General features: G+C 58.7%; 42 protein-coding genes and 13 pseudogenes (2 of these 55 only partly in view). 27 read left to right on the forward strand and 28 right to left on the reverse strand.

All coding sequences use genetic code 11. The features are described 5' to 3' along the window. On the reverse strand, positions 1 to 140 hold the start of the coding sequence (locus tag B4968_RS19025) for a GNAT family N-acetyltransferase (protein WP_083100894.1). Its footprint begins 400 nt before the window's first position; 140 of the gene's 540 nt are visible here — the first part of the coding sequence; the start codon lies at positions 138 to 140; the stop codon falls past the left edge of the window. 95 nt (positions 141 to 235) lie between these two features. On the opposite strand from B4968_RS19025, the gene B4968_RS19030 reads away from it, so the two are divergent. After that, positions 236 to 841 carry a flavin reductase family protein gene (locus tag B4968_RS19030; RefSeq protein WP_083100895.1) on the forward strand — a complete coding sequence of 202 codons (606 nt, stop codon included), beginning with the start codon at positions 236 to 238 and terminating at the stop codon, positions 839 to 841. Positions 842 to 850: 9 nt separating this feature from the next. Next, positions 851 to 1,492: a CatB-related O-acetyltransferase gene (locus B4968_RS19035; RefSeq protein ID WP_083100896.1), complete on the forward strand. Its 642-nt coding sequence runs from the start codon at positions 851 to 853 to the stop codon at positions 1,490 to 1,492. Positions 1,493 to 1,620: 128 nt separating this feature from the next. On the opposite strand, the gene B4968_RS19040 is transcribed toward B4968_RS19035, so the two are convergent. Further along, positions 1,621 to 3,264 (reverse strand): SulP family inorganic anion transporter, encoded by a 1,644-nt coding sequence (locus B4968_RS19040; protein ID WP_083100897.1) that lies wholly within the window; start codon positions 3,262 to 3,264, stop codon positions 1,621 to 1,623. A 458-nt stretch (positions 3,265 to 3,722) separates the two neighbouring features. Between B4968_RS19040 and B4968_RS19045 the strand changes: the two genes are divergently transcribed. The 3 genes and pseudogenes from B4968_RS19045 (at position 3,723) to B4968_RS19060 (ending at position 6,365) form a co-directional block, all read left to right on the forward strand. Continuing rightward, positions 3,723 to 4,586 (forward strand): S-methyl-5'-thioadenosine phosphorylase, encoded by an 864-nt coding sequence (locus B4968_RS19045; protein WP_083100898.1) that lies wholly within the window; start codon positions 3,723 to 3,725, stop codon positions 4,584 to 4,586. 463 nt (positions 4,587 to 5,049) lie between these two features. Beyond that, positions 5,050 to 5,682: a LysE family translocator gene (locus B4968_RS19055; RefSeq protein WP_083100900.1), complete on the forward strand. Its 633-nt coding sequence runs from the start codon at positions 5,050 to 5,052 to the stop codon at positions 5,680 to 5,682. A 144-nt stretch (positions 5,683 to 5,826) separates the two neighbouring features. Further along, a pseudogene (locus B4968_RS19060) lies at positions 5,827 to 6,365 on the forward strand (adenine phosphoribosyltransferase). 276 nt (positions 6,366 to 6,641) lie between these two features. Here B4968_RS19060 and B4968_RS19065 read toward each other — a convergent pair. From B4968_RS19065 to coxB, 10 genes and pseudogenes are all read right to left on the reverse strand, one after another. Further along, positions 6,642 to 8,078, reverse strand: a complete 1,437-nt coding sequence (locus tag B4968_RS19065; protein ID WP_083100901.1) for an FAD-binding oxidoreductase — start codon at positions 8,076 to 8,078, stop codon at positions 6,642 to 6,644. 288 nt (positions 8,079 to 8,366) lie between these two features. Beyond that, positions 8,367 to 8,952, reverse strand: a pseudogene (locus B4968_RS19075) (GNAT family N-acetyltransferase). Further along, positions 8,952 to 10,159, reverse strand: a pseudogene (locus B4968_RS19080) (M16 family metallopeptidase). Before B4968_RS19080 ends, B4968_RS19075 begins: the two co-directional pseudogenes overlap by 1 nt. 64 nt (positions 10,160 to 10,223) lie before the next feature. Further along, on the reverse strand, positions 10,224 to 11,612 hold the full coding sequence (thrC, locus tag B4968_RS19085) for a threonine synthase (protein ID WP_083100903.1): 1,389 nt from the start codon (positions 11,610 to 11,612) through the stop codon (positions 10,224 to 10,226). A gap of 4 nt (positions 11,613 to 11,616) precedes the next feature. Continuing rightward, positions 11,617 to 12,291 carry an SURF1 family protein gene (locus B4968_RS19090; protein ID WP_083100904.1) on the reverse strand — a complete coding sequence of 225 codons (675 nt, stop codon included), beginning with the start codon at positions 12,289 to 12,291 and terminating at the stop codon, positions 11,617 to 11,619. Positions 12,292 to 12,398: 107 nt separating this feature from the next. Further along, entirely contained in the window at positions 12,399 to 13,208 is an 810-nt protein-coding gene (locus B4968_RS19095; RefSeq protein WP_083100905.1) for a cytochrome c oxidase subunit 3, read from the reverse strand. A gap of 23 nt (positions 13,209 to 13,231) precedes the next feature. Beyond that, a complete protein-coding gene (locus B4968_RS19100; RefSeq protein WP_083100906.1) occupies positions 13,232 to 13,819 on the reverse strand; it encodes a cytochrome c oxidase assembly protein in 588 nt (195 codons plus the stop codon). Next, positions 13,819 to 13,983 (reverse strand): cytochrome c oxidase system small membrane protein, encoded by a 165-nt coding sequence (locus tag B4968_RS19105; protein WP_083100907.1) that lies wholly within the window; start codon positions 13,981 to 13,983, stop codon positions 13,819 to 13,821. Before B4968_RS19105 ends, B4968_RS19100 begins: the two co-directional genes overlap by 1 nt. A 1-nt stretch (position 13,984) precedes the next feature. Further along, positions 13,985 to 14,928 (reverse strand): annotated as a pseudogene (gene cyoE, locus B4968_RS19110) (heme o synthase). Positions 14,929 to 15,043: 115 nt separating this feature from the next. Beyond that, positions 15,044 to 15,959: pseudogene (coxB, locus tag B4968_RS19115) on the reverse strand (cytochrome c oxidase subunit II). A gap of 197 nt (positions 15,960 to 16,156) precedes the next feature. Between coxB and tldD the strand changes: the two are divergent. From tldD to B4968_RS19145, 6 genes and pseudogenes are all read left to right on the forward strand, one after another. Then, positions 16,157 to 17,578: a metalloprotease TldD gene (gene tldD, locus B4968_RS19120; RefSeq protein ID WP_083100908.1), complete on the forward strand. Its 1,422-nt coding sequence runs from the start codon at positions 16,157 to 16,159 to the stop codon at positions 17,576 to 17,578. A 341-nt stretch (positions 17,579 to 17,919) separates the two neighbouring features. Then, positions 17,920 to 19,238 (forward strand): annotated as a pseudogene (dprA, locus tag B4968_RS19125) (DNA-processing protein DprA). 336 nt (positions 19,239 to 19,574) lie between these two features. Continuing rightward, a pseudogene (gene topA / locus B4968_RS19130) lies at positions 19,575 to 22,293 on the forward strand (type I DNA topoisomerase). Positions 22,294 to 22,797: 504 nt separating this feature from the next. Next, entirely contained in the window at positions 22,798 to 23,520 is a 723-nt protein-coding gene (locus B4968_RS19135; protein WP_083100909.1) for a CoA transferase subunit A, read from the forward strand. A gap of 3 nt (positions 23,521 to 23,523) precedes the next feature. Further along, positions 23,524 to 24,152 (forward strand): annotated as a pseudogene (locus tag B4968_RS19140) (3-oxoacid CoA-transferase subunit B). 339 nt (positions 24,153 to 24,491) lie between these two features. Beyond that, positions 24,492 to 25,525 (forward strand): annotated as a pseudogene (locus B4968_RS19145) (fatty acid desaturase). Between the two features lie 269 nt (positions 25,526 to 25,794). On the opposite strand, the gene B4968_RS19150 reads toward B4968_RS19145, so the two are convergent. Next, entirely contained in the window at positions 25,795 to 26,688 is an 894-nt protein-coding gene (locus B4968_RS19150) for a lytic transglycosylase domain-containing protein (RefSeq protein ID WP_241525856.1), read from the reverse strand. Positions 26,689 to 27,101: 413 nt separating this feature from the next. On the opposite strand from B4968_RS19150, the gene B4968_RS19155 reads away from it, so the two are divergent. The 12 genes from B4968_RS19155 (at position 27,102) to B4968_RS19205 (ending at position 37,807) form a co-directional block, all read left to right on the forward strand. Then, positions 27,102 to 27,287: a hypothetical protein gene (locus B4968_RS19155; protein ID WP_083100911.1), complete on the forward strand. Its 186-nt coding sequence runs from the start codon at positions 27,102 to 27,104 to the stop codon at positions 27,285 to 27,287. Positions 27,288 to 27,376: 89 nt separating this feature from the next. After that, a complete protein-coding gene (locus B4968_RS23735; RefSeq protein ID WP_162843579.1) occupies positions 27,377 to 27,553 on the forward strand; it encodes a hypothetical protein in 177 nt (58 codons plus the stop codon). A gap of 108 nt (positions 27,554 to 27,661) precedes the next feature. Beyond that, positions 27,662 to 28,522: a Flp pilus assembly protein CpaB gene (gene cpaB / locus B4968_RS19160; RefSeq protein WP_083100912.1), complete on the forward strand. Its 861-nt coding sequence runs from the start codon at positions 27,662 to 27,664 to the stop codon at positions 28,520 to 28,522. 267 nt (positions 28,523 to 28,789) lie between these two features. Further along, positions 28,790 to 30,187, forward strand: a complete 1,398-nt coding sequence (locus B4968_RS19165) for a type II and III secretion system protein family protein (protein WP_083100913.1) — start codon at positions 28,790 to 28,792, stop codon at positions 30,185 to 30,187. Between the two features lie 23 nt (positions 30,188 to 30,210). Next, positions 30,211 to 30,840 carry an OmpA family protein gene (locus B4968_RS19170; RefSeq protein WP_083100914.1) on the forward strand — a complete coding sequence of 210 codons (630 nt, stop codon included), beginning with the start codon at positions 30,211 to 30,213 and terminating at the stop codon, positions 30,838 to 30,840. Positions 30,841 to 31,092: 252 nt separating this feature from the next. Then, positions 31,093 to 32,331: a CpaE/TadZ family protein gene (locus tag B4968_RS19175; protein WP_083100950.1), complete on the forward strand. Its 1,239-nt coding sequence runs from the start codon at positions 31,093 to 31,095 to the stop codon at positions 32,329 to 32,331. 42 nt (positions 32,332 to 32,373) lie between these two features. Further along, positions 32,374 to 33,819, forward strand: coding sequence for a TadA family conjugal transfer-associated ATPase (locus tag B4968_RS19180; protein ID WP_083100915.1), 1,446 nt, complete (start codon positions 32,374 to 32,376; stop codon positions 33,817 to 33,819). 1 nt (position 33,820) lies between these two features. Further along, positions 33,821 to 34,789 (forward strand): type II secretion system F family protein, encoded by a 969-nt coding sequence (locus tag B4968_RS19185; RefSeq protein ID WP_083100916.1) that lies wholly within the window; start codon positions 33,821 to 33,823, stop codon positions 34,787 to 34,789. Positions 34,790 to 34,799: 10 nt separating this feature from the next. Then, the gene (locus B4968_RS19190) at positions 34,800 to 35,780 is read left to right on the forward strand and encodes a type II secretion system F family protein (protein ID WP_083100917.1); all 981 of its coding nucleotides are present in this window, start codon (positions 34,800 to 34,802) and stop codon (positions 35,778 to 35,780) included. A gap of 25 nt (positions 35,781 to 35,805) precedes the next feature. After that, entirely contained in the window at positions 35,806 to 36,411 is a 606-nt protein-coding gene (locus tag B4968_RS19195) for a tetratricopeptide repeat protein (protein WP_083100918.1), read from the forward strand. A 35-nt stretch (positions 36,412 to 36,446) separates the two neighbouring features. After that, the gene (locus B4968_RS19200) at positions 36,447 to 37,298 is read left to right on the forward strand and encodes a tetratricopeptide repeat protein (RefSeq protein ID WP_083100919.1); all 852 of its coding nucleotides are present in this window, start codon (positions 36,447 to 36,449) and stop codon (positions 37,296 to 37,298) included. Between the two features lie 2 nt (positions 37,299 to 37,300). After that, a complete protein-coding gene (locus tag B4968_RS19205) occupies positions 37,301 to 37,807 on the forward strand; it encodes a prepilin peptidase (RefSeq protein ID WP_083100920.1) in 507 nt (168 codons plus the stop codon). 323 nt (positions 37,808 to 38,130) lie between these two features. Here B4968_RS19205 and B4968_RS19210 read toward each other — a convergent pair whose 3' ends face one another. From B4968_RS19210 to B4968_RS19235, 7 genes are all read right to left on the reverse strand, one after another. Next, positions 38,131 to 38,601, reverse strand: a complete 471-nt coding sequence (locus B4968_RS19210; protein WP_083100921.1) for a hypothetical protein — start codon at positions 38,599 to 38,601, stop codon at positions 38,131 to 38,133. A 21-nt stretch (positions 38,602 to 38,622) separates the two neighbouring features. Beyond that, positions 38,623 to 40,299, reverse strand: a complete 1,677-nt coding sequence (locus tag B4968_RS19215; RefSeq protein ID WP_083100922.1) for an ATP-binding cassette domain-containing protein — start codon at positions 40,297 to 40,299, stop codon at positions 38,623 to 38,625. A gap of 20 nt (positions 40,300 to 40,319) precedes the next feature. Then, a complete protein-coding gene (locus B4968_RS19220; protein ID WP_083100923.1) occupies positions 40,320 to 41,387 on the reverse strand; it encodes a P-loop NTPase family protein in 1,068 nt (355 codons plus the stop codon). Positions 41,388 to 41,429: 42 nt separating this feature from the next. Next, entirely contained in the window at positions 41,430 to 41,750 is a 321-nt protein-coding gene (locus tag B4968_RS23235) for a hypothetical protein (RefSeq protein WP_139792920.1), read from the reverse strand. A gap of 567 nt (positions 41,751 to 42,317) precedes the next feature. Continuing rightward, positions 42,318 to 42,590, reverse strand: a complete 273-nt coding sequence (locus tag B4968_RS19230) for an aspartyl/asparaginyl beta-hydroxylase domain-containing protein (protein WP_083100925.1) — start codon at positions 42,588 to 42,590, stop codon at positions 42,318 to 42,320. After that, positions 42,482 to 42,889 carry a hypothetical protein gene (locus tag B4968_RS23680; RefSeq protein ID WP_162495050.1) on the reverse strand — a complete coding sequence of 136 codons (408 nt, stop codon included), beginning with the start codon at positions 42,887 to 42,889 and terminating at the stop codon, positions 42,482 to 42,484. The genes B4968_RS19230 and B4968_RS23680 overlap by 109 nt, the downstream gene beginning before the upstream one ends. Positions 42,890 to 43,459: 570 nt before the next feature. Next, on the reverse strand, positions 43,460 to 43,837 hold the full coding sequence (locus B4968_RS19235; RefSeq protein ID WP_083100926.1) for a PepSY domain-containing protein: 378 nt from the start codon (positions 43,835 to 43,837) through the stop codon (positions 43,460 to 43,462). Between the two features lie 145 nt (positions 43,838 to 43,982). Between B4968_RS19235 and B4968_RS19240 the strand changes: the two genes are divergently transcribed. From B4968_RS19240 to B4968_RS19260, 4 genes are all read left to right on the forward strand, one after another. Further along, positions 43,983 to 44,642 carry a response regulator gene (locus B4968_RS19240; RefSeq protein WP_083100927.1) on the forward strand — a complete coding sequence of 220 codons (660 nt, stop codon included), beginning with the start codon at positions 43,983 to 43,985 and terminating at the stop codon, positions 44,640 to 44,642. Then, entirely contained in the window at positions 44,639 to 45,976 is a 1,338-nt protein-coding gene (locus B4968_RS19245; protein WP_083100928.1) for an ATP-binding protein, read from the forward strand. Before B4968_RS19240 ends, B4968_RS19245 begins: the two co-directional genes overlap by 4 nt. Before the next feature lie 724 nt (positions 45,977 to 46,700). Continuing rightward, complete coding sequence (locus tag B4968_RS19255) at positions 46,701 to 48,008, forward strand: DUF8689 domain-containing protein (RefSeq protein ID WP_083100930.1); 1,308 nt, start codon at positions 46,701 to 46,703, stop codon at positions 48,006 to 48,008. 195 nt (positions 48,009 to 48,203) lie between these two features. Further along, positions 48,204 to 48,611, forward strand: coding sequence for a PaaI family thioesterase (locus B4968_RS19260; RefSeq protein WP_139792921.1), 408 nt, complete (start codon positions 48,204 to 48,206; stop codon positions 48,609 to 48,611). A 134-nt stretch (positions 48,612 to 48,745) separates the two neighbouring features. Here B4968_RS19260 and folD read toward each other — a convergent pair. From folD to tolB, 8 genes and pseudogenes are all read right to left on the reverse strand, one after another. Further along, positions 48,746 to 49,647: pseudogene (folD, locus tag B4968_RS19265) on the reverse strand (bifunctional methylenetetrahydrofolate dehydrogenase/methenyltetrahydrofolate cyclohydrolase FolD). Between the two features lie 176 nt (positions 49,648 to 49,823). After that, positions 49,824 to 51,500 carry a formate--tetrahydrofolate ligase gene (locus tag B4968_RS19270; protein WP_083100931.1) on the reverse strand — a complete coding sequence of 559 codons (1,677 nt, stop codon included), beginning with the start codon at positions 51,498 to 51,500 and terminating at the stop codon, positions 49,824 to 49,826. Between the two features lie 187 nt (positions 51,501 to 51,687). Beyond that, on the reverse strand, positions 51,688 to 52,263 hold the full coding sequence (locus tag B4968_RS19275) for an MOSC domain-containing protein (protein WP_083100932.1): 576 nt from the start codon (positions 52,261 to 52,263) through the stop codon (positions 51,688 to 51,690). A 273-nt stretch (positions 52,264 to 52,536) separates the two neighbouring features. Beyond that, positions 52,537 to 54,455, reverse strand: a pseudogene (gene ftsH, locus B4968_RS19280) (ATP-dependent zinc metalloprotease FtsH). Between the two features lie 75 nt (positions 54,456 to 54,530). Further along, positions 54,531 to 55,766: a tRNA lysidine(34) synthetase TilS gene (tilS, locus tag B4968_RS19285; RefSeq protein WP_173907557.1), complete on the reverse strand. Its 1,236-nt coding sequence runs from the start codon at positions 55,764 to 55,766 to the stop codon at positions 54,531 to 54,533. Positions 55,767 to 55,876: 110 nt separating this feature from the next. Beyond that, complete coding sequence (locus B4968_RS19290; RefSeq protein ID WP_083100952.1) at positions 55,877 to 56,749, reverse strand: tetratricopeptide repeat protein; 873 nt, start codon at positions 56,747 to 56,749, stop codon at positions 55,877 to 55,879. A 4-nt stretch (positions 56,750 to 56,753) separates the two neighbouring features. Continuing rightward, positions 56,754 to 57,255: pseudogene (gene pal / locus B4968_RS19295) on the reverse strand (peptidoglycan-associated lipoprotein Pal). 129 nt (positions 57,256 to 57,384) lie between these two features. After that, positions 57,385 to 57,671: pseudogene (gene tolB / locus B4968_RS19300) on the reverse strand (Tol-Pal system beta propeller repeat protein TolB); it runs 1,047 nt beyond the window's last position.

Below are 57,671 nucleotides of genomic sequence, written 5' to 3' on the forward strand. Positions count from 1 at the left end.
TGGCTGAGACCCTGCACCGGCGGCACATCATCGCGCAGCCGGTAGGACGACAGCGCCTCGCGGCCCGGGGCAAAGCACAGATCATAGAGCGCCTCGACCTCCCAACGGTCTTCGGGCCGTTCTGCCATTAATTCGATCACGCCACTCGCCCTCCGCGCCTGTCCCCTTCTTCTCAGGGGGCTGGAAATCGCCCTAGCACGGGCGTAAGTCTGGGGCAAACAATTGGAGTCGCGCCATGTTCTATCGCCCCGAAGACGGCCACGGGTTGCCGCATAACCCCTTTAACGCCCTGATCACACCGCGCCCGATCGGCTGGATTTCCTCACGCGCTGCCGATGGCAGCAGCAATCTGGCGCCCTATTCGTTTTTCAATGGCGTGGCCTATACGCCGCCGCAGGTGATGTTTGCCTCCACCGGCAGCAAAGACGACCAGCCCGGCACCAAAGACAGCCTCGCCAATATTGAGGCAACCGGCGTCTTTTGCGTCAATATCGTCGCCTTTGAGATGCGCGATGCGATGAATGCCAGCTCTGAGTTGCTGCCAAAAGAGGTGGACGAGTTCGAGCACGCAGGCCTGACCCCCGTGGAGTGCGACACCATCAATTGCGCCCGCATTGACGGCGCACCCGCAGCACTGGAATGCAAACTCACCCAGATCGTCACCCTGCCCGGTGCGGCCAACCGCGTGGCCTTTGGCGAGGTGACCGGCATTCATTTGCGCGACGACTGCCTGCGCGATGGGATTTTTGATGTCACAACCTTCCAGCCTCTGGCCCGCATGGGATATCGCGACTACACCGTGGTGCGCGATGTTTTCTCGCTGGCCCGTCCCGACGATTGAGGCCCGCGCATGCCCCTGCCCAATCCCGCGTTGCGCAACCCGATACAGCTGCCAGACGGCGGGGCCCATAGCGGCACCGTCATGCTGTCCCAGGCGATAGATCATCCGAACTTTCAAATCGGAGACTATAGCTATGCCTCTGATTTTGCGCCACCGCAGGACTGGGCCAGCCATCTCGCGCCCTATCTGTTTGCCGGTGCGCGCGAACGGCTGGTGATCGGGCGGTTTTGCCAGATCGCCCATGGGGTGCGCTTTATCACCTCTGCGGCCAATCACGCTCAGGAGGGCCTCAGCTGCTATCCGTTTCCGGTGTTTGACCCAAGCCAGATGGCAGATTTTCAGCCCGACACCCGGGACACGCGCATCGGGCATGATGTCTGGATCGGCTATGGCGCCCTGGTCCTGCCGGGAGCCCGCATCGGCGACGGCGCGATTATTGGCGCAGGCGCTGTGGTGCGCGGCAGCGTGCCGCCCTACGCGGTGGTCATGGGCAATCCCGGCTCGGTGCAGCGTTGCCGCTTGTCCAAATCGCAAATCTCGCGGCTTTTGAGCCTGAAATGGTGGCATTGGCCGCAAGACCTTATCGCCCAGGCCGAGCCCGCGCTGCTGTCTGGTGACCTCGATATGCTGGAAAGCCTCGCTCCGAACTAACCGCGCGCTCCAAAACCGGGCAGCGCGCCATTTGATCAGGCCAGCACCTTTGTGGCCGCGCCCTAAAACAAAACAGCCGCGCCCCGTCAGGGGCGCGACCGCTTAACAACAGTACGGATCTGATCTGGTCAGTGTCCGCCCAGAATGCCGGTCTTGACCGAATAGTCGGCAGCAACCTGGTATTCCGGGTCATCGTCACTGTCGATCATCAGATGGCCTGCTTTGGTCAAAAGCTCATGGCAGTCCCGGCTCAGGTGACGCAGCATCAGGGTCTTGCCCGCCGCCTCATATTTGCCTGCAATGGCTTCGATCGCCTGCAGCGCGGATTGATCCACCACCCGGCTGCGGCCAAACTCGACGATCACCTTGTCGGGGTCATTGTCCACATCAAACAGCTCGATGAACCCATCGGTCGAGCCAAAAAACAGCGGCCCCTCGATCTCATAGACCTTGGCACCCTGCTCGCTTTCGGACTCGCGGGTGATCGCATGGATACGGCGCGCGTTGCTCCAAGCATAGGCCAGAGCCGAGACAATCACACCCACCACAACCGCAATGGCCAGATCGCTCATCACCGTCACGACAGTCACCAGAACAATCACAAAGGCATCCATCGGCGGCACCTTGGTCATGATTTTCAGGCTGTTCCAGGCAAAGGTTCCGATCACAACCATGAACATCACCCCAACCAGCGCCGCCAGCGGGATCTGCTCGATCAGGGGCGAGGCCACGACAATAAAGGCCAGCAGACAGAGCGCTGCCACGATCCCGGCAATCCGGGTCCGGCCACCTGATTTCACGTTGATCATCGACTGACCAATCATGGCACAGCCGCCCATGCCCCCAAAGAAGCCGGTGATCACATTGGCGGTACCCTGCGCGATACATTCCTGGCTGGCGCCACCGCGTTTACCAGTGATTTCACCCACCAGATTCAGCGTCAGCAGGCTCTCGATCAGGCCGATGGCGGCAAGAATGACAGCATAGGGCAGAATGATTCTCAGCGTTTCCAGATTAAAAGGCGCCAGAGCATCCCCATAGATGCCGAGCCCTGACCCAAAGGGGTTGTGCATCGACGGCAAAGCCCCCTTGATCGACGCCATATCGCCAACCCGTGGCACATCCAGACCAAAGAGGATGACAATCCCGGCGACGATGCCAATCCCGGCCAGAGGTGCCGGAATGATCGAGGTAATCTTGGGTGTGCCCCAGATAATGACCATGGTCAGACCCACCAGCCCCAGCATCATCATCATCGGCAGACCCGAAAGCCACTCAGCCCCGCCGGTGCCCGGCACTTTGAACTGGGTCATCTGGGCCAGGAAAATCACAATCGCAAGGCCGTTGACAAAGCCCAGCATCACCGGGTGCGGCACCAGACGAATGAACTTGCCCCAATGCATGATGCCTGCGATCAGCTGCAAAATACCCATCAAAACCACGGTGGCAAAGAGATATTCCACCCCGTGTTGCGCAACCAGCGAGACCATGACAACCGCCAGGGCACCGGTCGCGCCGGAAATCATCCCCGGACGCCCCCCAATCAGCGCTGTCACCAGACCCACAAGAAAGGCTGCATAAAGCCCGACCAGAGGGTGTACCCCTGCAACAAAAGCAAAGGCCACCGCTTCGGGCACCAGGGCCAGGGAAACGGTAAAGCCTGACAGGACTTCGGTGCGCACACGCGCAACAGACCAGCCCTCATCCTGCATGATAGAGAGGTTGGGCGGGGAAATACGATTGGCCAGCAGGGCCATGGCGGCGCGTCTCATTGGCGGGTACCTGTGATTGGAGGAGCTTGTGTTCGCTGCCCGCCCCTAGCGGAATTTCGCCAATGACACAAGGGCCGCGCCCACCTGCGCCACCGCCCGCCCTGCCCCTGCCGCAGCGCTATGAACGAGGCAGGCCGCATTCGGGGCTGTCAGAGGACGCTTTGCCCGCCCAAATTGCCAGCCCGAATTGCCAGCCTGCAAGCCCGTCTGCAAGCCCGCCGGATTGCCGGCTCAATTGCCCGGCCCACCTGACAGGCCACCTGATAGCGCGCGGCCGCAGGAAAAATCGCCTTTGCCGCGTCAGTCTTTGCCTCGCCTGTCTTTTGCGGGCATGCTCTGGCGTACTCTGGTGTGAGTAGCCTTGATGCGCCAGCCAGTGTAGAACCGGTGCAGAACCTGTCGTAAACCACCACGACACACCATTTGCACAGGAGAGAGCACGCGTGAGCCAGGACACAATGATCGCCGTAATCGGCGGCTCGGGCATTTACGACATCGACGGACTGGAGGGCGCCGAGTGGGTCGCGGTTGACACGCCCGGGGGTGCGCCCTCAGATCAGATCCTCACCGGGCAACTTGAGGGCATCAAAATGGCCTTTTTGCCCCGCCACGGCCGCGGCCATGTGCATTCCCCGACCGAGGTGCCCTATCGCGCCAATATCGACGCGTTGAAACGGCTGGGCGTCACCGATGTGTTTTCCGTCTCGGCCTGTGGGTCGTTTCGCGAGCACATGGCGCCGGGAGATTTTGTCATCGTTGACCAGTTCATCGACCGCACCTTTGCCCGCGAAAAGAGCTTTTTTGGCACCGGTTGCGTGGCCCATGTCAGCGTGGCCCATCCAACCTGCGAACGTCTCTCCGATGCGGCCGAACAGGCTGCACGGGCAGCTGGCATCACAACCCATCGCGGCGGCACCTATCTGTGCATGGAGGGGCCACAGTTTTCCTCGATCGCAGAATCCAAAATGTACCGCGAAAGCTGGGGCTGTGACGTCATTGGCATGACCAATATGCCCGAGGCCAAACTCGCCCGTGAGGCCGAGCTCTGCTATGCATCCATCGCCATGGTCACCGATTTCGATAGCTGGCACCCGGAGCATGGCGCGGTGGATATCAGCGATATTCTGGCCACGCTGCAGGGCAATTCCAGCAATGGCCGCGAACTGGTGCGCCGCCTGCCGGCCATCCTGGGCAAAGACCGCGCGCCCTGCCCGCATGGCTGTGACCGGGCCCTGGAATTCGCCGTGATGACCGCTCCGGAGAAACGCGATCCCGCCCTGATTGCCAAGCTGGACGCTGTTGCAGGAAGGGTGCTTGGCTGACGCCGTTCTTCGCGGCCTCACACCGCGATAAAGAAACCCGTCTGGTTGGCCAACACCGATCTTTACAACCCGGCACTCAAACGAGGGGAGAGAGCTTTGCTCAGCTCTCCCCCACCGATTTTGCCCCTCGCCCCTATTGCCGCAACGCTCTGCCTTGATTTTCGCCCACCGTAATAAATTGATTTAATGAGGTTCTTCACGTCGAACCTCACAGGTTTGGAGGTGTCGACTTTGATGCCATTTATGGCATGGGTCTGCAGCAGCGCGCCTCGGTACAGTTTGTCCTTTTGGCGTGTAAGACCGCAAAATGAGGGCGGCTGGCAGGGGTGGCGTTTGGAATCTCCCGCAGAGACGCGACCTGCAAAAAGCATTGATGCGTCAAAACTCAGAGCTTTTGCGTTGACTCGCGGCATCCGGGCGGTGCTTGCTTTATTGAGGATAGATACAGGAGAGGCCTGACAGGATGGACTTCAATCTCTGGCTTGCTTTTGCCGCGGCCTCTGCAGCACTCTTGCTGATCCCGGGGCCCACTGTGCTGTTGGTGCTGAGCTATGCCCTCTCGAAAGGACGCCCGGTGGCCGTTGCCTCGGCTCTCGGCGTGGCATTTGGTGATCTCGTTGCCATGAGCACATCGCTTGCGGGACTTGGAGCGCTGGTTATGGCCTCGGCGACGCTGTTTTCTGCGTTGAAATGGGCAGGGGCCGCATATCTGCTGTGGCTTGGCGTCAAACTCTGGCGGAGCGCGGCCGGGGCCACGGGGCTGGAGCAGCTGGTGAGCGCGGATACGGCGCAGGCCCAAGGCGTTTTTGCTCATACGGCTGCTGTGACGGCGCTGAACCCAAAATCCATTGCCTTTTTCATCGCCTTTGTGCGCCAGTTTCTGCGTCCCGGCGAGAGTCTGGCGCCGCAGTTTGTCATCCTGATAGCCACCTTTGTTGGCCTCGCGGCCCTCAATGCCCTCGCCTATGCCCTTGTGGCAGACCGGCTGCGGCGCTGGATCTCACGCCCGGCAACACTTTCGACCCTCACCCGCAGTGGCGGCGTTGCCCTGATCGGCATGGGACTGGTGACAGCCCTGCTGCGGCGTCCGACCTGACGTCGGCCAGCTCTCTCTCGGCCCTTGCCCCTTGCATACAGGCTCTGCTTCGGCCAAACCCCAGTTGGCCCGGAAAACAGCGGGCAGTATCCAGGACCTGTCAGGTCTTTGGCAAAGACGCGCCCAGCAAAAGAAAGCCTGCCCATGCCTAAGAAAACCGCCGTTAAAGACTACATCCGCCCATTGTCGACTTCCCGCACGAGGGCATCATGTTTCGCGATGTGACCACGCTGTTTGCCGATCCACGCGGCTTTCGCATGGCCATCGACCAGATGTTGCATCCCTATGCCGGCGAGCGGATCGACAAGGTGGTCGGGCTAGAGGCACGTGGGTTCATCATGGGCGGCGCCATCGCGCACCAGCTGAGCGTCGGTTTTGTGCCGATCCGCAAGAAAGGCAAGCTGCCAGGCCGCACGATCAGCCAAGACTACAAGCTGGAATACGGTGAAGCCATTGTCGAGATTCACGAAGACGCCATCCAGCCCGGTGAAAAAGTCCTGGTCGTCGACGATCTGCTCGCAACCGGTGGCACGGCGTCGGCGGGCATCAAACTGATTGAGCGCTTGGGGGGCGAAATCGTCTCTTGCGCCTTTATCGTCGATCTGCCGGATCTGGGGGGGCGCAAAGTTCTCGAAGACATGGGCATGGATGTGCATGTTCTATGCGAGTTCGAGGGCGACTAAGTAAAAGAGCTGGTTGCGCCAGCGTCCCAGCTTCCCCCGCCCGTCACCCCCCCATAAAAATGGGGCACTTCCCGTTGGGCATAGCCTTATTGGCTCATTGAGCCAAAAAGGCCCGCCGCGCGACAGCGCGGTGCCCGGCCCAAGGGGCCAGGCCCTCCTTTGGAGGGATTTGGCTGCGCGAGAGCCTCCCCGTTGCGCGCGCAGCGAGGCGCCTCTGTCCCGGCGCCCTTTTGGCTTCCCTGGCACCATGAGACATTCACCCATCGCCCTCATCCATCACTCTTCCCCATCAACCTGTGGGAAAATCACCCCTTGGTTCATGATTCCCTTGGGATCCAGCGCCTGTTTGATCGCCCTCATCGCGGCAAGTTTGACAGGATCTCCATAGCGCTGCAAATCTGCCACCTTCATTCGACCAACGCCATGCTCGGCACTGAATGAGCCATCCAAATCATCCACGAGATCATGCACGGCCTGCTGCACAGCCCCACGCAGGCTCTCATAGTCATGGCGAGACCTGCCTTTCGCAGGGAAAACATTGTAGTGCAGATTGCCATCCCCAAGATGACCAAAACAGTTGATCCGCATGTCCCCTGCCACCAGCCCTGCGATCGCCTCACGACCCCGGTGAATGAACTCTGGAATGGCCGAAATCGGCACCGATACATCATGGCTCGCGATCGAGCCTACCAGGCGATTTGCCTCGGGTATCTGTTCACGTGCTGCCCACAGCGCCTGAGCCTGTGTTTCGAATTGCGCGATAACACCGTCCTCGGCCAGACCGGCGTCAACTGCCGCCTCAAAGAGATCCGCAAGCGCGGCCACCGGATCTTGCCCCCGGGCAAGCCCCAGATCGATCAGAACAGCCCATTCCGGAGCCACGTCAAAAGGTTGGCGCAGCTGTGGCAGATGCTCGGCAAGAAATTCCAGCCCCTGACGATGCAACAACTCAAAGGCACTGATAGCCTCTCCCAGATGGTCCCGCGCCAAAGCAAGCAGCGCAATCGCCGCCTCTGGCGAGGGCACCACAAAAACAGCTACCCCCTGCTGCGCCGGAATAGGGGCCAATTTCAACGCAGCAGCAGTGATAATACCCAATGTCCCCTCCGCGCCGACCAGAAGGTTGCGCAGGTCATAGCCTGCGTTGTCCTTGCGCAACCGGGTCAGCCCGTTCCAGATCTCACCCGTTGGCAACACGGCTTCCAGCCCCAGGCACAGATCGCGCGCATTACCGTCGCGCAACACATTGACCCCGCCGGCATTGGTCGACAGGTTGCCGCCAATGCGGGCCGAGCCCTCGGCGGCCAGCGACAGCGGGAACAATCGCCTCTGCGCCAATGCTGCTTCCTGCCCCTCCGCCAGGATCGCACCAGCCTCGGCCACCAAAACGTTTTCCTCCGGGTAGACGGCCCTGATTTGCCCCACCCGCTCCAGCGAGATCAGCAAAGGCGCAACACCGTCGGGTTTGACCTGTCCACCAACCAGGCCGGTTCCACCGCCATAGGGCACCACCGGCACGCGCGCAGCATTTGCCGCCTGTACCAGGACAGATACCTGCTCAACGCTGCTTGGTTTGGCCAGCAGACCAACCTGCCCCGTGTAGCGCCCACGCGGCTCTTCCAGAAATCTGGGTTCGGGCGGGCAAAGCACTCCCTGTGGCAACAAGGGCGACAGGGCCGCGGCGAAGGCGGCATCGGCAGGTGTATAGCTCATACCCCTGCATCCTCAATCCAAGGCCGCATGGCAAGCCCCGACAAACACCAAAGGCCCAAGCCGTTCCCCCAGGCCATTCTCCCAGGCCGGTCTTTCAGGCCATTCTTCCAGACCACGGCGACAACGGCCAAACACCAGAGCCTTGCAAGGCACCGCTGCCGCGCCGCGCGCCTGCGCGGCGCCGGGCCCAAGCCCTGCAGGAGCGGCGCTTGGCCTGAGCCAAAGCCCTCAAAAGGGCGCGGGAGCCCCCCCCTCGCGGTCAATGCAACATTTGCAAAATCACAGGTTCTAGCCCGCCTGCGTACGGCCTCGCCGGTCGTGGCGCAAAGCCGCATAAAGCACATGAGTGCGCCAGCGGCCGCCGATCTGCAGGTAGGACTGCGCCCCACCCTCGTATTTGAAGCCAGACTTTTCCAACAAGCCGCGCGAGGCAGTGTTTTCCGGCAAACAGGCCGCCTCGATCCGGCTCAGGTCCAGTTTTCCATAAGCGTAGTGCACAACCGCCCCAATGGCCTCGCGCATATAGCCCTGTCGGCCAAAGGGCTGACCCGTCCAGTAGCCCAGCGTGCCGGCCATCGCCGGGCCACGCCGGACATTGTCCAGCGTAATGGCCCCAACAATCATCTGGTCCTCGCGCCGGATTCAGGAACAGCGGCAGCGCTGTGCCTCCTGAGACCGAGCGCTGCGCCCAGTAGACCCGGTTGGTAAAGGACTTGCGCCCCAGATGGTCCGCAGCCCAGGCCGGCTCCCAGGGGGTGAGATAGGCCTGGCTTTGCAGTCGCAACGCCGCCCAGGCGTGAAAGTCCGAATGCACTGGGGGCCGCAGCGTCAGCCGCTCTGTTTCAAGCCTGAGTTTGCGACGGCCCAGCAACATCAGGCGACACGGCGCTCCTGCAGGGCCTGCAGGCTTGGCGCCGTCTCAACCGGACCATAAAGCGCCATGGCTGCCGGGGCGCGCACCGCCAGCTGCTCAGCCAGCGCCCGCACGTCCTCGGTGGTGACTGCATTGATCAGCTTTACCGTTTCTTCCAGCGGCGGCCCCCGGGCCCAGATCTGCACCAGCCGCGCCAGACGTTCGGCCGGTTGGTGGGGCTTTCCAGCCCCATCAGCATGCCGGCCTTCATCTGAGCCCGGGCGCGCTCCACTTCGGCGTCGTTCATATCCTCAGCCGCGCGTTTCATCTCATCGATGGTGATATGGGCCAGCTCCTCAACCTGCTCGCCAGAGGTTCCGGCATAGATCGTGGTGCTGCCGGTATCGGCATGGGCGCCGGCCTGAGCAAAGATGGTATAGCACAGCCCGCGCTTTTCACGCACCTCCTGGAACAGGCGACTGGACATGCCACCGCCCATGACGCCGGCATAGATCTGCGCCGTGTAGATCGCGGCATCACGATACCCCGGGCTTTCAAGCGAGAGCCCAAAATGTGCCTGCTCCAGATCCTTGGCGTGCCGCGCCTCACCGCCGGTGAAATGCGCAGGCTCAACCACCAGCGATGGCCGTGCCTGCATGTCGCCAAACAGATCTTCCGCCAGCTTCACCAGGCTCTCGTGATCCACCGCACCAGCCGCCGACAGGATCATCTGGCCGGGGCCGTAGTGTTCCGAGACAAACTGCGTCAGGTCTTCGCGATTGAAGGCGCTCACCCGTTCGGCAGGCCCCAGAATGGTGCGGCCCAGCGGTTGGTTGTGATAGCTCTCTTCCTGCAGCCAGTCAAAGATCACGTCATCCGGTGTGTCCAGCGCCTGACCGATCTCTTGCAGGATCACGCCACGCTCCACCTCGATTTCGCGCGGATCAAACACCGGGTTGCGCAGGATATCCGCCAGCACGTCCAGCGCCAGTGGTACATCATCCTGCAGCACCCGCGCATAATAGGCCGTCACCTCGCGCGAGGTATAGGCGTTGATATAGCCGCCCACGTCCTCGACCGCCTCGGCGATCTGCAAGGCCGTGCGCCGCTTGGTGCCCTTAAAGGCCATGTGCTCGAGAAAATGCGCGATGCCGTTCTGCTCCAGCCGCTCATTGCGACCCCCGGCGGTGACCCAGATCCCGATCGAGGCCGACTGCAGACCCGGCATAGCCTCGGTCACGATCCGAAAGCCATTGGCCAGTTGGTGCTGCTGGACGCTCACTGAAGAGTTCTCATTGTGCGATGTTCTTTCTGATATGATCTTCGATAGCACCAAGGTCATTGGCGATCTGGCTTACCCGCTCGTCGCGGTCATAAAGGTCCGCCATACGCTCTGGCAGCGACGGATAGATCCCCGAGGCCTCCTCGACGGCGGCGGGGAATTTGGCCGGATGCGCGGTGGCCAGTGTAATCATCGGCACGCTTGACTCGCGCAGCTCATTGGCCACCTTGACGCCAACAGCGCCGTGCGGGCACAAAAGCTCGCCCGTGGCGACACCTTCGGATTTGATTGTTGCCATGGTTTCCGCCTCAGAGGCACGGCCTGATTTATAGGTCTGAGACAGCGCCTGCATGGCACCCTGGCTGACCTCAAAGCCGCCGCTTTTCAGCTCATCCATCAGCTGCGCCACAGCACCGGCATCCTTGTCATAGGCAAAATACAATGCCCGCTCAAAGTTGGACGAGACCTGAATATCCATCGAGGGCGAGATCGACGGCACGGTTGCGCCCTTGTGGTAGCCCTCGCCTTTCAGGCAGCGGTGCAGGATGTCGTTTTGATTGGTCGCAACCACCAGATCCTTGATCGGCAGCCCCATTTGCTGTGCGATATAGCCCGCGAAGATGTCGCCAAAGTTGCCGGTAGGGACGGTAAAGCTCACCTCGCGCGCGGGCGCGCCCAGGCTGACGGCGGAGGAGAAGTAATAGACCACCTGCGCCAGGACGCGGGCGATATTGATCGAGTTGACCCCGGCCAGTTTGACGCCATCGCGAAAGTCGAAGTCGTTGAACATGTCTTTGACCCGCGCCTGGCAGTCGTCAAAGTCACCGTCCAGCGCCAGCGCATGCACGTTCTTGTCGGCAGGCGTTGTCATCTGACGCCGCTGCACCTCAGACACCCGCCCATGCGGATAGAGGATAAAGACATCAACATTGCTGAGACCGCGAAAGGCCTCCATCGCCGCCGAGCCGGTATCCCCCGAGGTAGCACCCGCAATGGTGACACGCTCACCGCGGCGCTCTAACGCCACCTGAAACAGCTGACCAATCAGCTGCATGGCAAAATCTTTGAAGGCCAGAGTGGGGCCGTGAAACAGCTCCAGCAGGAAATGGTTCGGCGCCAGCTGTTTCAGAGGCGCGCGTGCCGCATGATCAAAGTCGGCATAGGCGCGGGAGATGATGCCGTGAAACTCTTCGTCGGTAAAACAGTCGCCCAGGAAAGGACGCATCACCCGAAAGGCAGTTTCCTCATAGGACAGCCCGCCAAGCGCTGCGATCTCTTCGCGGCCCATCTGTGGAATCTCGGCCGGCACATAGAGGCCCCCATCGCGGGCCAGACCGGTCAGCATTGCCTCTTCAAAAGTCAGCTCGGGCGCCTGCCCACGGGTGGAGATATATTTCATCGCTTCAGCCTTTGGGTTTGGCGTTTGAGCGCCATAGAAAAGAGGCGGTCATCGCGGCCCAGATAAAGGCCAGCGAAAACCAGGTGATCGCATATTGCAAGTGGTTGTTTGGGATGCCTGCAGTTGTCACCCCCTGCGGTGTCACAGGTGTCTCAGGAGAGATGCTGCGGGCAACAATCAGAACCGGCTCTGTGCCCAGCCGATTGGCCATATAGGCGATATCGCGGGCGTAGAGGATATTGGTGTCGACTTCGGGTGGAGGCGTTGTCCAATCCCCCTCATCCGGCCACAAAAGATTCCCGGTCACCGCAACGGCTCCGGACCAGCGGAGAATGTTCTTGTCGGCTGCCGGAATGAAGCCACGATCCAAAAGCAGGCGGCGTCCATCGCCCATGATAAGGGCTGAGATCACTCGGTAGCCTGTCTCGGCATCCTTGGTGACCCAGAACACATGCAGATCCTCGGCTCCCAGCTCCCCTTCTGCGGTGACGGCACGGTAGCGGTCTTGCTGCTCAGTCGGGCTTTGCGGAACAGCAACGGGGGCCGCTGCGATACGGGTCTCGATAGTCTGCATAAGGTCATCTTTCCAGGCCAGACGCTTGAGCCGCCAAGTGCCAAGACTCAAGAGAGTCGCCAGCCCAAGCCCGCCAATCACCAGAAAGAAGAACAGTCGCCGCATGGCACCCTCTCATAGGAACAGCGCGCGAGGAGACCTCGCGCGCTGTGGTAGATACGGTTTCGTTGCGATTTTGAAAACCACAAAGATGTACCCGGTACATTCCGGTCTTACAGTCCGGCGGTGCCCCAGAGGTAGACCGCAAAGAACAGGAAGAGCCAGACCACGTCCACGAAGTGCCAGTACCAAGCTGCCGCCTCAAAGCCGACGTGCTGCTCGGGGGTGAAATCACCCTTGATTGCACGGATCAGGCAGACCGTCAGGAAGATGGTGCCCAGCAGAACGTGGAAACCGTGGAAGCCGGTGGCCATGAAGAAGTTCGAGTAGAACTCATCGCCGCCAAACTGCCAGCCTTCGTGCAGCAGGTGCGCGTATTCATAGCCCTGCAGGAAGGTGAAGAAAACGCCCAGTACGATGCCAATCGACAGACCCTGAATCAGGGCCTTACGGTCGTTGCCATGCACCAGCGCATGGTGCGCCCAGGTCACCGCACAGCCCGACAGCAGCAGAACCAGCGTGTTGATCAGCGGCAGATGAAAAGGATCAACCGCGTAGATCTCGGGCTTAGCGTATTCGGTGCCGAAATACTCTTCCATTGGGTAGATCGCGTGTTTGAAGAACGACCAGAACCAGGCAAAGAAGAACATCACTTCGGACATCACAAACAGGATGAAGCCGTAGCGCAGCCCGATACGGACCACCAAAGTGTGATCGCCCTGACGCGCCTCGGTGACCATTTCAGCCCACCAAGCATAGCTGACGTAGAGCACCAGCACCAGGCCACCCCAGAACATCCAGGCTGTTATGCCCTGCATCCACAAGACGGCCCCGAAGAGCATGATGAAACCGCCAACAGCTGCCAGCAATGGCAGGATTGAAGGAGGCAGAATGTGAAAATCGTGATTTTTAGCGTGCGCCATTTAAGTGTCCCTCACCCATCGGCCTAATTCGTGGTAAGATCTGCCCCGGTGTTTATCCCGGTATCGAGAGCGGCATAGCCCTCGGGCAGATCGATTTCATAAAACGTGTACGAAAGTGTGATCGTATGCACGAATTTTCCGTCCCGGTCGGTAACGATTTCCGGGTCGACAAAGAAGGTCACGGGCATTTCCACCCGCTCCCCCGGTTGCAGCACCTGCTCGGTAAAGCAGAAGCAGTCGATTTTTTCAAAGAACGCGCCTGCGGAATAGGGCGTCACATTGTACGAAGCCTGCCCCGCGACAGGGCGGCTTGTTGGATTATAGGCCTCATAGAAGGCGAGGCCGGTCTCCCCGATCTTGAGCTCCATCTCGCGCTGCACCGGCTTGAACTCCCAGGCCATGCCGCGTTCTTTGGAGGCATCAAATCGTACCGTGATGGTCTCGTCCAGAACAGTTTCAGAGCCCTTTGCCGCCACACCTGTGATGCCGCCAATCCCTGTTACCCGGCAAAACCAGTCGTAAAACGGCACCGAGGCCCAAGACAGCGCGCCCATGGTGACGACAAGCGCCACCAGTTGAACAACTGTTTTCTGGGGTCCTTTAAGGGCCATTAGTCCTGCTCACCCTGGGTTTGTGGAAACTGAAAGCCGTTTGATGTCACCTTGACCATGGTCAGGGCCAGCACCAGCACCACAAAGCCGCCGAGCAACAGGGCGACGCCCATATTGCGGCCAAAGCGGCGTTTGTGCAGATCGTGTTCTTTGTTCAAAGCCATATTACCAGCCTCCAAGCCCATAGGGTTTCAGCAGTGCTTCCAGAAGAATCGCACCAAAGTGCAGGAACAGGTAGAGCAGCGACAGCTTAAAGAAACTGCGCTCTGCCTTGAAGTTGTCTTCTTCAGAGTCCTCTTCATTACGGCCAAAGATCTTCCAGGCGCCCAGCAGGAACAAAGCGTTCACAACCACGGCAGCGGCCAGAAAGATCGGACCGCCAATACCTGAAAAGGCCGTGCCAATCGCCAGAACAGCCAGCAAAACGGTATAGGCCAGGATATGCACCCGCGTGGCACGGCGGCCATGGGTCACGGTCAGCATCGGCACGCCCGCATCATCGTAGTCAGAGCGCATGAACAGCGCCAGCGCCCAGAAATGCGGCGGTGTCCACATAAAGGTCAAAGCAAACATCAGCCAGGGCTCAACCGACATGGTGCCGGTGGCCGCGATCCAGCCAATCACCGGCGGGAAAGCACCGGCAGCGCCACCGATCACGATGTTCTGCGGCGTCGCCCGCTTCAGCCACATGGTATAGACCACCACGTAAAAGAAGATGGTAAAGGCCAGAAAGGCCCCCGCCAGCACATTGGTCGCCAGCGCCAGCATGATCACCGACAGGCCCGACAGCGCCAGACCAAGGCTCAGCGCTTCGCCTGCCTCGACCTTACCGGCGGGGATGGGGCGGGATTTGGTCCGCTTCATCACCTGATCAATGTCCGCGTCCCACCACATGTGTCCAGCGCGCCCGAGGCGCCACCGCCGATGGCGATGAACAGCACGGCACAAAAGCCAATGACGGGATGCACGCCAACAGGCGCGGCCAACAGGCCGACAAAGGCGGTAAAGACCACCAGTGACATGACCCGCGGCTTCAGCAGGGCGAAATAGTCGCCAAAGCTGGCCTCATCCTCACGGATTGTGCTGGCATTGATGCTTGCGTCGCTCATCGTTGACCCTTTTGCAGACCAGTGATGCGCAGATCTCTGCGCATCCCAATTAGTTCAGCCCTCCCGCCTGCAGCATTTAACACCTGCCGGGGCGGGAGGAGTCGAAAGGTCGATCTCAGTTGGAAGCAACCTGATAGGACTGTGGCAGACCGGCGTATTCGTCGATCGCGCCCTTCAGCCATGCTTCATAGGCCTCTTCGCTGACCACTTTGACGGTGATCGGCATATAGGCGTGCTCTTTACCACAGAGTTCGGAACACTGGCCAAAATAGATGCCTTCTTTTTCAGCCGTGAACCACAGCTCGGCAAGACGGCCGGGAACCGCATCCTGCTTCACGCCAAAGGCGGGAATGGTCCAGGCGTGGATCACATCCGCGCCCGTCACCTGCATCACGATGACCTTGTTGACCGGGATCACAATGGCTGTGTCCGTCGCCAGCAGGAATTCATCTTCGTTGTAGCCCGCTTCAACCAGTTTGGCGCGCATGGCGTCATCCAGAACAAACGGCGTCACATCCGCATCAGCTGGCGCGGGTGCCTTCATCCGTGGTGGCCTCATTGCCAATCATATAGCTGTCAAAGCCGAACCCATGGTCAACATACTCATAGCCCCAGTACCACTGGTAGCCCGTCACCTTGATCGTGATGTCGCCTTCAGGAATTTCCTGCTGCCGGAACAGTTCGGGCAGCGAGAAGGAGCCGATGAAGACCAGAATCAGGATCGGGATCAGCGTCCAGGCGATCTCAATGGTGGTATGGTGGGTGAAACTGGCCGGGTTTGGATTGGCGCGGCGGTTGAAACGCACGATGGCGTAGAGCATCAAACCGGCAACAAACACGCAGGTCGCGGTGATGATTATCAGAATCATCCAGTCCAGTTTGTGAATGCCTTCCGCCAATTGGGTCGCCGCCGGCTGAAAACCAAGGTTGCCATCTGTAGGCTTACCAATGGTTTCCAGACCTTCTTGCGCCATGGCTGGAAGACTGGAAAGGCCAGCAAAAAGGCCCGAAAGCATCAAAGCATTCTTCATATCATGTCCTGATCGTTATTGATCGCATTATTCTTACAGCCGATTGCCCCTTGTGGAACATTGATTCCACAAAAGGCGTTCGAACCCGTTGTCTTTGACGCTGCTTAAAATCATATTCACGCGTACAGATAAAGAGGCAGGCAAGCGTCAAAGCGTCGCTTTCTTGATTTAAATCAAAAAAACTCGAGGTCCGTGACATGGAAAACTCAGCCTTTCGACCCTTTGAAACGCTCCTCCCCGAGGATGAGGCCCTGCCCATTCTGCGTGAGACCCTTGCCGGAGCCGAAGATGGCGAGATTTTTGCCGAACGCCGCAAGTCCGAAGCCCTGGTGTTTGATGATGGCCGCCTGCGCAGTGCCAGCTATGATGCCTCCGAAGGATTTGGCCTGCGCGCGGTGAACGGTGAGGTGGCAGGCTATGCCCATTCAACCGAGGTTTCGATTGCCGCTCTCAAACGCGCCTCTGAGACCGCGCGCCTGGCAGTGGGGGCCGGGGGCGGCACCTATGCCGATGCCCCCAGGGCGACCAACGTAAAGCTTTATACAGACTCTGACCCGATCAGCGCCCAGCCTTTCCCGGTGAAGATCGAAACCCTGCGCGAAATAGACGCCTTTGTCCGGGATCTGGACAAACGGGTGGTACAGGTCTCGGCCTCGATTGCCGCCTCGTTGCAGGAAATCGAAATCCTGCGCGCCGATGGGGTGCGGGTGCGCGATACCCGCCCCATGACCCGGCTGAATGTCTCGGTGATCGTGGAACAGGACGGACGGCGCGAAAGCGGCTCGGCCGGCGGCGGCGGCCGTGTTGGCCTCGATGGGCTGATTGATCCGGTCTCCTGGCAGGCCAAGGCCAATGAGGCGCTGCGGGTCGCCTTGGTCAATCTGGAGGCGGTTCCGGCCCCTGCAGGCCCCATGGAAGTGGTGCTTGGACCTGGATGGCCCGGAATTTTGCTGCACGAAGCCATCGGCCACGGGTTGGAAGGCGACTTCAACCGCAAGGGCAGCTCGGCCTTTGCCGGGCTCATGGGGCAACGCATTGCGGCCCCCGGCGTCACCATTCTGGACGATGGCACCATTGCCGACCGGCGTGGCTCCATCACCATCGATGACGAGGGGACACCCTCCCAAAAGAATACGCTGATCGAGGATGGCATCCTCGTCGGCTTTATGCAGGACCGGCAGAATGCGCGCCTCATGGGGGTTGCACCCACCGGCAATGGACGCCGTCAAAGCTATGCCCATGCGCCGATGCCACGGATGACCAACACCTATATGCTGGGCGGCGACAGCAACCCAGCCGATCTGGTGGCGGGCATCAAGGACGGCATTTGGGCCGTCGGCTTTGGCGGCGGGCAGGTGGACATCACCAACGGCAAATTCGTCTTTTCCTGCACCGAGGCCTACAGGGTCGTCGACGGCAAGGTCGGAGCCCCGGTCAAAGGCGCCACTCTGATTGGCGATGGAGCCACGGCGCTGAAACAGATTCGCGCGCTCGGCAATGATATGGAGCTGGATCCCGGCATGGGCAATTGCGGCAAAGCCGGGCAATGGGTGCCCGTCGGCGTTGGCCAGCCCAGCGTTCTTATGGATGGGCTGACGGTTGGCGGCTCCGCAACCTGAGTCGCAAGACCAGCGAGAGCCTGAGGCGCGCGCCCATCAGCCCAAAAAGGTACCGAAAAAGTATCACAAAATACCCGATTTGTGCGTATTGTGTAGTAAAAAACGCGGCTGAAATGGCCGCGTTTTTTGCTTCTTTTGCGGGCTTTCTCTGCGAAAACAGGGCAGGATACCCAGGGTAGCGCATCTGTTTACTGTTAATTTTCAATGTGCTGCCAGGAATTTTCCGAATTTGGCAAAAACCTTGTCTTCTTTGTCGAAAATCTTCGGAGAATTTGCATCCATTCATCACCTGTTAACCGGTTCAGGAGTATTCCTATATGTGCAAACAGGCGGAGCCACGGATGACCAGGGAAGCACATTCTTCCACTCACCCCCCACTCCCACCCACCACGGAAGATTCTTGGTTCTCAAGGCTTCGTCTGTTGCGTTCAAGGCGGATAGGCCCGGTGAGTTTTCACCGCCTGATCGCCGAATATGGCTCAGCGCAGAATGCGCTGGAAGCGTTGCCAAAAATGGCAAACTCCGCCGGCGTGTCCGGATATAAAATGTATCCGGAAAGCGCGGTCATAGCCGAAGTAAAAGCCGCAAAAGCCGCCAAAGCGCGGCTTTTGTGCTTTGATGATCCTCTCTATCCTGCCAGCCTTGCTGTGTTGAGCACAGCACCACCGTTGCTCTGGGCAATTGGTGAGCTGGAACTGCTGGCGCGTCCGATGATCGCGATCGTCGGCGCCCGCAATGCCTCCTCTCTTGGCACCCGCATGGCGCGCAGTCTGGCCGCCGATCTCGGGGCGGCTGGCTATACGGTTGTCTCAGGTCTGGCGCGCGGCGTGGATACCGCCGCCCATCTGGCCACGCTGAAAACGGGCACAATCGCGGTGATGGCGGGCGGCTGTGATATGATCTATCCGCCGGAAAACACCTCGCTTGCAGAAAACATCGCCTCCAAAGGCTTGCTGCTGTCAGAAGCCCCCATGGGTCAGTCTCCGCAGGCGCGTCACTTCCCCAAGCGCAATCGCATCATTGCCGGTCTAGCCCAGGCGGTTGTCGTGGTAGAAGCAGCCGGGCGCTCGGGCAGCCTGATCACGGCCCGGGAGGCGCTGGATCTGGGACGCGATGTGATGGCGGTTCCCGGGCACCCCTTTGATGCGCGTGCCTTTGGCTGCAATGCCCTGATACGCGATGGCGGGTGCTGGTGCGAAACGCCGAAGACATTATTGCCGCACTGCCGCCGCGTGACGATCTCCTCTTTACAGGCTCCCTCCATCTCGCGCGCTCAAAGGCAGGTCTTTCCAAAGCCGCCTCTGTTCCGCAACAGACCGCTCAGCAACAGCCCGCGTCCGCGCCCCCAGTGGAACAAAAACAACTGGAACAGACTGTTGCCCTGCCCACTCTCGGCGATTTTGGTCAGCAAATGGATATGCCGCCGCCTCCGCCAGAGCGGCGCAGCCTGCAAGAGACCTCAGCTCTGCATCAGCAGATCCTTGCACGATTGGGCCCCAGCCCCACGGCCTCGGACCTGCTCATGCGCGAACTCAATGTCCCGGCGCAGGCCTTTTCTCCGGTCATCACCCAACTGGAACTTGATGGAAAAATTAACCGTTTCCCCGGCGGCCTACTGGCCAGAAACTGCGACAAGGATGCGTCCGAGTGCCCAAAATGAAGGAACTGTATGTTGCCGCATCACCGGATATAAACCCGCCTGCCCTCTCGATATTGCCCGCGCCCAGTGCCGCATATTTTCGATAAACACAGGCAGAGCGCACCGTTGGGCGTCGCGATTTTCGCGCTACATTCGGGCGACATCCGGGGCACATCCGGGAAACGGGCGCAGTACAGGCGGCCCCCATGTCCCTGCCCATTTCATACCAAAGCCCCCGCAAAAAAGGTGTTGCAATTCCTGCATTCATTGCGCTCGGATTGACATTCTCCCCTTGCGCCGCTGATCTTGCCCAGCCATAGAACGCGCGTTAGAGCACATAAGAGGCCACAGAATTACATGCCAGTTGTTGTTGTCGAATCCCCGGCCAAAGCCAAAACAATCAATAAATACCTGGGCCCGAACTACACGGTTCTTGCCTCTTATGGACATGTTCGCGACCTACCGGCCAAGAACGGCTCGGTTGATACTGACCATGATTTTGAGATGATCTGGGAGATCGGCAACGACAGTCGCAAGCATGTCAAAGCCATTGCCGACGCGTTGAAAGAAGACAACGAACTGATCCTCGCGACTGACCCTGATCGCGAAGGCGAGGCGATCAGCTGGCATCTGCAGGAAGCCCTGACCAAGCGACGGTCAATCAAAAAGGACACCCCCGTCAGCCGGGTGACCTTTAATGCCATCACCAAAGAGGCCGTCACCGAAGCGATGCAAAATCCGCGTCAGGTGGACATGCCGCTGGTCGAGGCCTATCTGGCGCGGCGCGCGCTGGACTACCTTGTTGGCTTTAATCTGTCGCCTGTATTGTGGCGCAAGCTGCCCGGTGCGCGCTCGGCTGGCCGGGTGCAATCGGTCTGCCTGCGGCTCATTGTTGAGCGCGAGATGGAAATCGAGGCCTTTAATCCCCAGGAATACTGGTCCGTGAAGGCCAGCCTCGCCACGCCGCGCGGTCAGGAGTTTGAGGCCCGCCTGACGGTTCTGGGCGGCGACAAGCTGGACAAATACGGCCTGGCCAACTCAACCGCAGCCGAGCTTGCGGTTCAGGCGGTCACCAGCCGGGACATGGTGGTGAAATCGGTCGAGGCAAAACCCGCCTCCCGCAATCCCTCTGCGCCCTTCATGACCTCGACCCTGCAGCAGGAAGCCAGCCGCAAATTTGGCATGGGTGCCAAGCAATGCATGAACGCGGCCCAGCGTCTCTATGAGGCCGGACTGATCACCTATATGCGAACCGATGGCATCGACATGGCCCCCGAGGCTGTGCAGGAAGCCCGGAGTGAGATCAAAACCCGCTATGGTGCCGAATATGTGCCGGGGTCACCGCGTATCTACAAGAACACGGCCAAGAACGCGCAGGAAGCGCACGAATGTATCCGCCCGACTGAGATGAGCCGCGATGCCAAAAGCCTGAAGGTCTCTGAGGACGATCAGCGCAAGCTTTATGATCTGATCTGGAAACGGACCCTTGCCTGCCAGATGGAAGGTGCCCGGCTTGAGCGCACCACGGTTGATATTGGCTCGAACGACGACCAGGTGGTGCTGCGCGCCACAGGTCAGGTGATGCTGTTTGACGGCTTCCTGCGGGTCTATGAAGAAGGCCGCGACGATGTTGTGGATGAGGATGACAAACGCCTGCCGCAGATCATGCAGGGCGAGGCGCTGAAGTTTGCTGCCTCTCTGGCCGCGCAGGCCGATAAAGCCAGCAGTGGTGGCGCAATCCTGTCGGATAACAAGGCCGTTCTTGGCCTGCAGCACCACACCCAGCCACCGCCCCGCTTTACCGAGGCGACATTGGTCAAACGTATGGAAGAGCTCGGCATTGGCCGCCCCTCCACCTATGCCACCGTGATCACCACGATTCAGGACCGCGAATATGTCCGCAAGGACAAGAACCGCCTGTTCCCCGAGGACAAGGGCCGCATCGTCACCATCTTTCTGCTGAATTTCTTCCGCACCTATGTCGGCTATGAGTTCACCGCAAATCTGGAAGCCGAGCTGGATGACGTCAGCGCCGGCGGGCGTGATTATAAGGATATCCTGAGCAAATTCTGGCGCGATTTCTCGGCGGCAATTTCCGAGACTTCGGACCTGCGTATTTCCGAAGTGCTTGATGTGCTTGGACGAAACGCTGGCGCCACAGCTGTACCCGCCGCGCGAAGACGGCACGGATCCGCGGATCTGCCCCAAATGTGGCGCCGGTCAGCTGCACCTGAAAACCTCGCGCACTGGTGGCTTTGTGGGCTGCGGCAACTACCCCGAATGCGTCTACACCCGCCCGATTTCAGGCGAGGGCGCCGAGGGCTATGAGCGGGTTCTGGGCGAGGACGAGGGGGATGAGATCCACCTGAAGTCTGGCCGCTTTGGCCCCTATGTGCAGCGCGGCGAGGTGACGCCGGAAAACAAAAAGCCGCCACGGTCCTCGCTGCCCAAGCAGGGCAAGGATTTTCTGCCCGGCTGGGGGCCCAATGAGGTCACTCTGGAGCAGGGTGTCACGCTGCTGACCTTGCCGCGTGAGATTGGTCCCCACCCCGAGGGCGGCGTCATTTCGTCCAACCTGGGCCGCTTTGGCCCCTATATCATGCACCAGTTACCGGATGAGGAAAAACCAGTCTATGCCAATCTGAAAGAGACGCTCGACGTTTTTGAAATCGGTATGAACCGGGCGATGGAGCTGATAACCGAGAAACGCAACAACCCGGGGCGCGGGCGCCGGGCTGCGGCCAAGGCTTTGCGCGAGTTGGGTGAGCACCCGGACGGCGGCGCGATCAGCATCATGGATGGTCGCTATGGGCCGTATGTGAAGTGGGAAAAGGTCAATGCCACGATCCCGAAAGAGGTCGAGGTCAAGGACGTGACCGTGGAGCAGGCTCTGGAATGGATCGCCGAGAAGGTCGGCAAATCAGGTGCCAAGAAAAAGGCCCCCGCCAAGAAGAAAGCGCCAGCTAAAAAGGCAACGGCAAAAAAGCCAGCCGCCAAAACCACCGCGGCAAAAAAAGCTCCGGCCAAAAAACCAGTGTCAAAAAAGGCAGCACCTAAAAAGGCCGATGACGCCTAGACCCTCTTGCGGGAGCGCTGTCCGCGCCAGTGGATAGAGGCCAGCGCCCAGCCCTCAGCGCCTAGCCCTCAGTGCCTAGACCAAACGCGAGGCAGATGCTCCCGCCCGGATCCGGTGATCCAAAGGATCCCCAGACATCCCGTTGGGCCCAGCGCCGCGCCTATGGCGCGGCGCATTTGCTTGGGGCACAGGCCGCCCCACGTAGACAAGCCCTAAGCAAACAGGCCCCAAGCGAACGAATCTCGCGCAATTGAGGTTCAGCCGATGTAATGCTTGCCCCTTCCAGCTCGCGAGGGCGCGCCGGGCGCAGCCCGGCGCCCGGCCCAAGGGTTTTCGGGGTTTTGGATTCCAAAACACCACAAACGCGCGGGAGCCCCCCCGCTGTCGCAGACTGGCTCCTACAGGCTGGCGCTCCGTAGTAATACGCGTCGGTCTCAGTATTGTTGACTTCGCGGCCTCTCGGGGCCAGAACCAGATCCAACTGGCAGTTGATGGGAGAACTCGATGAAAAAGGTCTATTCCAACGCCGCTGAAGCTCTTGATGGGTTGCTTCATGACGGCATGTTCATAGCGGCAGGTGGCTTTGGCCTCTGCGGCATTTCCGAGCTTCTGCTCGACGCAATCAAGGAGGCAGGCACCAAGGATTTGACCTTTGCCTCCAACAATGCAGGCGTTGACGACTTTGGCATCGGCATTTTGCTGCAGACCAAGCAAGTCAAAAAGATGATCTCGTCCTATGTCGGCGAGAACGCTGAATTCATGCGTCAGTATCTCAGCGGCGAGCTGGAGCTGGAATTCAACCCGCAGGGCACCCTGGCCGAGCGCATGCGCGCAGGCGGCGCAGGTATCCCGGGCTTTTACACCAAAACAGGTGTTGGGACTGTCATCGCCGAGGGCAAAGAGCACAAGGATTTCCCGACCGGTCCCGAAGGCCAGCCCGAGACCTACATCATGGAAGAGGGCATGTTTGCCGATCTCGCCCTCGTGAAGGCCTGGAAAGCCGATGAGACCGGCAATCTGGTGTTCCGCAAAACCGCGCGCAACTTCAATGTGCCGGCTGCCACCTGTGGCAAATTCTGCGTTGTCGAGGTCGAGGAAATCGTCCCCACCGGCTCGCTTGATCCCGATACAATCCATCTGCCCGGCATCTATGTGCATCGCATCATCCAGGGCGATCACGAAAAGCGTATCGAAAAGCGCACTGTCCGCGCGAAAGAGGAGGCCTGATCCATGGCATGGGACCGCAATCAAATGGCCGCGCGTGCAGCACTTGAACTGCAGGACGGCTGGTATGTGAACCTGGGCATCGGCATTCCGACCCTGGTCTCCAACTACATCCCTGAAGGTGTCGAAGTGACCCTGCAGTCGGAAAACGGCATGCTTGGCATGGGCCCCTTCCCTGTTGAAGGGGACGAAGACGCCGATCTGATCAATGCCGGCAAACAGACCATCACCGAGCTGCCACAGACCGCCTATTTCGATTCCGCGCAAAGCTTTGCGATGATCCGTGGCGGCAAGATCGCCATGGCGATTCTCGGCGCCATGGAAGTGGCGGAAAACGGCGACCTCGCCAACTGGATGATTCCCGGCAAGCTGGTCAAAGGTATGGGCGGCGCCATGGATCTGGTGGCAGGCGTTGGCCGCGTTGTTGTGGTGATGGATCACACCAACAAGCACGGCGACAGCAAGGTGCTGAAGGACTGCACCCTGCCGCTCACCGGCCAGAAGGTTGTCGATCGCATCACACCGAGGTCGGTGTGCTGGATGTGGTTGAGGGCGGCCTGAAGATCGTTGAATGCGCCGATGGCGTCTCTGAAGAAGAGCTGCGCGCCGCCACTCTGGCCACGATCGTCAGCTAAGCCACAGCACCCGGACATCAGCCTGCCTGAGTCCGCCTGGGCCAGCCTGGGCCAGCCCGGGCCCGGGCAAAAATCACTGCAATAGCCCGTCTCATTTTGAGATGGGCTATTGTTATTTTCCGGAAGCGTCAGCGCAATTCACCGCCAGACAAAACCCTGACCTTGACGTAAGGCAAACTGCCACGTCGGCCATAATAGCCGGTTCATCACAAAACCCGTATTTGAAGCGTTTTTTTTGGTGGCATAAAGCCGCTGTGAACACATTGCAGGCACAAATAACTTGCCAAGCGGCACAGGTAGTTTATCCGAAAGGCCACACACTAAAAACACGGCAGGCACATGACAGACACCAATGACCTTCCCGAAGCGCAGTCCACTGTGCGCTCTTCCCGCGATTGGGTTAAGATTTTGGCGCAGTACCGCGAACCCAATCAACTGCGCAGCAGCTTCGAGTTGGGCGTCAGTGCTATTCCCTTTTTCCTGCTCTGGGCGCTCGCCTGGTGGGCGCTGTCGATCAGCTCTGGCTGACCTTTGGCATCTCGGTGGTCAACGCCGCCTTTCTGCTGCGCCTGTTCACCATCCAGCACGACTGTGGCCACGGCGCCTTCTTCAAGAACCGCAAATTGAGCGACTGGGTCGGCCGCATCATCGGGGTGTTTACACTGACCCCCTATGACGTCTGGCGCCGCACCCATTCCGAGCACCACAGTGCGGCTGGCAATCTCGACAAGCGCGGCATGGGCGATGTGCATACGCTAACCGTCGCCGAGTATCAGGCCCTGTCGACCTTTGGCAAACTGCACTACCGCATCTACCGCAATCCTCTTACCCTGTTTGGGCTGGGGCCCAGCTATCTGTTCTTGCTACAGAACCGGATCCCACTGGGGCTGATGAAGAGTATGCGCTACTGGACCAGCGCTATGGGCACCAATCTGACCCTGCTGCTGATCCTGGGCGTGGTCTGGTATTTTGGTGGCTTGCTGCCACTGCTGCTGATCTTCCTGCCCTCAACTATTCTGGCCGCCACCGCCGGGGTCTGGCTGTTCTATGTGCAGCATCAGTTCGAGACCACGCACTGGGAGAACGCCGAAGACTGGCAGCTGCACGATGCCGCCCTCAATGGCAGCTCCTACTATGTTCTGCCTGCCGTGCTGCAATGGTTCAGCGCGAATATCGGCATACATCAGGTGCATCACCTCTATAGCCGCATCCCGTTCTACCGCCTGACCGAAGTGATCAGGGATCACTCTGAGCTGGCGATGAACAACCGGCTGACCATCCGTGAAAGCCTGGCCTGCGCCCGGTTGCACCTCTGGGACGAGGACAGCAAACGTCTGCTGTCCTTCTCGCAGGCCCGTGCGCTCTACGGCTGATCGCCAAACCGAAAAATCTATGCTTCGGGGCCAATATCCGGCCCCGAGCCCCGCATGAAGGCCTCTCCTGACAGAGATGCAGGATTCTGGGATACTGGATACAGGATACTGAGCGCCCTCCTCGCAGTACTTCCGCCGCATTCAGTTAAAAGCCCGCCATCGCACGTCAGGACAAAGCATGTCATGTCGGCGATGGATCTATCAAAGCTGTCGCCTGTGATCCTGTGTCCGCCCTGGGATAGCGACACATCGCGACACCCGGCGGCTGCCTATTTCATCCGGCGAAAAACGCAGCCGTCGCTGATCAGCTCTGGCGGTGTCAGGCACAGCGCACGGGCCACCTGATAGGCGGCCAGAACCTTTGGCACATAGTCCCGCGTCTCCGGGAAAGGCGGCACGCCTTGATGCGCCCGCACCGCGCCCTCGCCGGCATTGTATCCGGCCAGAGCCAGAACCGCGTCGCCGGAGAACTCCTCAAGCAGCCAATCGAGGTATTTGATGCCTCCGCTGATGTTCTGGTCCGCCACCAGCGCATCGCGCACCCCAAAGCGTGTGGCCGTATCGGGCATCAGCTGCATCAGCCCTGTGGCGCCTGCCCCGCTCACCGCATCACTTTGGCCGCCGGATTCGACCGCAATGACCGCCAGCACCAGCGCAGGCGAAACCCGCGATTCAGCCGAGGACAATAGTATGGGCACGGCTTGTTCTTCGATGATTTGCTGCAACAGCTGCAACCCGGGTGCTGCGACAGGTGCCTTGGCAGTTCTGAGCGCGTGCAGCGCCTGTTCCAGCCGGTTGCTGCCTGCGCCTGCCTCGATCCCAACAGGAACCCGTTTCCAGAACCAGCCATAGCGACCGATTTCACCCGTGCCCGCTGCAGTTGCCCCCGTGCCGTTTGCCCCCGTGCCGTCTGCCCCTGTGCCGTCTGCCCCTGTGCCGCCTGCCCCTGTGCCGCCTGCCCCGCTATGGGACAGGTTTCCTGGCGTCGGCTCTTCAATCTGAATGGTGATCTTGGGCGGGCTACCCGGCTTGGGCGCCACAACCCGGCGGGCTTCAAATTTCGGAAAGGCAGGCGGCGCAGGCTTGGAGCCCGTCTCTGGGCCTGTCTCTGGGCCTGTCTCTGGCGCCCCCTGCGCTGCGGACTCAGCCACGAGAAGGGGCATTAGAAGCGCTGCTAACACAAAAAGCAGCCCGATTGGGGATCGCAGGGTCATCTGAAAGCTCGATCTTGTGGTCTTTTGCCTGACAGACTCGCCTATTGCGGCGCCAAAAGCCAGTTTTTGGGCAGTAAATCTGGCGATATCGCCACATTTGCCCCCGCAAGCCGTAGCAAGGCCTGTTAGATTGACAAAAAGTAAAAAAATATTTCGTTACCAAACAAAGTGTTAATAGCAGTCCTGCCAAAAAGTAAAATTTGGGCAGCGATTTCCAGATTCCAGCCCAATTCCTGACACGCTCTACCGGCTATATGTACTCATCCAAGCGACACAGGGTCGGTGAGAGAGAGAGACAGACCCTGAAGCAACGTCACTTAGGAAACTGAAAAACTTTTGAGATCCTTTGGAGGGACAACACAATGATCAAATTCATCAAAAACTTCCGCAAGAATGACTCCGGCGCCGTGACTGTTGACTGGGTTGTTCTGACCGCCGCTGTTGCCGCTCTGGCCGGCGCTGCCTACACCGCGATCGAAACTGGTTCCAGCAACCTGACCGGCACAACCAGCACCTACATCTCTGGCAAAACTCCTACAGACGGCTAAGTTTAGCCTTAGCTAAACAAGCTCTAGGGCCGCGCCTTTTGCGTAAAGGTGCGGCCCTTTTCCTTAGCCAGATACGAGCGAGGGCCAAAATGAAAAAAATTTGGACATTTATCGCAAGTGACGATGGCGCTGTAACTGTTGACTGGGTGGTTTTGACCGCCGCTATGGCCGGGCTTGCTGTTCTGATTTCAACTCAGATGCAAGATGGCATCATGGGGTTGGTGAACGCAATGGTCGCCTACATGTCGAACTGGGACTTTAGCTGATCCAGTCGGATCACCGCGTAGCAAGGCAAGGTTTCGTCACTGTAAGACTTATCAACTTGCCGGTTCTGCCCTCTGGCGGAGCCGGCACCACATCAGAAAGGTCACACAATGCGCGCAGTATTTGGACTCGTCCTGATTATCGGTGTCGCCCTCGCCGGCGGCGCAGTGATGATGGCAAAGAATTACATTTCCGCCTATCAAAATGAGCTTGCCCGGGAGCGCGCCAATCGTGGCGAAGTGATCCCGACCACCGAAGTGTATGTGGCCAACAAGCAATTGAAATACGGCGAAAGACTAACCAAAGAGGCCGTTCGCAAGGTGCGCTGGCCCACGGAATCTATCCCCGAAGGTGCCTTCACCTCGCTGGAGACGCTGTTTCCGCCTGCCAATCCCGGCGATCTGCGGGTTGTCTTGCGCACCGTGGAAAAAGACGAGGCACTTCTGGTCGCAAAACTCACCAATCCCGGACAGGATGCAGGCATCACCTCGCAACTGCAGCGCGGCATGCGCGCCTTTGCAATCAGTGTTGATGTCTCCTCTGGTGTGTCAGGATTTCTGCGCCCCGGTGACCACGTGGATGTGTACTGGACAGGTTCCGTGCATGGCGCTGGCGATCGCAACAACCAGGATATCACCCGCCTGATCGAGCCCAGCATTGAGCTCATCGCGGTTGACCAGAGCGCCAGCTCAGAAGTGAATGGCGCAACGATTGCCCGCACAGTGACCGTGGCCGTGCACCCCGAGCAGGTTGCCGCTCTGGCCCAGGCACAGACCACAGGACGCCTGTCGCTGTCCCTCGTCGGAGCCGGAGATGACACCATCGCCTCGGTTGTCGAAGTGAACCAGCGCAAGCTGTTGGGTCTTGGCGAAAGACTTGCGCCCGAGCAGGTTGAACAAAAACGGGTCTGCACCATTCGCACCCGTCGTGGCGCCGAAGTGCTCGAGATCCCGATCCCCTGCAGCAACTAGAGCTGCGCGCCCTTTGGCCAGGACATTTGGCCCAGGTATCAGAGCACGCGCCAGGGAATCGTTGTTTATCAATGACCTAATATAAAAGCAGAGCCATCCTAACCGGGTGGCTCTGTTCCGTCTGTTGCCTCTCCCCCACAGCGAGAGGGGTGTCACAACACCCCGGAAGCCTTTGATTCTTGCAATAATTCGCAATCTGCAGCACAGTGGGTGAAAATAGCGGGCAAAAAGACCCGAAATTGAGGCGTGATCGGAAAGGCAGGTCACATGAAAATTCGTGGATTTATGGCGGCAGCTCTCACGGGGCTATCGCTTCTCTGCATGAGCGCACCGGACGCGGCTCTGGCCAATGGCGTGCGGGTTGTCAAACGAGGCACATCAGTCACGCTCGACGTGCCGATGAACCGCGCGGTCGTGGTGGAAAGCGATGATCCCTTTGCTGAGTTGAGCATCGCCAACCCAAATATCGCAGATATCTCGTCTCTCTCGGACCGCACCATCTATGTGCTGGGCAAATCCCCCGGTCTGACAACGCTGACATTGCTGGATGCCTCGGGCAAACTGATCACCAATGTGGATGTTCGCGTTGCTGCTGATGTTTCCGAATTCAAGCAACGGCTGCGCCAGATTCTTCCCGGCGAAAAAATTGAAGTACGTACCGCCAACGATGGCATTGTCCTGTCCGGCACTGTTTCAAGCGCCGCACGACTGCAACGCGCCATGGATCTGGCCGAACGCTACGCGCCTGAACGCGTCAGCAATCTGCTCAGCGTCGGCGGCGTGCAGCAAGTAATGCTGAAAGTCCGCTTTGCCGAAATGCAGCGCTCGGTGTCAAAGGCGCTGCATTCCTCTGTCGCTCTGGGCAATGCCAGTGGCAGCACCGTGGGCGAAAGCGGCACCTGGCTGGCGGGCGACAATGGCCTGAGCAATCCCACCATCACCCCGCAGGATGGTGTTGCCGGCGCTCTTGCCTTTCAGTTTGGCGCCGGATCCTTTCAGGTTGGCCTGCTGCTGGAAGCGCTGGAGCAAAAAGGCGTGGTCCGCACTCTGGCCGAACCAAACCTCTCTGCCCTCTCCGGTCAGGAAGCCAAATTTCTTGCGGGTGGCGAATATCCGATCCCGGTTGCGCAGGACAGCGGCAATATCACCATCGAGTTCAAACCCTTTGGTATCGAGTTGAACTTCATTCCACGGGTGGTTGACGGCGATCTGATCAACCTTGAGCTCAAGGCTGCCGTATCCGCTGTGGATCCGACAAACTCCCTTTTTGTCAACGACCTGCGGGTCAGTGCCTTTTCCAGACGGGAAACTGCAACCACGGTCGAGCTGCGCGATGGCGAGAGTTTTGCCATTGCTGGCCTCGTGAAGGACGAGTTCCTCGACAACTCATCACAGGTGCCCTGGATTGGGGACGTGCCTATACTGGGGGCTCTGTTCCGCAGTGCCGACTACCAGCGGGAACAGACCGAACTGGTCATCATCGTCAGCGCGCATCTGGTCACGCCCTCTCGTGGCGAAGCCCTCAGCCTGCCAACGGACCGCATCAAGCCGCCCAGCGAGTCGGAACTGTTTCTGTTTGGCCGTACTGTAAGCGCACAAAAAGGCCCAGCCAGCGAAGTTGCCAGACAAGACTTTAATGGCTCCTACGGCTATGTGATGGACTGAAGACGTAAAAGAAAGACCGGGACATGATCAAAAGCATATCGATCTTGGGGCTTGTTCTCAGCGCCGCCGCCTGCAGCCATCGTCAGGCGGGTGAGCCGCTGGACGAAAGCCTGCTGGGCGCGGCCACCCACAACAACGCTGCGGTCATGAGCGGTGAACGGGACTACGCGATACAGCTTGCTGGGCGGTTCGCCAAAGAAGTCCCGACAACCATCAACTTTGCTTTTGACGATGCCCGCCTTGATGGCGAAGCCCGCTCTGTGCTGGACCGTCAGGCCGCCTGGATCAAACAATTCCCCGAAGTTCGCTTTCGGGTCTATGGCCACACTGATTCGGTCGGGAGCAGCAGCTACAACAAACAACTGGGCCTGCGGCGTGCCCGCGCGGCGGTAAATCATCTTGTCAGCCGTGGCATCAGTCGCAGCCGCCTCGAGGCTATGGTCTCTCACCCTGAGAGCCAGCCCCTGATCCTGACCCAGGAACGCGAGCGTCGCAATCGCAGGACCGTGACCGAAGTCAGCGGGTTTTTCAAAAGGCACCCCACGGTTCTGGATGGGAAATATGCCCAGATTGTCTACCGCGACTACATAGCCAGCGCCGTCCCGGCCACCACCCTCACCTCTGAGCAGTCTCTCAACTCCAGCCTGGAATAGAGTCCGGCCCCTGCCAGTCCTCTCCGCCAGTCCTCCTCGCCCTGTGCTTCATAAGAGGCCTGATCCGGGCTGCCTCAAAGGCAGTATATCAGGCCTGCTCAGCCTGCCTTACTTCAAAAACCGTTCAACAATTCCCTACATTTGGGGTTTTTTGGCCCCAATCTTGCCCAGATGTTAATCGACATTGTGCCACAAGGGTAACCTGCGACCTGTGAATCGCTGGGCTGCCCTGGAACCATGAGGATGATGTCGATGAGCGGTGAAATGCCACAATCAGAAAACCCTGCCATTGTCGCCTGCACAATCAGCCGCGATGTGCAGAACTTCGACCTCCTTATAGAAGACATGGAGGCCGCACTTGGCGAGGCCTGGGGCGACCTGGGTTTTGGCGAAACCCTGGCGTTTTTTGCCCAGCCCGAAGCCGAGACCCTCGAATTTGTCGCCCTTGCAATGGACTCCCAGGATGAGGCCAATCTTGCGCAGATGGGCGAGATCATTTCACAAGCCAAAGCACGCAACATAAAAGTCATCCTGATCGCTGAAGAGGTCAGCCCCGCAGCCCTTCACACGCTGCTGCGCCAGGGTGCCGATGAATTTATTCCCTACCCCTTGCCGGAACGTGAGCTGCAGGCGGCGATTGACCGCATCAGCACACCGGGGCCGGACCCCGCAGCCCCAACAAACCCACATTTGCTAAAGTCAGACGCCCGCCGCGAAGGCGCTGTCATCGTTTGCCATGGCCTTGCTGGTGGCACCGGATCAACCACTCTGGCGGTAAACCTGGCCTGGGAGCTGGCCGAGATGAGCACCCAAAAGACGCCCTCGGTTTGCCTGCTGGATTTCGACATGCAACAGGGATCGGTCTCGACCTATCTCGACCTGCCCCGCCGCGAGATCGTGATGGAGCTGCTGAGCGAAACCGAAAACATGGACGCGGATATATTTGGTCAGGCGCTGCTGCCCTTTCAGGACAAACTGCAGGTCCTGACCGCGCCCAGCGAAATGATCCCACTTGATTTCATTTCCGTTGAGGATGTGGAGCGCGTGGTGGAAATGGCCCGCAGCCATTTTGATTTTGTCATTATCGATATGCCCCACACCCTGGTGCAATGGTCCGAAACCATTCTGCAGATGGCGCATGTCTATTTTGCCATGATCGAGCTGGACATGCGCTCGGCCCAGAACGCGCTGCGCCTGAAACGCGCGCTGCAGTCCGAAGGCCTGCCCTTTGACAAACTGCGTTTTGCGCTGAACCGGGCGCCGAAATTCACCGATCTCAGCGGTAAAAGCCGGGTCAAACGGATGGCCGAAAGCCTTGGTATCTCGATTGATCTGCAGCTGCCCGATGGCGGCAAGCCCATCACCCAAAGCTGTGACCACGGGCTGCCTCTGGCGACCTCAAATGCCAAAAACCCCCTGCGCAAAGAAATCGCCAAACTGGCGCGATCGCTGCACGATCTGGGGACCAACGAGACCGAGGCCGCTGCCTAGTTTCAAGCACTGTAATTTCGTTGAGTAGCCGGGGGGTCTCACATGTTTTCTAAATACAAGAAACAGGCAGCCAAACCAAAAGCCTCCGCGGCGGTCCCAGATGCGCCAGATGCGGTTGTCCCCGCAACCCCGGTCAAACCCGCCAGTAGCCTGCGGCGTCCGGTGACAAGCCTGGCCGCTGATGCTGGGGCCAAGGACAAGGACAGCAAACGCCAGGAACGCCTGAGCGACATCAAGGTTCAGCTGCACCGTGATCTGCTGGAAAACCTGAATCTGGCTGCCCTTGAGAACGCCCCTGAGGCCGAGCTGCGCGGCGAGATCGCGGCCATCGCGGCGGAAATCCTCGAAGAGAAGGGCATCGTGCTGAACCGCGAAGATCGCATGACCCTGAACAAAGAGCTCTACGATGAGGTCACCGGTCTGGGTCCGCTGGAGACCCTGCTGCAGGATGAAACTGTCAGCGACATCCTGGTCAACGGCCCGCATCAGATCTTTATCGAGCGCGAAGGTAAGTTGCAGTTGAGCAATATCGCCTTCAAAGATGAAAAGCATCTGATGCGGATCATCGACAAGATCGTCTCGGCCGTGGGGCGACGGGTGGATGAAAGCAACCCCTATGTGGATGCCCGTCTTGCGGATGGCTCGCGTTTCAACGCCATGGTGCCCAACGTTGCGGTAGATGGCTCGCTGGTGTCGATCCGGAAATTCAAAAAAGACAAACTGGGCATTGATGACCTGGTTGAGTTCGGCGCCTTTACAGAAGAAATGGCCGCTTATCTGCAGGCCGCCGTGTCCACCCGCCTGAATGTGATCGTCTCGGGCGGCACCGGCTCTGGGAAAACCACCACGCTGAATGCGCTGTCCTCGTTCATTGATAATGCTGAACGTATCCTCACCATCGAAGACACCGCCGAGCTGCAGCTGCAGCAGACCCATGTGGGACGGATGGAAAGCCGCCCGCCCAATGTTGAAGGCAAAGGCGAGGTTTCGCCGCGCGACTGTCTGAAAAACGCCCTGCGGATGCGGCCAGACCGCATTATCGTCGGCGAGACCCGTGGCGAAGAAGTCATCGACATGCTGCAGGCCATGAACACCGGCCACGATGGCTCGATGACAACCATTCACGCCAACTCGGCACGCGATGGCATTTCGCGTCTTGAGAATATGATCGCAATGGCAGGCATGGAGATGCCGATCAAGGCGGTCCGCAGCCAGATTTCATCGGCGGTGAACGTCATCGTGCAGGCCTCGCGTCTGCAGGATGGCTCGCGCCGCATGACCTCGATCACCGAGATCACCGGCATGGAAGGCGATGTGATTTCGATGCAGGAATTGTTCCGCTTCCAGCGCGTCGGCTTGACGCCCGACAACAAGATTATCGGCCATTTCACCGCAACGGGCGTGCGCAGCCAGTATTCCGAACGCTTCCGTCTCTGGGGCTACGACTTGCCGCCGTCAATTTATGAACCTAGCGCAGTGGAGGTCTGACATGCAACTGAGTGCAGAACCGGTCATCTATCTGCTAATCTTTGTTGGCGTGGTCGTGCTGGTCGAGGGCATCTACCTGGTTGCCTTTGGCAAATCCATCCGGCTCAACAATCAGGTCAACCGCCGTCTGGAAATGATGGAAAAGGGCAGCACCCGCGAGCAGGTGCTGGAACAGTTGCGCAAAGAGCTGGGTCAGCATGGCAAGTCCAAGACCATCCCGCTCTATTCACTGCTTGCCGAAAAGGCACAGAAAGCCGCCATCGCCTTTAGCCCCAAACAGTTGATGCTGATCATGGCTGGCCCGGCCTTCTTTGCCTTTATCGGGTTGAGCGTCGGCACCTCCACCCCTCTGGCGGCACGCGCGCTTGCGGCCATTGTGATCGGGGTTGGCGGGGTGTTCTTTTGGGTCAATAAAAAGGCCGCCACACGCATGGGCCTGATCGAAGAGCAACTGCCTGACGCCGTTGAGCTGATGGTGCGCAGCCTGCGGGTGGGCCATCCCTTTACCTCGACAGTGCAGATCGTCGCCCAGGAGATCGAAGACCCCCTTGCCACCGAATTCGGCATCATCGCTGACGAATGTGCCTATGGCCGCGATATCGGCGAAGCGCTGAAGGAGATGGCCGAACGGCTGGATGTGCAGGATCTGCGGTTCCTGTCGGTTGCGGTGACCATTCAGCAGCAATCAGGCGGCAATCTCGCCGAAGTCCTGGCGGGTCTGGCCAAGGTGATCCGGGCACGGTTCCGCCTGTTTCGCCGGGTCAAAGCCATCACGGCCGAAGCACAATGGTCCGGTAAATTCCTCTCGGCCTTCCCGCTGCTGGCCCTGATCGGCACCCTGCTGAAAGATCCGAACTACTACGATGGCGTTTTGGATCACCCCTATTTTATTCCGGCCTGTTTCTTTGTCGGCATCATGCTCACGGTGAATCTTGTCGTGATGCGTTTCCTGACCGACATCAAGGTTTGAGGAGAAAACCATGAACATCCTTGCCACCGCCGAAGGGTTTCTGACAGATCAGTTTGGTGCCTTTGGCCCCCTGCTCGCCATTGGCCTTCTGGGGCTTGTGATGGTTCTGCTCGCGGTTTTGTTGCTGCTGAACCAGCCAGAAGACCCGCTGAAGAAACTGCAGCGCAGCATGGAGCCCGAAACCCGGGGTAAGCCGCAAAAGGAACGCCTGCGTCAGAACAACCGCAATGAGCAGCTGCAAAAATTCGCCAGCTTCCTGGAACCCCAAAACGCAGAAGAGCTTTCGGCGATGGAGCTCAAGCTGCGTCAGGCGGGCTACAGCTCAAAGGATGCGGTGCGGTTTTTTCACTTTGCCCAGATGGCCCTTGGTCTGATCGGCCTCGCAGCCGGGCTGTTCTATGTCTATGTGATGAACGCTGATTTCAAATTCGACACCCAGGCTATGGTGATCCGGATCATCGGCCCCGGCGCGGCTGGCTATATGCTGCCCAAATACTGGGTCACCCGCCGTATTGCGGAACGCAAAGAGCAGATCGAGGCCGGTTTTCCAGACTCACTGGACATGATGCTGGTCTGCGTCGAAGCAGGCCAATCGCTGGATCAGTCCATTGTACGCGTCGCCTCCGAACTGCAGGCCTCTTATCCGCAACTTGCCTTTGAATTCGAGATCGTCGCCCAGGAGATGAAAGCCGGTAAGGATAAGGAAAAGGTGCTGCGCGATATGGGCACCCGCTGTGGGGTTCAGGATATCTCATCCTTTGTCACCGTGATGATCCAGTCCGCCGCCTTTGGTACCTCGATTGCCGAAGCCCTGCGGGTCTATGCCGCAGAAATGCGGGACAAACGGGTGATGCGCGCCGAAGAGGCCGCAAATAAGTTGCCAGTGAAGATGACCCTTGCCACAATGATGCTAACGGTGCCGCCGCTGCTGCTCATTCTGGTTGGCCCGTCGATCAAGAACATCATGAACATGGGCAATGCAGGCAACTGATACGGGCAACTGATACGGGCAACTGATGACGCATAAATCCGAACGGATCTTAACCGTTCACCGATATGGCCCCCGCGCCGCCGCCCTTGCCTTTGCAGTGTCGGCGGCAGCCTGTTCTCCGGCGGGGATTTCACAAAAAACACCCGGCTCCTGGGCCCCCGGCGTGGATACCAGCCAGGACAGTGAAGACCCCTTGGTGGTTGGTCACCGCCTGATGCAGGCTGCGGAATACGAACTGGCGCTGGATGCCTTTACCCGGGCGGCGCTGGAACACGGATTGACGGCGGAAATCCTGTCCAGTCTGGGCTCGGCCAACCTTGGCCTTGGACGGCTGGGACAGGCCGAAGACCTGCTGCGGCGCTCTATCAGCGAATCTCCGGATTGGGCCGAACCCTACAACAATCTTGGTGTCGTGCTGATGGAACGGGGCAAGACAGCAGAGGCGGTCCAGATCCTGAAACAGGCCTATGCTCTCAACAATGGCGAAAGTGACGCAATCCGGGATAATTTGCGGCTGGCTCTCGAAAAATTCGAAAATTCCGGCCATAGTGATCCGCAAGGCACAGAAAACAACACATACAAGTTGGTGCAGCAGGGCGGGGGCAACTACGCGATTCGCAAATCCCCCTGACCTTCGGAGGCTGAGCAGTAAAAGGACGCAGAAATATGCGCCAAGCATTTCTAATATCTGCATGTCTGGCAGGCGCCCTTGCGCTGTCAGCCTGCGACAAAGACAGCGGCGAAGAGACCGTTGAACGCGCCTTTCAGGACGTGAATGTCATTGATGAGAGCAATCTCAACGAAGTCATGCTGACGGTGGCCGATCCCAACCAGGCGGTGAACTATTTCCGCGACACGGCCAAAAGCGAGCCGGACCGGATCGACCTGCAGCGCGGGTTGGCGACGTCTTTGATCCGCGCCAAGCGCAACACCGAAGCGGTTGTGGCCTGGAAAAAGACCGTCTCGCTGGCTGAGGCCACCAATCAGGACCGTCTTGGCCTGGCGGACTCGCAAATCCGGACTGGCGACTGGAAAGGCGCCAAGGCCACGCTGAACACCATTCCTCCCACCCATGAATCCTACCAGCGCTACCGGCTGGAGGCGATGGTTGCGGATGCCAACAAGGACTGGAAACGCGCCGACAGCTTTTATGAGATCGCCGTCGGGCTGACCACCAGACCAGCCAAGATCATGAACAACTGGGGCTATTCCAAACTCACCCGTGGCGACTATAGCGGTGCCGAGCGGCTGTTCAGTGAAGCGATCCATCAGGACCAGAGCCTGTTCACCGCCAAGAACAATCTGGTTCTGGCCCGGGGCGCGCAGCACAACTACACCCTGCCGGTGGTGACTATGACCCAGGTTGAGCAGGCCGAATTGTTGCACACTCTGGCGCTTTCGGCGGTGAAACAGGGCGTCGTCAAAACCGGCGAAGGCCTGTTGCGTCAGGCCGTGGCCACCCACCCGCAGTATTTTGAGGCCGCAGCCAAGGCTCTGAACGCTTTGGAGAACGGCTGAACATGGTGATCCTTGCCGGATCGGCTGAGGTTGCCCGCTGGTTTTTGCCCTTTGTGCTGCCGCTGTGTTTTGCGGCCGCCTACACCGATCTCAGCAGCATGCGGATCCCCAACTGGATCAATGACAGTCTGGGCGCGGTCTATGTGATCCTTGGGCTGTTTATTATGCCGACCTGGGCCGACTATGGCTGGCACCTGCTGCATCTGCCCATTGGCGTCGCCTTTGGCTTTTTGTTCTTTACTGCGGGTGTAATGGGCGCAGGCGATGCCAAATTTATCGGTGCCGCCGCGCCATTGGTGGTGCTTGCCGATTTGCCCGCCCTGGTGATCATCTACACCGCCAACCTGCTGGCCGCCTTTGCCACCCATCGTCTGGTCAAATACACGCCCCTGCGCAAACTGGCGCCAGACTGGCAAAGCTGGAGCGTTGGCAACAAGTTCCCTATGGGATTTAGTCTAGGCGGCACCCTGGCGATCTACCTGATCCTGGTCGCCTGTTTCGGGCGCTAGCGCCCAAAAACAGATCCGAAGCGCAAGTCTCAAGCCCACCTCTGCGCAGATTGCGGATTTTGCAAAGTCCTGTACCTCCCCCTTATCCAGTCCTGATTGCCAAGGCTTGCTGCTGTGCAGTCCGACAAAGCCGCCGTTCGCTGTGGTTGCGAAAGAAATGGTGCCTTCCTTCGGTAACCCAGCAATCTGTTCTTCGCTGAAACGGCGTCTCTTCTCAGGGAAAGAGCAGACTACTCCTAGACGCTGGGCTTGTCAGGGGAGCAGCTTAAGTCGCAAAAGGCCTCTAATCTGCAGACCCCAAAAGCTATCGAAGAGACCGAGAGTCACAAACCAGCGGGGTTCCCACTCAACAAGACAGTTTCGTCTGTGATTTCATCATTTCGCACCCATTGAATCGCATCACCCCGCCGAAACATTGTCACGCAGCGCTCCTTGCCTTTGCCCAGCTTGGTCCATTGCCGACAGTACATATCACCGTCAATGCGCCAGCGACCCGTGTCATTGCGGCCATTTCGGATAATCTTCATTGTACTGTGGGACGTGTAGTAGATTGTATACTGTCCGGTTTTGTCTGTACCCTTCAGGGAATTTCCGGGCAGGATAGTGCGGATCTCACTCCCTGTAAGCTTTGTAAAATTCCTAGCAACAAGGGATTGAGACGTGGTTGCGCATGCGGTGAGACTGATAGCGGCAATGCAAGAGGCAACAACTATTTTCATTTGGATTTTTCCTTTTTTGAATTTCATTTCATATGGTTTGGCGATATTTTTTAGCGCCAGCCTCAGAGAGCCCAAAGCCTGTGTTCATTTGCGTGTCTACGCGGCCGACCTGGGGGTGAAAAAATTTGCAACAGGGCCAGGTCGGTCAAAGAGCTCGCTCGGTGTGCCACAGTCGACTAGTTTTCCATCAACTAAGAACCAGATCTGGTCCATCTTCCGGGCGACGGCCTGATTATGAGTGATAAGGAGTGTTGTCGCTTCGGAATCTCCCAACAACTTCAGCAAAAGCTGCGGGCCTTCGGAATCGAGGGCATCGTCAGGTTCATCCAGCAAGATCAAATGAGCTCCGGATAAGGCCGCTCTTGTCAGCATGACCCGGCGAATTTCCCCAGACGAAAGGTTCGTTCCCCATTCAGAAATCTTGCCGTCCAAACCTCCAATCCTCTTGAGAACATGACCCAGCCCATAGGTTTCTGCCATCGCCTCTATCTCAGCGTCCTTGGGTATTTGAGCAATCCCCATCGTCAGTGCACGTCTGAAGCTACCCGACAGAATGGGGGTTCGCAGGCTGATGTAGTCGATCATGCGTTTGCGGTCGCCCGATCCAAGACTGATTGGCGATCTGTCGCCCAGAAGAACCTGGCCGCTATCAGGGGCCTCCAATCCCGCCGCGAGTTTCAGCAAGGTGGATTTACCGCTGCCATTTGGCCCTAAAATTGCGATCTTTTTGCCCTTGGGGGCTTCAATATCGATCTTGTCCAGGATCCCAAAGGACGCATTGGAAAATCGCAAGGGTTTGGGCTCACAAACAAACTTGACCTCTGGCGCGGCTGGGGCGTCCAAAGTAGATTGCCGCAGCAAGTTCAGGCATTTATCGCGCGCCGCCACCCAAGCCTTGTAACGATCCCAGACGCCTGCCAAATCGCGCATTGGCTGGATCATCAGGCCGACCGCAGCAAGGGCTCCGGCAACTTCGGCAGCACGTATGTTTGCCTTAAATGCCGCATAGAAGACAGAAGCCGCAGCCAAGGCAGAAACTGCATCCGGAACGGCACGCAGGAATGACTTTGCTTTCACTCGGTCGACAGACGCCGTGATCAGATCATGAGTCTTCCGCAGCAACGCGTTTTGTTCGATCCGCATACGCCCCATCAGGCGCAATTCTGCCGCGTAGGGGGCCCTCTCGCTCATATCGGCGGCAAGAGTGCCCCGTCTTGACCGAAGTCGCCCGTGAACCTTGTTTAGCCGGGGGGCCACTAAAAGCATGACAAGGATGCCTGCCGCAATCGGAATACCGGCGGCCATGCCCAGCAACGGGTTGATGAGGAACACAACAAGCGTCGCAGTTGGCAGGACAATGCTGGATGAAATCAGTCGCGCAATTCCAGCGCTGATCCAGTTGCGAATGGCACTGAGATCGCCAACGAAACGCAAAGTGACAAAGCCACGCCGACGCTTTTCCAACACGTGGTTGGGAAGACGTGACAAATGCCGAAATAGCCGCAACCTGAGATCGGATGCGTAGTCTTGCCCTATCCTCTCACCCAGCACGCGCTCCAGATATCGCAAGGCGGCAATGGCCAGGCCCGCCGCAGCGATAAACAGCAGTGGCTGCACCGGAACCGGAGAGTCATTCAGGCGCAAATGGACAAACACATTGCGTGTAGCAAAGGCCGCAACACCTGCTGCAAATGCTTGCCCTAAGGCAATTGCAACAACTCCAAGCAGCTTTCTTGCGCGGCCATTTCCTGTGAGCTTCGGTAGTTTACTCATGACGCACCTCCGAACCAGGATCAGGCTGTAAGGACCTGATCCCTGTTTGAATTACGGATAAATTCCAGCAGCCCTCTTGCTGATTCCGCAGAGAGCAGTTCCTCTTTGGTGGCGATTGAGACGGCCGCAGCTTTCTCTGCTTCTTCGACGGCCATGGGGGAAGCGCTTACCTTGCCGGTCACAATCGAAGGCTCAATTCCCATGGACCGCAGCGCCTCGCATCCACCAACCACCGAGGCCGCACAGGGGGCCGCGAATATGACCCCGTCGAGAATTTGGCGCACTTCCGGTGATTTCAAAAGTGCGGCCGTCTCGGCCTGGAAAATGCCATCGGCAAACTCAATAACAGCAACGTCGCATCCGGCCGCTGACGCGTGACCAAGAAGGCTGTTCATTCCAGAAATGATCTGGGAAACAGGCAACTGATAGGTTGATACCATTCCGGCTTCAACGAAATCGGCTACAAAATGCGACGCAGTGTCCAGGTAAGCATTGTAGTCTCCGAAAGACCCGGTACCCGTCACCTTGATGGCCGAAACTTTGTGACCCGCTTTTGACAGGCCATGGGCGAAACTTGCGACAGCTGTTGTCTTGCCACCATTCATGGACGAGCCGACGGCACCAACTATCGTGAGGTTGATCGGCAGAACCATATTTGCCATTGCATAGTCGGCGATGTTGACCGGCGCGCCGTTGCTGCGCGAAATGACACCCAGCGGCTTTACTTTTGTGGGCCCGGACATTCGATGATTGGATTTCCGCATCGTCCCGATGACGCCACCGCCAGCCAGCATATCACTGCCGCTTTCATCAATAACTGCAATCCCTTCATACTGGTCCGGCGCGTAGCGTGCACCACACGCCAGCACAACAGTGTCGCCGGGATACAGCTGAGAGTACCGGCCCACGTTCAGTTGGACACGTTTATGAGAGCCGATCCTTTGAACCTCGCACAAGACAAGGTCGCCAGGGTTTGCAGCGGCAAAATCAGTTGTAAGGCGGGTGCAATCCTGCCGGTCGACGCGGCGGGTCGTAAACGCCCATTTTGCGTTTGAGATCAGATTGGTTTCGGTTTGTCCATTTGACATTCTGTTCTTCCTTTTCTGCTCGAATTGGATTTGGAGCCAGTGTTAGGCAACATTTGGTACGCGGCCCGGTCTGGGGTCGCTGGCAAATACGAGATCCGCCAGGCCTCCCCTATCGACGCACTCAACAAAGCCGTGCCCACAGCGCGGCAGGATTTTCAGGGTTACATCGGGGGCTGGAAGGCCACGCAAAGCCGCAGCGACATGCAGGGCCTCCACCCAACTTTTCGCTCGTTCCAATCGATGAAGACCTTGTTGTGCATCAATTGCTGGTCCGGAACGGGTATTGCGGTCTTTTTTGCAGTCCCTTTCTCCAACCGTCACAAGAATTGGCAATTTGAGGAATGCTGCCAGTCTGTCTTCCATAACGGGGCCCCAGTTGTGACGGCCCCAGGCGAGGTCCGACACCATAAGGAAAGGGTCTACTGTCGGGAAAAGGGAACCAGCCCGCAGAGGATACGGTTAGCGTCCGAAAGTCTCGGGATAGAGCATCGCAAAGCGGTGCGCGAACTGCGCGCCACCGGAAAACCCAGCCAGGTCGAATGCATCTGTTTGCCATATGCCCCTGGCACGCAGTTCTTTCATCAACCCGAACAGCGCCAGATCTGCACGCCCCTTTCTGACAACCTGCTGATAGTTCGGCCATGTTGGCTAAGAAAATAGCGGGGCGATAACGGGTCTTCCTGTTTTTCGCGCGTGGGCGGCAAGTTTTTCTGCCTGTACCTCTGCGCCCCGTTTTATCCCATGGACCGCCACAACAGGCGGGCCATAGGCACCGCTCGCCTCGGGGAGGGCAACCCAGCACGGCAAGCCGCATACGCTGGGTGCTGGCAAAAAAACCGTGGAAACTTCCGGGTCTTTAAGAGAGCCAGCCGCTGCGTCAAACAGGTCAGGGTTGTTCATGTACATTTTCGTCTCTCCCCAATCCGATGACTAACTCGCGTGCGAAAAGACCTGATCCGCCAATGCTTCGGGGAGCATGTCGAAAATCATATGAATGCGGTCTTCGTCGCCATCATTGCTGGCCTCGTGCATCACATTGTTGTCGAACCACCAAAGTTCGCCTTCTTTCATGCGCACTTCCTCATCGCCGGTTTTCATCCAGGAACCCGAGGTCGAACGCAGGACAAAATGATACCGGTCACGGACGCGGTAATATTCGCCATTATCAATATGGGGGTAGACCCGGTTCCCTGTGGCAAACAAACAATCTTGGCGCGTCCCAGAATGGAGTTTTGACTGGCCGCAAACGCTTCAAGAAACTTGCGGCCAGTCGGGTATTTCAACGACCCTGAGGTCCAGCGGCTTTCATGCACATCGCGGCGCTTGCGATCACCAATCGCGGATTTACGCAATCCACGCAGCGGTATCGCGAGCGCTTCGCGCTGAACCTTGATCTTGTCTTGCCGACCAGTCGAGTCAGACCAGGCGTCCTCCACACCAGAGATCTCTTGCAAGTAGGGAGCAGGATCGATGTTGGGCTCGATAAGCTTGAAATATTTCATCTCACGTTCTCTTTCCAAGTTGCGTTTTCATCGGTGGAAGCCCCAGTGTGGGTCGCTTCGAACTCTATATGTCCTCGCTGTCTGAAGCCTTCCTGACGGGAAGCAAAAACTTGCTTCAGCCTGCTGTAAGGTTCTGGCGGAAAGTAAAAGACCCGGCCGCGCTTGGGGCAACGATCTGTGGTATGTCCGACTGATAACCGCTGATGAATGCGGAAGCTGGCACATCTGGACTGGCTCTGCCGCCGTTGGCCTGATTGGCCTGCGATTGATCTGGGGGCTGATTGGTTCCCGATAGGGCAGGTTTTCGCAATTCCTGTTTAGACCGGGCGCGGTGACACTCTATCTGTGCACCACTCTGTGCACCGTTCGCCAGGGCCGCGAGGCGCGATATGCAGGCCGCAATCCTGCAGGGGCGGCGATGATCGTGGCGAACTTTGCAACCCTGTCAGCGACTGCCTTTACTGGTTGGCGCATGGTTAAACCCACGCGTCAGCCTTAGCCGGACAATCGCAAAGGCCAGTACCAGCGGCCAATGAAATATACGCACCAGCGGATCCCGGACGCCGACCATTATTCAACTACGGGCGATCTACTGGGGACAAATAGCTCATTGGCAGGCGGTGCCAGCGCCTCGGTCGGGACGACGGAATTGCCACGGCCATGATCGTCGTCATGATCATCGAATTCAAAATCAACCATGGCCAGCGTGGCAGGGTCGACCTTGACCTCTATTTCACGGCCTTCAGCATCGCGACCTTTGATTTTATAGCAACCATCCTCCGTCCTGATCCGGCGGACAGTCCAGCCTTGGTCTGCGACCATTGCCAGCACCGCCTTACGGGGTTGCCATTGGCTCATAGGGACGTGGCACTCATCGCCATCAGCCAGTGCTGCGCCAGCCGCGACAAGGCCTGCAAGTAGGGGTGCCATGTTCAAATACGTCTTCATTGTTCCATTTCCTGAAACTGGATTCTCTCAGGCTTTGTCGCCCACCGACCTGACGCCAACCTGAAGCGTATTGTCTTTGTGCTTAAGGTGCACATCAGCCTTTTCGGTGATAGAAGGACAACAGATGAAACGGGGCTAAACAGATATGCGCGTATTGTTGATCGAGGATGACACAGTGCTTGGGGCTGCGGTACGTGATCAGATCGCCGCTGATGGCTACTCCGTTGACTGGGCGACACGACTGGACGCAGCAAGCGAATTTGTGGCGGTTGCCGCCCATGATTTAATTCTGCTCGACCTGATGCTGCCCGATGGTCGGGGTCAGCCATTTTTGCGCCGTCTTAGAAAGCAGGGGGATGTAACGCCCGTGATCATCCTGACTGCGCTCGATCAGATCAGCGACCGGATCGACGGACTGAACGCTGGGGCTGATGATTATATGGTTAAACCCTTTGATCTGGCCGAGCTTTCAGCCCGGGTCGGTGCGGTTGCCAGGCGGTATTCAGGCAATCCCAACCCGCTGGTCACTTTGGCCGATTTAGAGGTGGATCTTGCCGCGCGTTCGGTGCACCGCGCTGGCAAGTTGGTGCCGCTAACCGCCAGGGAATGGGTGCTGTTCGAGGCCTTTGTACAACGGCCCGGGCAGCTATTGTCCAAAACCCAGCTAGAGGAGCGTCTCTATTCCTTTGGATCGGAAATCGAGAGCAACACGATCGAAGTCCACGTTAGTCGTTTGCGCAAAAAACTGGGGCATGAACGGATCGAGACAGTACGCGGTTTAGGCTACCGGCTGGGTGCAGCATGAAAATGCCCAGCTCTCTACAAGGCCGACTGGCACTCGCACTGGGGCTGTCGCTGACGCTGTTATGGCTGGTCACGGCATGGGCTACGAGCACGCTGCTCAGGGCCGAGATGGGCGAAGTATTCGATTCCACATTGGAGGAAACGGCACAACGAATCCTGCCTCTGGCGGTTCTCGATACGATCAATCGCGAGGGGGGAGTCGGTCAGCGCATCTCCACATTGCACGAGCACGAAGAGTTCTTCACCTATATTGTGCGCGATGATCAGGGTCATGTCCTGCTGCGATCGCATGCCGCTGAGGATGCGGTTTTTCCGGCGTTTGACGGGATGGGATTCCGCCAAACTGCGACCCACAGGCTCTATTATGATGCCGCGCTGCAAGGGTCGATCACTATTGCAGTCGCTGAGCCGCTGAGCCATCGCGCCGATGTCGCGCGCGAAGTTACAATTGGGTTAATCTTGCCGCTATCTGTGGTCATTCCGCTTGGCTTGATCGGCGTGTTATTTATTGTCCAGCTCAGTCTGCGATCCGTACGGCGCTTTAGCCGTGCCTTGGCAAGACGGGGCGCAAGCGATCTTTCGGCGGTTGGCGATGATAAACTTCCCGAGGAAATCAAGCCCATGGCTAAAGCCGTGAACAACGTGCTGAACCGTCTGGGTCGCACGCTTGAGGCCGAACGAAGCTTTGCCGCAAACGCCGCGCACGAATTGCGCACTCCCGTTGCCGCAGCGCTGGCACAGACCCAACGTCTGATGAGCGAGACATCCGATGCCAATGTGGGCCAAAGGGCTGACGACATCGAGGTGTCACTCAGACGATTGACCCGGTTGTCTGAAAAACTCATGCAATTGGCGCGCGCCGAAGGCGGACGCTTGCGGCTCGACAACAGCTCAGATCTGCGCCCCATACTCAGAATGGCGCTCACTGAATTGAACCAAGCCGCAGGACCAGGCCGTATTGAAATTGAAACCCCAGCCAAACCGGTACTGTCGGACCTTGATCCTGATGCGTTCGCCATCGTCGTCCGAAACTTAGTCGAAAATGCCCTGCGTCATGGCGGCAGCGACACCGCAATTAAAGTGCGCCTGAACCGTAATGGTACCCTGCACGTGATCAACGATGGCCCTCCAGTCTCACCCGAAATACTGGCCCGATTAACCGCGCGTTTCGAGCGCGGGCAGACGAGCGGTAAAGGCAGCGGACTGGGCTTGTCCATTGTGCAAGCAATTGCGGATGGCGGGCAAGCGACATTGGTGCTGCACTCGCCGCTACCGGGCGGGACGGAGGGATTCGAGGCGGTGTTTCAACTACCGGGGAGTGCTGAAAAAGATTGATGGTCGCTTTCATCAGTTTATTTGTGCCTTCTTGAAAAAACGGTCAGCGAAACCTGAAACGACCACCCACACCCCAAGGTGCAAGATCGCCGCCCCAAACACAGGACATCTTGCAAGCGCCGCCTGGCATTTTGTGGGTCGGGCCGTCCTTGCCTTTGGGCGGTATTTTGGCCGGTGTACAGAGGCTCTGACTTTCAATGTCGCCAACCTGTCGCGATCCAATCCGGGACGTCTTCCCATGCGCCTTGCGCAACGATAAGGCGGTTGCTCATGTGGTTCCTCCAAGAGGAGGATATCCGACTTTTGTTTATCTGTGAAAATATCCGCCTCCGATAGCGCATGACTTGCACTCCATCTCTTCAAAAGGACTTACGTGTTGCAGCGACCCGTTGAAGCCACCCCACAAAGCCGACATCTAAGCAGTCTGCAGCATCATTTGATGCCACTATGGTACGCTGAGCGTCCGCTTTCGGGAAAACAGCACTAGTAGTTCGCATCTGCAGCGGTCCTGTCGCGGCAGGCGGAATGAACGTCCAGAAAGGGTTGACAGAAGTATATCGGCGCCAATCCATTTCAAATCCGCAGCATTCCATCGCCAAATTGTTCTGGCTTTGCCTCAGTCTTGCCGCAGTGATGAATAGACTGTGTCAAAGCCCGTAGCCCCCTCGCCTTTGTCTTGAGGCGGCGCAAGAGCAAACCCGTGACAACCAGAGCAGGCCTCGCGATGAATATGCAAAACAGCCCCGTCACTGCCCCCCCGGCCCCAAAAGGCCTGCAGCAGATGCAGCTTCCGATCGTGATGATGCGGGATATCTTGCTGAAAACGATCTTTCGCAAGAACGTCAATATCGTCAGCGAGGTCGCCGAGGCAATCTGCCTGCCAGTGCCGGTGACACAAGAGCTGATCGACATGGCCCGCGAGCAAAAGCTGCTGGAGGCCACCGGGACGCTTAATGCCAACAGTGGCAACGAGATGGGCTATCAGCTGACGGATGCGGGCAAGGCACGCGCGCAGGATGCCCTCAGCCAATCAGAATATTTTGGTGCCATGCCGGTGCCGCTGGATGTCTACCGCGAACAGATTGAGCGGCAGTCCATTCGCAACATCATGGTAACGCGCGCTCAATTGGTCAGCGCCATGGGGCATCTGGTGCTGCCCGACAGCCTGCTCGACCATCTGGGGCCTGCGGTCAGTGCCGGGCGCTCGATCCTGATGTATGGCCCGCCCGGCAACGGGAAATCCTCGATCTCGAACGGTATTCGCGACGCGCTGGGAGATCACGTCTATGTGCCGCGCGCCATTGAATATGCCGGTCAGGTGATCACCGTCTATGACCCCATCGTGCATACGCTGATCAATGAGGTCCCTGAGGATCCCAATGCCATCCGCCGCCCAAAGAGGTTTGACAGCCGCTATGTCAAATGCGAACGCCCCACGGTGATCACCGGCGGTGAGCTGACGCTGGATATGCTGGATCTGGTCTACAACTCCACGGCGCGCACCTATCAGGCGCCGCTGCAGCTGAAATCGGCTGGCGGCATTTTCATCGTTGATGACCTTGGACGGCAAGCCGAGCCGCCGCAAACGCTGGTCAACCGCTGGATTGTGCCGCTGGAAGAGAACAAGGATATCCTCGCCCTGCAATCGGGGGAGAAATTCGAGGTGCCCTTTGACACCCTGGTGATTTTTTCCACCAACTTTCACCCCAACGAGATCTTTGATCAGGCAGCGCTGCGACGGATCTTTTTCAAGATCAAGATCGACGGTCCCAATCAGGAGAACTTCCTCAAGATCTTTGCCATGGTGGCGCGCAAAAAGGGCGTGCCGCTGGATGAAAGCACTCTGATCCATCTCCTGAAGGTGAAATACCCGACCATCGCCAACACCTATGCCAACTATCAGCCGGTTTTCCTGATCGACCAGATGATTGCGATCTGCGAATTTGAGGGCATTGCCTACCAAATGAGTCCGGAGCTTATCGACCGGGCCTGGGCCAATATGTTTGTCAAAGACGAGATGATCGTAAAATAGCTCTGTTGCATGTTGCTCTGTATGTTGCCACTGTGTGGCTCCCGACTGCCCATCATCCGCCGACATGGCAGGTGCCTACGGACCATCGCCACAGCTGAGGGGCCGCAGCCAGCACTCTGGCGCAGCGTCACCCGTACAGATCGCAACCGCGCGGTTAGGGTCGCAGCCAACAGCGATCAACAAGGACATCTCCCTTTGGCACAGCGTATTCGCAAAAGCTTTGGCCGCCAAAGCATGATGGAAACTCTCGGCGCCTCCCTCCGCAGCGTCTCTGCGGGTGAAGTCGTGATCGAAGCCCCCATCCTGCCGGGCAGCCGCCAACAACAGGGCTTTGCCCATGCCGCCCTGACCTTTGCCCTAGGTGATAGTGCGGCGGGCTACTCTGCTCTCACGCTGCTGCCCGAGGATCAGGACGTGATGACCGCAGAGATCAAGGTCAACCTGCTGGCCCCCGGAGCTGGTGATCTGCTGCGCGCCACCGGCAGGGGGATCAAACCCGGACGCCGCCTTGTTGTGGTCAGCGCCGAGGTGCATGCGGTGACAGGCGCTGAGGAAAAGCTGATCGCAGTGCTGCAGGGCACCATGATGCCAGTTTCGCCTTAAAACCAACCTCGCCCAAACACTAACGGGCGCCCCAATAGGACGCCCGTGTTTGACAGGTGGAGCTGCCAGAGCTCAGGCCAGAGCTCTGGCCAGACTTCAGGCCAGTCTTCAGGCCTTCATTCATCAGGCCGCTATCAGGCTGTCAGGCCTTCCGGCTCTGCCAGCCCGTTGGCGCGGCAGCAGGCGGTCACGGTATTGGCCAACAGGCATGCGATGGTCATGGGACCAACGCCGCCGGGCACCGGCGTGATGGCACCGGCGCGCGCCGAGCAGCTGGCGAAATCAACATCGCCCACCAGCTTCATTTTGCCTTCGCCCTTTTCAGGGGCCGGGATCCGGTTGATGCCCACGTCGATCACGGTGGCGCCTTCCTTGATCCAGTCGCCCGGCACCATTTCGGGACGGCCCACGGCGGCGACCACGATATCGGCGCGGCGCACCACCTCTGGCAGATCTTTGGTGCGGCTATGCGCAATGGTAACGGTGCAGCTGTCGCCCAGCAGCAGCTGCGCCATAGGTTTGCCGACGATGTTGGAGCGGCCAATGACAACAGCATTCATGCCAGACAGGCTGCCATGATAGTCGCGCAGCATCATCAGACAGCCCAGCGGCGTGCAGGGCACCATGCTCTTTTGTCCGGTGCCCAACAGGCCAACGTTGGAGATATGAAACCCTTCCACGTCTTTTTCCGGTGCGATGGAGTTGATGATCAGGTCTTCATTCAGATGACCAGGCAGTGGCAGCTGCACCAAAATACCATGCACAGCCGGGTCGTTGTTCAGCCTGGTGATGACAGCCAGCAGTCCTCTTCAGAGGTGTCCGCCTCCATCTTATGCTCGTAAGAGTTCATGCCCACCTCGACGGTCAGCTTGCCCTTGGAGCGCACATAGACCTGGCTTGCGGGATCTTCGCCCACCAGCACCACAGCGAGGCCGGGGATGATGTCGTTTTCTTCTTTCAGCCGCGCAACATGGCCTGCCACTTTTTCACGTACCGTGGCGGCAAAGGCTTTGCCGTCAATGATGTCTGCTGCCATTGCATTTTTCCTTGTGCCGCGCACCGAGCCGGCCCGCTTGTTGGTTTCATAGCCCTCAGAGGGTCTGGCCGCGCAGGGCCCGGCGCGCCACTGGCGCCACAGTCCCGCTCTCAGGCCGGGATACATACTCAAACGGCCCGAGAGGGTCCCGGGCCGCAGATTGCGCGTTTTTGCGCCTAGAACAAGCCTTCGATTTGGCCTTCGTCATTCAGGTGGATGTTTTCCGCCGCAGGCACCCGTGGCAGACCCGGCATGGTCATGATTTCACCGCAGACCGCGACAATGAACCCGGCCCCCGCTGACAGGCGCACCTCACGCACCGGAACCGAATGTCCGGTGGGTGCGCCGCGCAGGGTGGGGTCGGTCGAGAAAGAATACTGGGTCTTGGCCATGCAGACCGGCAGATTGCCATAGCCTGCCTCTTCCCATTCTTTCAGCTGGTTGCGGATTTTGCTGTCGGCCAGCACTTCGTCGGCGCGGTAGATCCGCTTGGCGATGGTGTCGATCTTGTCAAACAGGCTCATTTCATCGGGGTAGATCGGGGCAAAATTGGCCTGATCCGCATCAACGATTTCAACAACCTTTTTGGCCAGATCGGCAGAGCCTTCCGAACCCAGCTCCCAGTGGCGCGACAGCACCGCCTCGACGCCATGGGTGGCGGCGTAGGTTTTGACAGCCTCTACTTCGGCATCGGTGTCAGTGACAAAGTGGTTGATGGCAACAACAACCGGCACGCCAAAGCTTTTGATGTTTTCAATGTGACGGCCAAGGTTGGCACAGCCATTGTTGACGGCCTCGACGTTCTCGCCGCCCAGATCCGCCTTGGCCACGCCGCCGTTCATCTTCATCGCCCGCACAGTGGCCACCAGCACCACAGCAGACGGCGCAATGCCCGCCTTGCGGCATTTGATGTTCATGAACTTTTCAGCGCCGAGATCAGCGCCAAAGCCCGCTTCGGTCACAACATAGTCCGAGACCTTCAGCGCGGTTTTGGTGGCAATGACCGAGTTACAGCCGTGGGCGATATTGGCAAAGGGGCCGCCATGTACAAAGGCAGCATTGTTTTCCAGCGTCTGCACCAGGTTTGGCTGCATCGCGTCCTTCAGCAGAACGGTCATGGCGCCAGCGGCTTTGATGTCGCGGCAATAGACTGGTGTTTTGTCGCGGCGGTACGCCACGATGATGTCACCCAGACGCTGTTCCAGGTCTTTCAGATCATTGGCCAGGCATAGGATCGCCATGACCTCAGAGGCCACGGTGATGTCAAACCCGGTTTCGCGCGGAAAGCCGTTGGACACACCGCCCAGAGAGGCCGTGATCTGACGCAGGGCGCGGTCGTTCATATCGACCACGCGGCGCCATACCACACGACGTGTATCAATTTCGAGCTCGTTGCCCCAATAGATATGGTTGTCGATCATCGCAGACAAAAGCGAGTGGGCGCTGGTGATTGCGTGGAAATCGCCGGTGAAGTGCAGGTTCATGTCCTCCATCGGGACAACCTGTGCATAGCCGCCGCCCGCAGCGCCACCCTTCATGCCAAAGTTCGGCCCCAGCGAGGCTTCGCGAATGCAAACCATGGCGTTTTTGCCAATGCGGTTCAGACCATCGCCCAGACCCACGGTGGTGGTGGTCTTGCCTTCGCCCGCAGGCGTTGGGTTGATCGCAGTCACCAGGACCAGCTTGCCATCCGTCCGGTCCTGTACCGAGTTGATGAATGCCTGGCTGACCTTGGCTTTGTCATGGCCATAGGGCAGCAAGTCAGCGCTCGAAATGCCGATCTTGGCACCAATCTCCTGGATTGGCAGCTTCTGCGCCTCACGGGCGATCTCGATATCACTCTTGTAGCTCATGACCTGGTTCCTGAATGTGAGAAAACAATGATCGACGTCGAAGCGCCGGTTCTGCTGCAGATTTAGCCAGAATGCGAGGTGGCGCGCGCGTGGTTTCCGACATTATCCGGCGTTGAAGCGGCGTTGACACATAGTTTGCCGCACCAAATGTCGCCAAAACGGAAGGTCTGTAACCGATGGGTTGCCCCTAGGGGGCCCAGGCCCGCTGGTCGGGCACAAAAAGCTGCAGGCTGTCACCGATCTTCAACTGCCCCGGCCGCTCGACCCAGGCGGTGATTCCCCGCCGACTGCTTGCGGCGCGTTTGAATTTTGGGCCAAAGCCGGCATGAGCCTTGTCAATTTCACGCCCCGGCAGGATGCAGGGGCGGTTCTCCATGTCCACGGTAAGCACCATGCCATCCGGTCCCTGCAGCCGCGACGAAGGCGGCACAAAAGTGAAATCAGGAATACCGCGCAGCACCAGATTTGCGCCCAGCGAGCGCGGATCGACCTGCTCCAGCCCCATGTCCGCAGCAATCAGCGCCAGCTCCTCTTCAGACAGAATGCTCAGCTGCCTGACATTGCGGATTGTGGTCCCCTGCGGGTACAGGTTGGACACCCGCACACAGGATGACCGGTTCTCACCCTGGTGCCGCTCGCCCAACAGACAATGAAACCCAAGGCTGAGAGCCGCAACAGCCGAGGCCGCGATCCCGGCATCAGAAGGCGTCTCCCCGGCCCAAACCACCTCTCCCTTGAATTCTGTCTCCAGCAATACCGGCATCCTGCATCCCAACAATTGTTGTTTCAGTGTCTCAAGGGCCCAAACCATAGAGCCTCATGATGGAATGGAAAGCCCCTTTGGATCGGATCGCTTAGCGATCCGATCCGGGCGCGGCGCGGGCAGGCAGCTTTCTGCCTGCCCGCGCCGCGCCACCCCCCAAAAGCAAATCTTGGCGCTTTGCGCACATGATGCGAAAGGGCTTCCTCCAAACAAAAACCCCGAAAACCAGTCAAAAGCTTCGGGGTCCTGTTCTAGGCTGTTCTAAAGGCAGCTTTACGCGGTTGGCTCGGGCTCCATCTCGCCATCTGCACCACCTTCAGAAGTCGGCTTCTTTGGCTTGGCTTTTGGTATCGCGGTGACCGAGCCCTTACCCTGATCCTCATCCGAATCGTCGCCGTTCTCATGTGGAGGCTCGCCGCGCATGACCCGCTCGATCTCATCACCGGTCAGAGTCTCATACTCCAGTAGCCCTTCAGCCAGCCGTTCCCACTCATCCTTGTGCTCAGTCAGGATTTTGTAGGCGCGATCATAGCCGTTTTGGATAAAGAGACGCACCTCGTCCTCGATCAGCTCTTTGGTATGCGCCGACACAGAGAAACCGGTGGTATTGCCACTGTAGCCTTCATGCGCCTCGGCGTAATCGATATTTCCAACCTTGTCGGACATGCCCCAACGCATGATCATAGCGCGGGACAATTGACTGGCCTGCTGAATATCACCCGCCGGACCATTCGAGACATGGTCTTCGCCGTATTTGATGATCTCGGCAGCCTTGCCCGCCATGGTCATAGCCAGCTTCTGGTTGCATTCATCCTTGTGCCAGTTCAGACGGTCCATTTCCGGCAATGACACCACCATCCCCAGGGCACCGCCCCGTGGAATGATCGTAGCCTTGTAGACAGGATCGCATTCCGGCAGCTTCATGCCAACCACAGCGTGACCGGCTTCGTGATAGGCGGTCTTTTCCTTTTGATCCTGCGTCAGCACCATAGAGCGACGCTCGGCGCCCATCATCACCTTGTCCTTGGCGGCTTCAAAATCCTCCATGGTGACAAAGCGACGGCCAACCCGTGCGGCCATCAGAGCCGCCTCATTCACCAGGTTGGCAAGATCCGCGCCGGAAAATCCGGGGCTGCCACGGGCAATGATGCGCAGATCCACATCCGGCCCCAGCGGGGTCTTGCGCGCATGCACACCCAGGATTTTTTCACGGCCCTTGATGTCAGGGTTTGACACAGTCACGTTGCGGTCAAAACGACCCGGACGCAGCAAGGCAGGGTCCAGAACATCCTTGCGGTTTGTCGCCGCCAGAATGATCACGCCTTCATTGGCTTCAAAACCATCCATCTCACCAGCAGCTGGTTCAATGTCTGTTCGCGCTCGTCATTGCCGCCGCCATAGCCGGCACCGCGATGGCGCCCCACGGCGTCGATCTCATCGATAAAGACGATACAGGGTGCGTTCTTTTTGGCCTGCTCGAACATGTCGCGCACGCGAGAGGCGCCAACGCCAACAAACATCTCGACAAAAGCAGACCCCGAAATGGTAAAGAAGGGCACGCCCGCCTCACCTGCAATGGCGCGCGCCAGCAGGGTTTTACCGGTGCCGGGAGGGCCAACCAGCAAAGCGCCTTTTGGAATTTTGCCACCAAGACGCGAGAACTTCTGCGGGTTACGCAGGAACTCAACGATCTCTTCCAGCTCTTCCTTGGCCTCATCAATGCCCGCCACATCGTCAAAGGTGACGCGGCCCTGCTTTTCCGTCAGCATCTTGGCCTTGGATTTGCCAAAGCCCATAGCGCCGCCTTTTCCGCCGCCCTGCATCCGGTTCATGAAAAAGATCCAGACACCGATCAACAGCACAAAGGGCAACAGGGTGATCAGAAACGACTGAAAGCCGGACTGCTGCTGCTTCTCGGCGCGAACCGGGATGTTGTTGTTGATCAGCAGCTCTGTGACTTTAGCGTCAGCCGGTTTGATCGTGACGTAGGTGCCGTCCGAGGTAGAGAAGCGAACCTGCTCCCCATCCAGAACCGCCGTGTTCACCTGGCCGCCTTCAACCAAAGTCACAAATTCAGAAAATGTGCGTTCATTGCTCTGCATCGTGCCGCCTGATCCACTGAACAAATTGAACAGAGCCAGAATCAATACGAACAGAACAACCCAGAATGCAATGTTACGTGCGTTGCCCAAGGAAAGTCTCCCAATAGCCGGGCACCCTCGCAGGGCGCCTTCGTTGCGCATAAAATAAGGAACATTCCCGCAGGTTCAATGCGATAAAAGCGATGCAAAGAACTCTTCTGCACTATTTATCGGTTCTGCCGTTGTTCCATTGGCAAAACCGGCGAGCGGAGCGGCCATTAATTCCGCGCCCTGCCAGAGCGCAGGCGTCGCCTCCAGAACCGGCGCCGGGCGGCCCTGCGCCTGCCAATCCGGGCAGGCCCGCAGCCCCTGGCCGCCCAGAGCGCGCACCTCACAAGCCCCTAGCTTTCCAGCAAAAACACGCCAGTTTTGATCCCAGACCTCACCCGACGAGGCAGACATGTTTTGCACTGCTGCCCCTTCGCGACAAATCCAGATATTGCCTTTGTGATTGAGGATACGACAGCCCGCCAGGGTGGTTGAGCCGCCCCGTTGTGCCGTTGCGACAGCTTCGATCATTGGGGCGCGTCTCGGCGGGTATTGGCCACCAGAAATCCACAAAAGAGCCTGTACCATCAGCCGATGCGAGATTTCATCCGGCAAAACCCGGAATTTTCGCAGCTCTATAACGATGGCGCCGGCCTGAATTTCGACCATGTCGCGTGCCGAAAGATAGGTATACCAGTTCAGCGCCGTCCCGGCCTTGCCCATATTTTGCGCAACTGTTGAGAGCGCCTCGACTGACAGCCCCAGTTCTTCAAGCACCACAAGCGCTTTGCGGGTTCTGATCCGCTCAAAACGCTCATCCTCGTTGGACGGATCGTCAATCCAGTCCAGATTATTGTCCCGCAGATAGGCGCGCAGGGCGGCGCGGCGCAGCTGCAGCATGGGCCTGAGCAGGCAAACGCCATCCTGACTGCGCTGCGACGCCATGCCGGCCAATCCGGTGACGCCTGCGGCCCGCATCAGGCGCATCACCACAGTTTCTGCCTGATCGTCAGCGGTGTGCCCCAGGGCAAGAATCGGCACGTCGTTCTGACGCGCCCAATCTGTCAGCAGACCATAGCGGGCCCGCCGGGCCTGATCCTGCAGGTTGCCAAGCGCGCTTGGCCCCTTTTGCCAGGTCAACAATGCGTGACGGATACCCAATGCGCGGGCTGTGTTTGCGACAAAATCGGCTTCCTGCCGCGATTCCGGGCGCAAGCCGTGGTCCACAGTCACTGCAAGCAATTCAACCGGATCGTTGCAAAAGCACGCATGCAGCAGATGCAAAAGAGCAATGGAATCGCCGCCACCAGACACCGCAACACCGATCCGCGCGGGCAGTGTTTTTGGAAATTGCTGCCGCAGCATCTCCAGCATCGTATCTCTGGCCTCATTTTGGGCACCGGCGCCTGTCATAGGTAGGCCAGTCACAGGGGAGCCTGTCACGGAGGGCCCTGTCACTGGAGGACCTGTCACTGGAGGGCCTGTCACGGGCAGCCCAAAGCAGCCCTCTCGACCACTGCCTGCGCAACAATGCTCTGGCCTGGGAACCGCACGTCCACCTCAGAGAGCGTAATGCAGGCCTGATCGACCTGACCAAGACGGCCCAGAGCAGCCCCCAGTTCAAACAAAGCCTGCGGCGCGGTCTCACCCTCGGCGTTGCCGGTGAAGGCCGCCAGATAGGCGCGTGCCGCCTCGCGGGTGTCGCCCAGCCCATCAAGCGCCTTGCCGCGTTCGAAATCAGCCTTTGGGGCCAGCGGACTACCGGGGTAGGCCTGGGTAAAGATGGCAAATTTCTCAGCGGCGAGCTGATGCTCCCTCGCTTTCAGCGCCAGTTCAGCCGCGTCAAAATCGGCCTGCTCGCCAATCGCCAGCTCCCTGCCCGTTTCGCCAGTCGGCAGGCTGGGTCCCGCCCCGGTCGTCGCCCCGGTCGCCGCCGTGTCACCAGAGGTTCCTTCCCGGCCCAGGGTGGTTGTCTCGCCAAGCGCGGCAATGTCGCCACCTTCAAGCTCCACCAGGCGGAATTCGAGATCGCCAATGCGATTGGTTCCGTCCGCCACGATGCGAATGATACGGTATTCCAGCTGTTCCGTCTGTGCCGTCAGCCCCTGCAATCCGGCCTCGATGGCCGCAACCCGGTCCAGAACAGATCCCTCTGCCGGGACGCCGGAATTGGCGCCACCTGTGGTCGAGAGCTCACGCTTCAGACGCTGAATATCCACATGCAGCACCGTCAACTCCTGACGAATATCCGCCAGCGTCTGCTGGTCCTGTGCCGCCAGGGGCTGCAAAAAGGCCAGCGGTAAAACCAGAGGCAAAACAGGGGTAGCGATGAGACGTGCGGCGCGGAACAGTTGCATCATTTCACCCCGTCAATCCACCCGCCAGCACGGTGACCGCGCGACGGTTCTTGGCGTAACAGCTCTCGGCGGAACAGATCTCAAGCGGGCGCTCTTTGCCAAAGCTCACCACCTGGATCCGAGACCCGGAAATGCCCTGTGAAATCAGGAATTCGCGGGCAGAGTTCGCACGGCGCGCGCCAAGGGCAAGGTTATACTCGCGGGTGCCCTGCTCATCCGCATGGCCCTGAATGGTGACCACATAGTCAGGCTTTGTGGTCAACCATCTCGCCTGCTGCTGTAAAATGGCCTCGGCGTCCGGGGTTCAGGGTTGACTGGTCAACGAGAAAGAGAACCCGGTCGCCAATGGTCTGCTGAAAATAGGCCGGGCTGGCCGGATCGAGATTTGACCCACCCAGGGCGGCGCCGCCCGTATTGCCCGCGCCGGTATCATCCCAGGACGTATTGCTGCACGCCGCAAGCCCCAAGACCGCAACCAGCATAAATGCCTTCTTAAAACCGCTCATGACTCTACCTATTCCTTTGCGTTTCTTGGCGCCAACTTATCACAGCCACAGGGTCTGTTCCATGCAGGTGTTTGCTACCTTGCGTTTTGGCGCCGGATCGGCCTGTGACAGTCTTCTTCTGACGTTCTTCTATTGCAGCAAGGGCGACCAGGCTGGGTCCGATGCCCCATCCGGTGTGCGCACGGGTTTCAGGTTTCGCCCGAGAATATCCACCGAATAGAGCAGTGCACGCCCATTTGCGCCCTGTGTCTCGCGGGTGAACATAATGACCCGGCCATTGGGCGACCAACTGGGGCCTTCGTCCAGAAATGAGGCGGTCAGCAAACGTTCCTCGCTGCCGTCCAGACGCATAACGCCAATATGGAATCGCCCCTTGCTCTGCTTGGTAAAGGCAACCAGATCGCCGCGGGGCGACC

This window comes from Pseudophaeobacter leonis (assembly GCF_002087335.1).
GTDB lineage: Bacteria > Pseudomonadota > Alphaproteobacteria > Rhodobacterales > Rhodobacteraceae > Pseudophaeobacter > Pseudophaeobacter leonis.

Bases quoted from the DNA above. Each gene is read 5' to 3' on its own strand.
- B4968_RS19030 (WP_083100895.1), top strand. From the start codon at position 236: ATGTTCTATCGCCCCGAAGACGGCCACGGGTTGCCGCATAACCCCTTT.
- B4968_RS19035 (WP_083100896.1), top strand. From the start codon at position 851: ATGCCCCTGCCCAATCCCGCGTTGCGCAACCCGATACAGCTGCCAGAC.
- B4968_RS19040 (WP_083100897.1), bottom strand. From the start codon at position 3,264: ATGAGACGCGCCGCCATGGCCCTGCTGGCCAATCGTATTTCCCCGCCC.
- B4968_RS19045 (WP_083100898.1), top strand. From the start codon at position 3,723: ATGATCGCCGTAATCGGCGGCTCGGGCATTTACGACATCGACGGACTG.
- B4968_RS19055 (WP_083100900.1), top strand. From the start codon at position 5,050: ATGGACTTCAATCTCTGGCTTGCTTTTGCCGCGGCCTCTGCAGCACTC.
- B4968_RS19065 (WP_083100901.1), bottom strand. From the start codon at position 8,078: ATGAGCTATACACCTGCCGATGCCGCCTTCGCCGCGGCCCTGTCGCCC.
- thrC (WP_083100903.1), bottom strand. From the start codon at position 11,612: ATGAAATATATCTCCACCCGTGGGCAGGCGCCCGAGCTGACTTTTGAA.
- B4968_RS19090 (WP_083100904.1), bottom strand. From the start codon at position 12,291: ATGCGGCGACTGTTCTTCTTTCTGGTGATTGGCGGGCTTGGGCTGGCG.
- B4968_RS19095 (WP_083100905.1), bottom strand. From the start codon at position 13,208: ATGGCGCACGCTAAAAATCACGATTTTCACATTCTGCCTCCTTCAATC.
- B4968_RS19100 (WP_083100906.1), bottom strand. From the start codon at position 13,819: ATGGCCCTTAAAGGACCCCAGAAAACAGTTGTTCAACTGGTGGCGCTT.
- B4968_RS19105 (WP_083100907.1), bottom strand. From the start codon at position 13,983: ATGGCTTTGAACAAAGAACACGATCTGCACAAACGCCGCTTTGGCCGC.
- tldD (WP_083100908.1), top strand. From the start codon at position 16,157: ATGGAAAACTCAGCCTTTCGACCCTTTGAAACGCTCCTCCCCGAGGAT.
- B4968_RS19135 (WP_083100909.1), top strand. From the start codon at position 22,798: ATGAAAAAGGTCTATTCCAACGCCGCTGAAGCTCTTGATGGGTTGCTT.
- B4968_RS19150 (WP_241525856.1), bottom strand. From the start codon at position 26,688: ATGCCCCTTCTCGTGGCTGAGTCCGCAGCGCAGGGGGCGCCAGAGACA.
- B4968_RS19155 (WP_083100911.1), top strand. From the start codon at position 27,102: ATGATCAAATTCATCAAAAACTTCCGCAAGAATGACTCCGGCGCCGTG.
- B4968_RS23735 (WP_162843579.1), top strand. From the start codon at position 27,377: ATGAAAAAAATTTGGACATTTATCGCAAGTGACGATGGCGCTGTAACT.
- cpaB (WP_083100912.1), top strand. From the start codon at position 27,662: ATGCGCGCAGTATTTGGACTCGTCCTGATTATCGGTGTCGCCCTCGCC.
- B4968_RS19165 (WP_083100913.1), top strand. From the start codon at position 28,790: ATGAAAATTCGTGGATTTATGGCGGCAGCTCTCACGGGGCTATCGCTT.
- B4968_RS19170 (WP_083100914.1), top strand. From the start codon at position 30,211: ATGATCAAAAGCATATCGATCTTGGGGCTTGTTCTCAGCGCCGCCGCC.
- B4968_RS19175 (WP_083100950.1), top strand. From the start codon at position 31,093: ATGAGCGGTGAAATGCCACAATCAGAAAACCCTGCCATTGTCGCCTGC.
- B4968_RS19180 (WP_083100915.1), top strand. From the start codon at position 32,374: ATGTTTTCTAAATACAAGAAACAGGCAGCCAAACCAAAAGCCTCCGCG.
- B4968_RS19185 (WP_083100916.1), top strand. From the start codon at position 33,821: ATGCAACTGAGTGCAGAACCGGTCATCTATCTGCTAATCTTTGTTGGC.
- B4968_RS19190 (WP_083100917.1), top strand. From the start codon at position 34,800: ATGAACATCCTTGCCACCGCCGAAGGGTTTCTGACAGATCAGTTTGGT.
- B4968_RS19195 (WP_083100918.1), top strand. From the start codon at position 35,806: ATGACGCATAAATCCGAACGGATCTTAACCGTTCACCGATATGGCCCC.
- B4968_RS19200 (WP_083100919.1), top strand. From the start codon at position 36,447: ATGCGCCAAGCATTTCTAATATCTGCATGTCTGGCAGGCGCCCTTGCG.
- B4968_RS19205 (WP_083100920.1), top strand. From the start codon at position 37,301: ATGGTGATCCTTGCCGGATCGGCTGAGGTTGCCCGCTGGTTTTTGCCC.
- B4968_RS19215 (WP_083100922.1), bottom strand. From the start codon at position 40,299: ATGAGTAAACTACCGAAGCTCACAGGAAATGGCCGCGCAAGAAAGCTG.
- B4968_RS19220 (WP_083100923.1), bottom strand. From the start codon at position 41,387: ATGTCAAATGGACAAACCGAAACCAATCTGATCTCAAACGCAAAATGG.
- B4968_RS23235 (WP_139792920.1), bottom strand. From the start codon at position 41,750: ATGGAAGACAGACTGGCAGCATTCCTCAAATTGCCAATTCTTGTGACG.
- B4968_RS23680 (WP_162495050.1), bottom strand. From the start codon at position 42,889: ATGAAATATTTCAAGCTTATCGAGCCCAACATCGATCCTGCTCCCTAC.
- B4968_RS19235 (WP_083100926.1), bottom strand. From the start codon at position 43,837: ATGAAGACGTATTTGAACATGGCACCCCTACTTGCAGGCCTTGTCGCG.
- B4968_RS19240 (WP_083100927.1), top strand. From the start codon at position 43,983: ATGCGCGTATTGTTGATCGAGGATGACACAGTGCTTGGGGCTGCGGTA.
- B4968_RS19245 (WP_083100928.1), top strand. From the start codon at position 44,639: ATGAAAATGCCCAGCTCTCTACAAGGCCGACTGGCACTCGCACTGGGG.
- B4968_RS19255 (WP_083100930.1), top strand. From the start codon at position 46,701: ATGAATATGCAAAACAGCCCCGTCACTGCCCCCCCGGCCCCAAAAGGC.
- B4968_RS19270 (WP_083100931.1), bottom strand. From the start codon at position 51,500: ATGAGCTACAAGAGTGATATCGAGATCGCCCGTGAGGCGCAGAAGCTG.
- B4968_RS19275 (WP_083100932.1), bottom strand. From the start codon at position 52,263: ATGCCGGTATTGCTGGAGACAGAATTCAAGGGAGAGGTGGTTTGGGCC.
- tilS (WP_173907557.1), bottom strand. From the start codon at position 55,766: ATGCTGGAGATGCTGCGGCAGCAATTTCCAAAAACACTGCCCGCGCGG.
- B4968_RS19290 (WP_083100952.1), bottom strand. From the start codon at position 56,749: ATGCAACTGTTCCGCGCCGCACGTCTCATCGCTACCCCTGTTTTGCCT.